The following is a 57671-nucleotide window of genomic DNA, read 5'->3' on the forward strand; positions in this document are numbered from 1 at the left end:
GCGATCACCGTCGGCGCCACCGACCCGGCCGACCGGCGCGCGTCGTTCTCGAACTACGGCTCGTGCCTCGACATCTTCGCGCCGGGCGTCGGGATCCTCTCCTCGACCAAGACGTCGAACACGAGCACCGGCAAGATGTCCGGCACCTCGATGGCCACCCCGCACGTCGCCGGCGCGATCGCCCTGTACCTGTCGACCCACCCGGGCGCCACCCCGGCGCAGGTGCGCGACGCCCTGGTCGCCGCCGCCACGCCGAACAAGGTCACCGACACCAAGGGTTCCGCCAACAAGCTGCTGTTTGTCGGGTCCTTCTGAAGATCCTGTCCCCGTTTTGTGCGACTAGCCGTAACCCGCGCGGCGCGATAGCGTTCTACCTGCGAGGCCGACGTCTTCCCCCGTGGACGCCGGCCTCGCAGGCTTTTTACCTGCTCCTCTAGAACAGGCCGCGGTCGGTCAGGGCCGCGTAGGCGTCGACGACGCCGTGGCCGTAGAAGCCGTTGAAGCGGGTGTCACCCGCGCAGTAGGCGTCGTACTCCGCCGACCGGCCCTCGTCGCGGTACTGCTGCAGCCGCGGCTCCGGGCAGGCGTGCTCGGCGGCCGTCGCGGTGAGGCGGCGTTCGACGCGGCCCGGGTCCATCGTCAGGCCGCCGCGGTGGCGCAGGTCCACCCGGCCGTAGCGGCTGACGATCAGCGCCGCCACGCCGGCGGCGTGCGGGGACGCCATGGACGTTCCCTGCAGGTAGGCGTAGTAGCCGCAGCGGCCGTCGTCCGTGCAGTCCTTGAAGACCGTGTTCGCGAACTGCGGCAGCACGTTGCCGGCCGCGTCGACCCGGCCCAGCCCCTGCAGCACCTTCTTCGGGTAGGTCGACAGGATGCGGTTGGCCGGCAGGTTGTACTGCGGCGTGCCGAACCCGTCGAGCTGCCACCCGCCCGGCGCGGAGACCGAGATCTGCTCGGTGCCGTAGTTGGAGTAGTCGGCCTTCTTGCCGGACGGGCCGAGCGCCGACACGCCGATCACGAACGGCCCCTCGGCCGGCAGGTCCCAGCAGGAGGAGTTGTCGATCGGGCGTTCGTGCGCGGTGCCCGCGGGGTAGTCCGGGCTGCTGAGGTCGGTGCGCGGGTTGCCCAGGTCCTCGTGGTTGTTGCCGAGCGCACCCACCAGCGTGACGCCGTGCAGGTGCGCGAACGTCAGCGCGCGGAACATCGCCGCGATGATGGTGCGCTGCTCGGCCTGCTGAGCCGGCGTGTCGGCCGGGTTGGCGACGCAGTTGTACAGCCACGGGTCCAGGTAGAACGACATGTTCACCACGTCGATGCCGGCCTTGGCGGCGTACGTGAGCGCGTTGACGATCGAGTCGAGGAAGAAGTAGCCGGAGTCCTGGCCACCCTTCAGCTCGACCAGCGAGACGTTGGGCGCCACGCCGGAGACGCCGTGCCCGTTGGCCGCCGCGGCGATGGTCCCCGCGACGTGTGTGCCGTGGCCGCCGTCGTCGGTGCCCACGGGGTCGAGGCAGGACTCCACCTCGCACGGGCCGTCGATGTCCGGGATGTCGGGGGCGAAGTTGCGCGACAGCGCGGCGTTGAAGTTCGCCGCCAGGTCGGGGTTGCTTGCGTCGAGGCCGGTGTCGAGGACGCCGACGGTCACCCGCTTGTCGCCGGGGTTGACCGTGCGCGCCCGGTCGGAACGCACCATCGACAGGCCCCAGAGCTTCTCGTCGAGGGGGTCCATCCCGACGGCCGGCGGCCGCTTCGACTCCGCGGCGGGGGCCACCGGTCCGGCGGCCGGCTCGTCCAGGGCCGGGTCCGACTTGCGAGGTGCCGAACCGATCGGCCGCCGGCTGACCGCGCCGACGAGCGCGCCGGAGGCGTTGACCCGTTCGACGAAGGGACCGGTGGGGGCGACGACCTGGAACATGCCGACGTCGTCGTTGCGGGCGGTCACCGTGCCACCGGCCCGCTGGATGGCGGCGACGGCGTCGGCGGCGCTGACCGACTCGCTCGCGATCACCGTGTACTCCGCCGTGGCGCCCTCGGCCGTGGCCGGCAGCCCGGAGGCGACCGCCATGCCGAGAACGACTGCCGTGACCGTGCCGCCGGCCAGTTTCGCGCGTAGGGACATCGAGCCTCCCAGTGATTGACAGATCGCCATATCCAACGGGGTCCCTGGGGCGGGCGCAACGACGGAAACCCGCGTCGACACCCTGGCGGAAAGCCGACAGCGCCCAACCGGAGCGCGCCCGGTGCCGAATCACCCGCACGACTTTCCGAGGAGGAGACACATGAAGCGGGCTTTGATAGGCGGGTTCGTCGCGGTGCTGGGCGTCGCGGCGGCGGTCGGCGGCGGGTTCTTCGCGGCGGCGCACGGGCCGTCCGGGCAGCCGGATCTCGCCCTCGTGGGCAACAACGACGACACGCCCCGGCTGCGCGCGGTCGGGCTGACGGCGGACGGGGAACTGGTGACGTTCCGGACCGACCGGCCGGGGGAGGCGAAGAAGGCCGGGAAGATCGCCGGGCTGACCGGCGACACGCGCCTGATCGGCATCGACTACCGGGTGCAGGACGGCAAGCTCTACGGCGTCGGCGAGGGCGGCGGCGTCTACACCGTGGCCGAGGACGGCAGGGCGACGAAGGTCGGGAAGCTGAGCGTGGCGCTGTCCGGCACCGAGTTCGACATCGACTTCAACCCGGCCGCCGACCGGTTGCGCATCGTCAGCGACACCGGCCAGAACCTGCGCCACAACGTCAACCAGGGCGGCACCACCAACACCGACACCACGCTGACGATCCCGCCGGCGACGACGCCGGCCGCGGGCGTGACGGCGGCCGCGTACACCAACAACGACACCGACGCCGCCACGGCGACGGCGCTGTACGACATCGACACGGCGATGGACCAGGTGTCCCTGCAGGCGCCGGCGAACAGCGGGCAGCTGTCGCCGATCGGCAAGCTGGGCGTCGACGCGTCGCCGGCCGGCGCCGGGTTCGACATCTACGCGAAGGTGCGCGACGGGAAGGCCGTCGACGCGGTCGGCTTCGCCGTGCTGGGCCAGAACAGCGGCCGCACGCTCTACCGGATCTCGCTGATCACCGGCAAGGCGGAGAAGGTGGGCGAGTTCGGGCGCGGGGTCGCGGTCACCGACCTCGCGGTGCTGCTGAAGCAATAGTGTTGCGCGGATGCGCATCGTGTCGTTGCTGCCGTCCGCCACGGAGATCGTCTACGCCCTCGGGCTCGGCGACGACCTGGTCGGCGTGACGTTCGAGTGCGACGAGCCGGCGTCGGCCCGTTCGGACAAGACGGTCGTGGTGGGCGGCAGGGACACGCGTGGGATGGCACCCGGGGAGATCGACGCGTACGTCAAGGAGACGATGCGCGCCGGCGGCGACCTCTACACGCTGCACGCGGGTGCCCTCGCCGCGCTCGACCCGGACCTGATCCTGACGCAGGACCTGTGCCGGGTGTGCGCGTTGCCGTCCGGGCACGTCGAGGACGCCCTGGACCATCTCGGCTGCCGGGCGGACGTGCTGTCGTTGGACCCGTACACGCTCGACGAGGTGCTGGACACGATCGTCGAGGTGGCCGCGCGCGCGGGCGTTCCCCCGAGGGGTGCGGCACTGGTGGGGTCGCTGCGGGAGCGGCTCGCGGCGGTCTCGGCGGCGGTGGCCGGGCGCCCCCGGCCGCGGGTGGCGGTGGTCGAGTGGGTCGATCCGCCGTTCACCGCCGGGCACTGGGTGCCCGATCTCGTGGCCGCCGCCGGGGGCGAGTCGGTCGCCGCCCGTCCGGCCGCCCGTTCGGTCCAGGTGTCCTATACGGAACTGGCAGCCGCCGAGCCGGATCTCGTTCTGGTGACCCCGTGCGGCTTCCATCTGGCGGGCGCGGCGGAGCAGGCCCGCGCGGTCGTGGCGCACTTCCCGGGCGTGCCGGTGTGGGCGCTCGACGCGGACGGGATCGTGGTGCGGCCCGGGCCCCGGCTGGTCGACGGCGTGGAGGCGATCGCGGCGGTGCTGCACCCGGATGTCTTCCCAGCTCAGGAGGGGCGTGCGGCCCGGGTGGCGTGACGGCGGCCACAGCCGGGAAGCGTTCGCCGCCCGCCCCGGTTGGGAGAAATTGAGCGACACACGCTCAACTCTCTGGAGGAAACCGAGATGCTGCGCTCCGTGGTTTTCAACCCCACCTCGACCCTGTTCGACACCGTGAGCCGTTCGGCGGCGCCGCTCGACGCCTACCGCGCCGGTGACGTGTTCTTCGTCCACATCGACCTGCCGGGCGTCGACCCGGCGACCATCGACGCCACCGTCGACCGCAAGGTGCTGACGGTCCGCGCCGAGCGCACCCGCACCCTGCCCGAGGGCGCGGAACGCTTCCTGACCGAGCGCCCCTCCGGCACCGTCACCCGGCGGCTGCTCCTGGGCGACAGCCTCGACACGGAGCGGCTCGACGCGGAGTACGACGCCGGCGTGCTGACCCTGCGGATCCCGGTCGCCGAGCGGGCCAAGCCCCGCAAGATCGAGATCGGCCGCCGCGAGCTGGCGAACGCGTAACCCCTCTCCTGGCGGGGGCGTGCTCAGTCGCGCCCCTGCCAGGTGCACACACAGATCTCGTTGCCCTGCGCGTCGGCCAGGATCCAGAAGGCCGGCGCCGCCTTGTCGGACACGAGAGTGCCGCCCGCCGCCAGGGCCGAACGGATGCGCCGTTCGGCCTCGTCGTGCGGCACCGAGATGTCGAAGTGGATCCGGTTGCGCTGCTCGCGCGGCTCGTCCATGTGCTGGAACCAGAACGTCGGCCCCTGACCGGTCGGATCCGCCAGCCCGCCGCCGGGATCCGTCGTGCCGCCCTCGTCGACGTAGCCCAGCACCGCCTTCCAGAACGGCCGGATCGCCGCCGCGTCCATCGTGTCGATCGCGATCTCCAGCAACTGGGTGACCCGCGGCGCACCACCCGAACCGGTCGTGAACCCGGCCGCCGTCAACGCCGCCGTGACCGCCGCGGCGATCTGCGCGTCCCGCGCCGTCACGACGGCCCGCCCGGCGGTCTGCAGCGCCAGTTCGACCCGGTGGGCGCGGAGGTCGACGCTCAGGTGCGCACCCGCGTCCGGCCCCGCCGCCTCGGTGGCGATCGACGCGACGGTGAGCGCGTCGTGGACGTTGCGGACGGACACGACGGTGCGCAGCGTCGTGAGGATCAGGCTCCAGCCGAGATGGTGCACGGCGGCGGACGCCTCGGGACGGCTGAGCGCGGTATCGGGCATGGGGACCAGCAGATCACATCCGGTCAGCCGGCGCCGTCCAGGTACGTTTTCGCGAGGCGCTTCGGGGCCTTCGCGAGCCACGCCTCGACGGTCACTTCCCGCAGCTCGTCGAGGGTGATCACGTCGAGCCGGACGAGCACCGCCGGGAAGCCGTTGAAGTGCGGCGTGGTGAAGAACGTGGCCGGGTCGTCGGCGATCAGCGCCTCCTTGGCGCCGACGTCCGGCACGTGCGCGCAGAGCACCGGCCCGGCCGGGGCCGCGTCGCCGAGCGCGGCGAGGTCGGCGCGGCGCAGCGGGCGTTCCCACACGAAACCCTTGCCGCGGACGGTGAGTACCCGGTTGCCCTCGCGGCTCTCCGTCTCCTCGGTCTCGGGCAGTCCCAGCCCGATCTCCCGGACGTCTTCCCAGCTCGCCATGCTCCGCAGCCTAAGGCGTGTCCTGCCGATCATGGTGTAGCCGAGGCGAGGCCCAGGCGTCGCGTCGCAAGCCGGCGGGGCGCCCGGATACCGGTGTCGTATCCGGGTGGCTCGCCGGCGCCGCGAGGCGGCGTCTGGGTCCGCCGCAGGCCCGCCATGATCGGCAGGACACGCCTTAGTGCGGGAACGCCCGCGCCGGGCGGTGCTCGACCTCGGCGCGGAACGCGGCGATCAGCAGCGCCACCTGGCCCATCCCGTGCGTGCGGGCCAGCCGGTCGAGGTAGAGCGACCGCTTCGCCAGCCCCTCGACGGTGAAGCTGAAGTACACGGCCATGAGCGGGTTGACGAACAGCGTGCTGCCGCTGGTGCGCTCGGTGAAGCGCACGTCGCCGAACCCGCCCGCGACGGCCGCCGCGATCTGGCCGTTGACGATGCTGGGCCGCAGCGGGGTGGCCGCCCGGGCGTCCTCGACCGCCGCCCGGTAGAGGGTCGCCGCCGCGCTGCCGGACGGGATCGACAGCGCGCCCAGGTAGGCGCCGTCGCGGTCGAGCGCGGCGATGTTCTCCAGCACCTGGCTGTGGTTGACGCCGTGGTACGCGTCGATGCCGAAGCCCAGGCAGGTGACCAGTTTCGTGGCCACCTCGTCGAGTCCGGCGACGGCGGCGAGGCTCGTCATGTCCTCCTCGGGCGTGCCGAGCCCGGACTCGTCGCCGCGCATGAGGATGTCGGTGCCGCCGTCGACGAGCACGATCGCGTCGAGGTCGAGCTTCTGCACGAGGTGCCGGTACGCGGCGCGCAGCGGCACCACGCCGACGCGCGGGAACGCGTACACGGTCCCGGCGAGGTCGTTCGCGTGCAGCCAGCGGGCCAGCGTGCGCTCGGGGAAGTAGTCGGCGGGGCCGGGTGTGTCGGGCTCGACGACGGCGACGTTCTCGGCGTCCCAGGCTTCCAGCGGCAGGTGCTCCAGCGGGGTGAACGACAGGTTGGCCAGGTGCACCCGGGTACCGCTGTCCCTGCCGCTGTCGTCGCTGAGCGCGAACGCCAGCGGCAGGCCCGCGTACACGTCGAACCCGCCGCCGGCGCCGGCGATCAGGACGTTGCGCGCGCCGGCGAGGGCGGCGAACAGTGGCGGCGTGTCGAGCCTCGGGATCTGCACGCCGCCACGATAGCCAGCCGGGTCAGGCGCACACGCTCCCGTTGAGCGTGAACGCCGCCGGTCTCGGGTTGGTGCCGGTGTGGGAGGCGTTGAAGCCGAAGGTGACCGTCGCACCCGGTGCGAGGCCCGGGTTCCAGGACTCGCCCGCCGCCGTCACCGCCGTGCCGGACTGGGTGACCCGCGCCGACCAGGCCTGGGTGACCTTCTGGCCGGCGGTGTAGGACCAGGTGAGGGCCCACGGGTTCACGGCGGCGGTGCCGGTGTTGGTCAGCGACACGTTCGCGGTGAAGCCGTTGTTCCAGTCGTTCGTCGTGTAGGTCACCTTGCACGACGACGGCACCGGATCCGGGTCCGGGTCGGGATCCGGATCGGGGTCGGTGCCGCTGTACGTGAGGCCGTGGCCGTAGGCGTACAGCGGCGCCTTGCCGTCGCCGTCGTTGATCGGCTGCTGCGACGCCGACTGCATCCACGTCATCGGCAGCTTCCCGGTCGGCGCGTGGTCGCCGAAGAGCACGTCGGCGACCCCCGCCCCCTCGCTGCCGGGCAGCCACGCGGCGAGGAGGGCGTTCCAGTTGCCGACCTGCGCCGCGATGTCCAACGGGCGGCCCGACACCAGCACCACGACGACCGGCACGCCCGCCGCCCGCAGTCTGTCCAGGGTGGACAGATCGGTGCTGTCGAGGCCCATCACGCCGGTGCGGTCGCCCTGGCCCTCCGCGTACGGCGTCTCGCCGACGACCGCGATCGCCGCCCGGTAGGACGAGTCGATGCCGGTGCCGTCCCGGCTGTACGTGACCGTCGTGCCGGAGCCGACGGCGTCGCGGATCCCCTGCAGGACCGTCGTGCCCGGGACCGTGTTTCCGCTGGAACCCTGCCAGCTGAGCGTCCAGCCGCCGGCCTGGTTGCCGATGTTGTCCGCGCTCTTGCCGGCGACGAAGAGCTTTCCGCCGCTCTTCGCCAGCGGCAGCACGTTGTTCGCGTTCTTCAGCAGCACCTGCGACTTGCGAACGGCCTCCCGGGCGAGTGCGCGGTGCGCGGCGCTGCCGACGGTGGAGGCGTACGAGCGGTCCGCGTACGGCTGCTCGAAGAGGCCGTACTCGAACTTCTTCGTGAGGATGCGCCGGTTGGCGTCGTCCACTCTGGACAGTGGGATCTGACCGGCCTGCACCGCGCTCTTGAGGCGGGTGAGGAAGAGCTGCCAGTCGTTCGGCACCATGATCATGTCGAGGCCGGCGTTCACCGCCGTCGCGATCTCGGCCTGGGTGAAGCCGGGCTGTCCGTCGATCTGGTCGATCCCGGCCCAGTCCGAGACGGTGAACCCGGTGAAGCCGAGCTCACCCTTCAGGACATCGGTGATGAGATATCGATGGCCGTGCAGCTTCTGGCCGTTCCACGAGGAGAACGAGATCATCACGGAACCCACGCCGCGCTGCACCGCGGCCCGGAACGGCGGTAGGTGGATCGCCCTGAGGTCGGCCTCGGAGAGCTGCGTGTTGCCCTGATCGACGCCGCCCGTGGTGCCGCCGTCGCCGACGTAGTGCTTGGCGGTGGCGAGGATCCGCGCCGGGGCGCCCTGCAGGCCGGTGATGACGCTCGTCAGCTCCGACACCAGCGCCGGGTTCTCGGAGAACGACTCGTACGTGCGGCCCCAGCGGTCGTTGCGCGCGACGCAGACGCACGGCGCGAACGTCCAGTCCTGCCCGGAGCCGCGCACCTCCTCGGCCGTGGCGACGCCGATGCGCTGCACCAGATCGGGGTCGCGGGTGGCGCCGAGGCCGATGTTGTGCGGGAAGATCGTGGCGCCGTAGACGTTGTTGTTGCCGTGCACCGCGTCGATGCCGTAGATCATCGGGATCTGCAGCGGGGTCGCCATCGCACCGCGTTGGAAGGTGTCGTACATGTCGGCCCAGCCGGTCGGGTTGTTCGGCGACGGCGCGGAGCCACCGCCGGAGAGCACGGATCCGATGCGGTACTGGGTGATCTGCGCGGCGGAGACGAGCGCGCGTTCGGGCTGCGTCATCTGGCCGAGCTTCTCGTCCAGGCTCATCCGGGCCAGCAGATCCGTCACCCGGTCGGCGACCGGCAGGGACGGGTCCTGGTAGGGGAGTGCGGCGGCGGTCGCGGGCCGCGCGGCCGTGACGAGTCCACACAGGACGATCGCCGTCGTGGCCAGTGTCCAGGCCCGCCGCACGGTTGTCGCCCGCTTCATGCGGTCACCGCGCAGGTGTTGCCGTTCAGGGTGAACGCGGTGGGCCGGGGATTGCTGCCGGTGTGGGTGCCGTTGAAGCCGAAGCTGGTCGAGGCGCCCGGGGCGATCGTGCCGTTGTAGGACTCGTTGGTCGCGGTCACCTGAGCGGCCGGCTGGCTCACCTTGGCGCCCCACGCCTGCGTGACCTTCTGCCCGTTGGCGAACGTCCAGACCAGCGTCCAACCGTTCACTGTGGACGATCCGGTGTTCGTGACCGTGACGGTGCCGGTGAAGCCGGTGTTCCAGTCGTTGGTGGAGTACCCGATCCGGCAGCCCGTCGCCGGACCACCGCTCGGTGACGGCGACGCCGATGACGGTGCCGGTGATGTGGGCGCCGGTGATGAGGGTGCCGGCGAAGACGGGGCCGGTGACGACGGCCGCGGTGACGACGGGGCGGGGGAGGACGGCTGCGGGCTGGTGTTGCCCGGCTCGTCGCCCCAGACCTTCGCGCCGGCCTCGTAGAGCGTCACGCCCGGGTTCGGTCCGGCCGTGGCCTGGTACGACGGGTCGTTCGCCGGGTTCCACGTGCCGCCCTCGGCCACGCCGATCTTCAGCTGCACCTCCATCCGGTGCGCGCTCTGGCCGGCCGGCGCGATCGTGTAGCCGGCGCAGTTCACCTCGACGTACCAGAGGTCGCCGGAGGCCTGCTTCGCCGACGTCGGGCCCGGGCAGCCCTGCGTGTACGGCGAACTCACCTGCAGCGCGGCATCGCCGTCGCGCCGGAACCAGTACCGGAACGTGGCGTTCTTGAGCGCCCGGGCCGGGAACGCGGACTTGTTGTAGACGACCACCTTCACGCCGGTCGAGCGGGTCTCGTTCTGCTGCACCGTGGTCTCCACCGACATCTCGGCGATGTCCGGGGACTCGGCCTGCGGGAAGTTCGCCAGCGGCGCGCCGCCGTACTCGCCGTGCAGCAGCGCCGCCGCCGAGGTGAAGCCGGCGTTGTAGTCCGTGGCGACCTCGTTCATGACGTAGTCGCCGCGGCTGTCGGAGTAGGCGTCGTTCGGGGCGGAGGGGCCGCCGACGAGCGCGCCGTACAGCACGTGGCGGGTCTCGACGGGCACCTGCTGGCTGTCCCACCAGGAGCCGTGCGCGGTGCGGTGGTGCGGGTTCTTCGGCGAGTTGGTGCCGAACCCGATGACGTAGCTGGAGTTGCGCGGGTTCGCGCCGAGGGCGTAGTCGATCTGGCGGGCCGCGAAGTCGTGGTAGCGGGTGACCCGTGCGCTCTCGCTGATGTGTCTACTGTGGACGAGTGCCACGAACGCCGTGTTGGCCGCGTAGCGCAGCGCGCCCCAGGAGTCCACGACCACCATGCCGCCGGGCGACGTGCGCACCTTCTCCCCGTTGACGCCGACGGTGAACCAGTCGAGCCAGCGGTTCGCGTCGTCGAGGTACTTCTGCCTGCCGGTCAGCTGCGCCAGCAGCACGTAGTTGCCGAACTGCTTGTTGTCCCAGCTGAGCGTCCAGCGGTACTTCTTGACGGTGCTCTGGTCCTCGTTGCCCTGGGCGTCGTAGCCGTTCTCCGCCTTGGCGAGGTACGCGCTGTCGCCGGTGGCCCGGTAGAGCCAGACGGCGCCCCAGACCAGTTCGTCGGCGTAGCCGCTCCACGACTTGTAGAACGCCTGCACGTCGGTGATGCACTCGTGGTACATCTTGCGCACCGTGTCGGCGAAGGCGTACAGCTGCTTCGCGTGCGTCAGCAGCGTGTCGGCGTACGTCGGATCGGTGGGCCGGAAGACGATGCTGCTGGCCGCCATCGCCGCCGCGGTCTCGGCCGCCAGTTCGGAGCCGCCGCAGCTCGCGTCGATCTTGTACGCCGGCCGCGCCATCGGGAGCACCTCGGCGGGGCCCCACCACTTGTGGTCGTCGTCGCCCTTGCCGACCTGTCCATAGAGGACGTTCGCCGACGGGTGCGCCTTGATGAAGTAGTCGTTGGGCACGCGCAGGTTGTTGAGCAGGTGGGTGAGCTGGCCCGCGCTGCTGTACGCGGCCCGGTTCTCCACCGCGCCCCACGCCAGCATCGTGGTGCTGAACGCCATCGGCAGCCCGAACTTCACGTGGTCGCCGGCGTCGAACCAGCCGCCGGTCAGGTCCAGCCCGACGTCCGAACCGTCGGTCATGGCGGAGTCGCCGCGCCAGCTCACCCGGTTCCATGAAGGCTTCTTGCCGGAGACCTGGGCCTCGTAGAAGAACAGCGACTTCTGCAGCGCCTCGCCGTAGTTGTAGGCGGGGGCGGCGGCGGCCGACGGTGGCCTGGCCGCGACGAGTGCGGCGCCCATGAGCAGGGCGATCACGCCGATTCGCAGGACTTTGGCACGTGCTGACATGGCGACTCCGGGGGTGGTGGAAGGGGCGGACTTCCAGTGGCGCGCATCGTCACATGGGAGCGCTTCCATATCAATCACCAAAGATCTCTAATGCGGGAACCGCAGGTCAGGTGGGGTGGCCGAATGAAAACCTTTGCTCCGGCTTGAGATCACCTGTGGATGGAACCTTTGCTTCAGCACCCTCCGTACAGGAGGGGGAATCACGCATACCGGCTTCGGGAAGGCAGACATGAGCAGGTTTCGGCACGGGCGCTCCGGCATCCAACTTTCCCGCCGGCAGGCGATCACCGCGGCCACGATCGGCGTCGGCCTGACCGCCGGCACCGCCGTCGGCGTCGCGAGCGCCTTCGACACGCCGCTGCGTAACCCGGGTGGCGGCGACGACGCCGAGCAGGTCGTGGTGCGGGTGCGCAACGCCGCCGCCGGCACCATCGAGATCTTCGCCGGCGCGCAGCGCATCGAGGTGCGCGACAAGGATCTGGCAAACCGGCTCCTCAAAGCCGCCCGCAAGCGCTGACCCGTTCCCTAGGAGCCCGCATGTCCTCGCACCGCGAAGCACCAGAGATCTCCAAGGATCCGGTCGCCGACAGCACCGACCTGTACGCGTTCGTCACCCCGGGCAAGTCCGACACGGTCACGCTCATCGCCAACTACCTGCCGATGCAGCTGCCCTCCGGCGGCCCGAACTTCTACGAGTTCGGCGACGACGTCCAGTACGACATCAACGTCGACAACAACGGCGACGGCCGTCCCGAGGTGACCTTCCGCTTCAGGTTCCGCACGGAGATCCGTAACGACAAGACGTTCCTCTACAACACGGGACCGATCGAGTCGCTCGACAGCGAGAACTGGAACCGTCGCCAGTTCTACTCGGTGTCCCTTGTGGACGGTCACGGGCGCGAGAAGAAGCTCGCCGACAACGTGCCCTGCCCGCCGGTGAACATCGGCCCGGCCTCCACCCCGAACTACGCGGATCTCGCCAAGCAGGCCGTGCGCAAGCTCGGCGACAGCTCGCTGGTCTTCGCGGGGCAGCGCGCCGACCCGTTCTTCGTCGACCTCGGCTCCATCTTCGATCTCGGCATCCTGCGGCCGTTCCAGAACGCGCACCTGGTCGGGGCGAAGCTGTTCAAGCAGGCCGGCGACGGGGTCAACTCGCTCAGCGGCTTCAACGTGCTGACCATCGCCCTGCAGGTGCCGGTCTCCGCGCTGCGGGCGCAGAACCGCGCGTACCGTTCCGACGAGGCCGGCGCGACGATCGGCGTGTGGACCGCGGCCAGCCGGCGGCAGGTGCGCATCCTCGGCGAGGCCGGCGGCAAGGACGCCGACGCGGGGCCGTTCGTGCAGGTGTCCCGGCTGGGAAACCCGCTGTTCAACGAGGTCGTCGTGCCGATGGCGCAGAAGGACCTGTGGAACACGCTGCCGCCGTCGGAGGACAAGCGCTTCGTGGGCTTCGTCGAGACACCGGAACTGGCCGGGCTGCTGCCCGTGCTGTACCCGGGCGTCTTCCCGAAGCTGGACGCCGCCAACAAGAAGAAGACGAAGCGCGCCGACCTGGTGGCGATCCTGCTGACCGGCATCCCGGCCGGCATCATCGACGGCTTCCAGAACAACACCGGCGCCACCCAGGCCGACATGCTGCGGCTCAACACGGCCATCCCGCCGGCCGAGAAACCCAACGCGCTCGGCGTGGTGGCCGGCGACCTCGCCGGCTTCCCGAACGGCCGCCGTCCCGAGGACGACGTGGTGACCGTGGAGATCCGCGCCATCGCCGGGTTGACGCTGCCGTTGGTGGACAAGACGTTCACGCCGGACGCGGCCGCCTCGGCGGTCACCGACGGGCTCACCGCGGCCGACGTGAAGGCCGGGTTCCTCAAGTCGTTCCCGTTCCTCGGCACGCCGCTGGACGGCTTCAACAACCCGAAGGAGTAGTACATGGGGCACTCTCACCACACGCTCGCTCCGTCGGGGACCGCCAGCGTCGTGCTCGACATCGGCGAGGACATCGGCGCGCTCGCCATCTACACCGGCTCCGAACAGGAGGGGAACGAGATCGAGGTGAGCCGCGTCGACCCGGGCGGCGCACCCGACCCGGTGGCGGTGCGGACACACGCGGCGGTGCGCTTCCGTGCCGTTCGACCGGAACCGCTCTACGGGGCTCTCATCCCGGACCTGCCCGCGGGCCGGTACGTGGTCTGGGACGGCGAGACGCCACTGTCCATCGTGGACGTGACCGGCGGGCGGGTGGCCGAGTTCGGCTGGCCGGAGCCCGCGTAGCACCCGTTCCGTCCCGTTGCTCTGTTCCATCCTGTTCCAGGCATCGACAGGATTTCGGGTCGTGGCAGGGGCGCCCTACAGTGCCCCGCCATGGATCCCTTTCTCCGCTTGGCCGTCGTCGAGGCCAACTGGCCGGAGCGCGCCGAGGACTTCGTCGGGTTGACCCTGGCGGAGCAGGCCGCGCTCTTCGCGGAACTGCTCGACTCCGATCTGCCCGAGGACGAGCCGGTCTGGGAGGCGTACTGGGGGATCCGGTCGAACCTGAAGGACGCCGTCCCGGAGGGCGTCGCGGACGACCGGATCCGATCCCTGGCCGGGGTCGAGGCGTTTCCCGAGCTCTCCACGCTGTACCTGGAGGACTCCTACGTCGCCGACCTGCGGCCGCTGTCCGAGCTGCCGCTGCTGACGAAGGTGTACCTGGACGGGCCGCCGGACGTCGACCTGACGCCGCTGCTCGGCTGCCCCAACCTCAAGCGCGTGCACTTCGAACAGTCCGTCACGGCGGGCGCCGAGATCCTGCGAACCCTGGCCGGGCGCGGGGTGCAGGTCGACGACCTGGTGCCGTACAGCGACGGGAAGCCGTTCGGCTGCGCGAACCTGCGCCTCGCCGTGCTGGACACCCTGCAGAAGGTGGTGAAGCTGCCGTCCACGTATCCGTTCGACCCGTACCGGTACGACCGCGACAACCTGTACCGGGTGCTCGCCGTCGAGATCACCCAGGAACAGCTCGACACGATCGAGGCCCTGCACTGGTTGGGCGGCGGCCACACCACCGCGCACCTGGTGTGGGAGCAGTGGGACGGCGAGTCGGACGAGTTCCACATCACGTCGCTGGCCGGCATCGAGTTGCTGCGCAATCTCCGTGCGCTGCGGGTGTCGCCGCTCTCCGCCATCCCCGCCGAGCAGGTCGCCGCCCTCCGGGCGCGTGGCGTGTCGGTGGCGGAGTGGGGCGTTCCGGTGGTGGGCTGAGCCGATGGACCCCGTGCTGCACCTGGCCCTGCTGTCGGGCGGCTACCTGCGCGACGAGCCGACCACCCGCGCCGAGGCGCTCGACCTGCCCGTCCCGGAACGCGTCCGCACGGCGTGGTGGACCGACCGGGCGACCCTGCGCGGACTCGCGGGGCAGGACGACCGGGTCCGCTCCCTCGAAGGCATCGCGGCGTTCCCCGGCCTGAGCACGCTGTACCTGGCGGACTCCGACGTGGCCGACCTGACGCCGCTGGCCGGGCTGCCGAGGCTCGAGCTGCTGTACCTGAACGGCCCGCCGGACGTCGACCTGACGCCGCTGCTCGACTGCCCCGAACTCAAGCGCGTGCACTTCACCCAGTCGCTCTTCCGTAACCCCACGCACGACGTGCTGAGGACCCTGGTGGCACGCGGTGTGCAGGTCGACAGCCTGATACCCGGTGCGTCGGAGGCCCTGGAGCCGTTCGAGTGCGACAATCTCAAGCTCGCCGTCATCGACGCCCTCGAGTCGCAGGTGGAACTGCCGACGACGTACTTCTTCGACGAGTACTCCTACGACGACGACAACCTCGACGCGGTGCTCGCCACGCCCGTCACGCGGGAGCAGCTCGACACCATCGAGGTGCTCTCCTGGCTCGGCGGCGGGCACACCACCACGCATCTCGTGTGGGCACAGTTCGACGGGGAGTCGGACGAGTTCGAGATCGAGTCGCTGGTCGGCATCGAGGCGCTGCGCAACCTGAAGGCCCTGCGGACCTCGGTCGAGCTCGTCCCGGCGGAACAGGTGGAGGCCCTGAAGGCCCGCGGCGTGTCGGTCGACGAGTGGGGCGAACCGGTCGACGGCGAGGAGGAGTAAGAGGAGGGGACTAAACCGTTGGTGCGAACGGTTTCCCGCGTGCCACGGTCGACCCGTGCTCAGGCCGATCCATGCGACGTTCGACGCCACCACGATCGTGGTCTACCAGGCGTATCCGCCGGCGATCGCCGACGCCGCGCTGGCCGCCGGGCGGTTCGTGGCGCCGTTCTCGTTCGGGCGGATGACGTGGATCAAGCCGTCGCTGCTGTGGCTCGCGCACCGCAGCAACTGGGCCCGCAAGCCGGGGCAGGAACGGGTGCTCGCCGTGCGCATGGCGCGGGCCGCGTGGGACGGCGCACTGGGCCGCGCGGTGCCGACCGCTCCGGAGGCGGGTGACGCGGCCTGGGCGCGGGAGTTCGCGCGGGCCGAGGTCCACGTGCAGTGGGATCCCGAGCGTTCCCTGCGGGGCGAGGCGTTGAACCACTACAGCGTGCAGGTGGGGATCGGCCGCACCCTCGTGCGCGACTACGCGGAGCACTGGGTCGTGGGGCTCACCGACGTCACGCCCGCGGTGCGCCGGATCGCCGAGCTGGTGCACGGGGGCCGTTCGGCGCAGGCGCGGCGGCTGTTGCCGGCGACCCGGCCGTACCCGCTGGGTCCGGCGCTCGTCCGCCGGATCGGGGCCGACTGCTGAACGGGGCTTCCCCAGGCCGTTCAATTGATAGATGATCGGCGATATGACGCGGATGCGGCGGACGGCCGCCGGACTGGCCCTCGCCCTCGCCGCCTCCGTCGTGGTCGTCGCCGCGACGGGCGGTCCGGCATCGGCGGCCGATTGGTACAACAGCATCGAGGGAACGTCGCCGGCGACCCGCACGTGGATGACGCGGGTCGCCGACGGCACGAGCCTCGCCGCCCTGTCGGTCCCCGGCACGCACGACACCCTCGCGCTGTGCGGACTGTCCACCTCGGACGGCGGCTGCGAGGCCGTCTCCAGCGGCATCACGCAGACCCAGGAACGCAAGGGCTTCAGCGGCGGCGCGCTGGGCGTGCAGCTGAACAACGGCATCCGGTCGATCGACATCCGGGTGCGCGTCGACCGGGGCGCGGCCGGGCTGACGTTCACCATCCACCACGGCGTCTACTACCAGCGGGCGAACTTCACCGACGTGCTGACCCGGCTGCGCGACTGGCTCGCCGCCAACCCCCGCGAGACGGTTCTGCTGAACCTGAAGGCGGAATGCGTGGGCGCCGGGGCCGGCGACTGCTACGACGCCGAGGGCTACGCCACCGACGAGTGGCGCCGGCGCGTCTTCGAGTCCTATTTGGACGGTCGCGCGTACACCGGCGACGGCGACGCGTACCGGCCGGCGACGGCGTTCCGGGACCTGTTCTGGGCGCCGGCGGTGAGCGGGACCCGCGCGGCGGTGCCGACCCTGGGGGAGGTGCGCGGCAAGGTGGTGCTGGTCGCCTTCCGTGGTGTGCGCGGCGGCCCGTACGACGGATACGGCCTGCGTGAGTTGGCCGGGAACATGGGCGAGTACGTGCAGGACGACTACCAGGTGCCGACCACGGCGGCGATCGCCGGCAAGTGGGAGAAGGCGCGCACCCACCTGCGCCGCACGAACGGCGTCTGGGACAGCACCCGCGCCGGCGAACGCGAGTACGGCCACAAGCCCGGCGACCTGTACGTCAACTACACCAGCGGCGCCGGCGCGGGCGCCTTCCCGTACACCGTCGCCGGCGGCGGCCTCTTCGTCACCGGCGTCAACCAGTTCCTGTACCAGTGCCTGCGCAACACCGATGGCCGCTGCCCCGAGTTCTACGCCGGCCGCCCCTCGAACTTCGGCGGCGAGGCGTCGATGCGGCGCACCGGCGTCGTGATGATGGACTTCCCGGGCGGCCGGCTCATCGACGAGATCGTCGCCCGCAACTTCGATTAGCCGCGCGGCACCGGTCAGGGCCGCCGGTGGTAGACGTGCCGGAGGTCGTCCGGTACGTGGCGTCGCCCATGGTCGTATGGAGGGTGTGAGTGCCGCTGTATCCGCTTCCCGCGTGGTGCTCGGCGACTCACAGCCCGTCGGATCGACCAGCGGCGGTCGGCGCGGGCGCGACCGCGGTCAGCAGGATCCGTTGCCGTAGGTCGAAAACCTTCAGTGCCCGGCGCGCCTCAGCACACATCTCCCGAAGGGCGGGGTCGTCGGCGCCCTCCACCGTCAGTGCCGCCGACCACATCGCCCGTTCGCCGATGCGCCAGGACGGCCGGTCTGTCACCTCCACCCGCTCAAAGCCGGCGCTCCGGAACGCGGCGGCGAGTTCGCGGTGGCGGACCCGCCGGCGCAGGTGTTCGTCGGAGGCATCGACAAGTCGCCAGCCGGTCACGGCAACACGGCCACCCGGCTTGAGCACCCGGTGACACTCACGGAGCGCCCCGTCGAGCGGTTCGGCGAATTGGATGGAGTCGAGGCAGATCAGGGCGTCGACCGAGGACGCGGCGACACCGGTGTCGGCCAGATCGTTGACCAGGAACTCGCAACGGTCGGCAAGTCCGGCCGCGTCCGCGTCCCGCCGGGCGTGTTCGACCGCGACCCGCGAGAAGTCGACGCCGACGAGACGCGCACCGGTCCGACGGATGATCTCCAATCCGTATCCGCCGCGCCCGCACGCCAGGTCGAGCAGCGTATGGCCGGGCTGGAGCCCGAGCGTACCGACCACCTCGCCGAGCGCGTCCCAGCCTACGAGCCCGGTCGACCGGAAGGTCGGCGGCAGCGCCAGCGCGCGCTGGACGATCGCGTCTCGCGAGGAGGACCGGATCACGTCTGAGTACCAGCGGTCGTAGTAGTCGGAGTCGAGCGTGGTCATGTCGGCATGCTCTCATCGAGCGGGGTGCGTGACCAATCCGAACGGTTCATCGCCATCGCGGCGGATCTCGGCGAAGATGAGGCCGGCTCTCGAGCGGTAGTCGGCACTCCTCCGCGGTTCGTCCATCCGCGCGCAGATGTCGGCCCGCACCTCGAACGCGCGGGCGAGGTCCAGCCGGTAGCCGCTCGCCGCCGCCGTTTCCTGGGCCGCGGCGGCGTACCGGAGTGCCGGCACGGTGTCTCCGAGAGCGAGCTGCGCCTTGGCCGACTCGAGGTGTGCCTGCCCACGCACCCGCGGCCGCGGATCGCTGCACGCGTCCCTGGCGAGGTCCAGCGCCACCGCGGGCGAACCGCCCAGGCGCTCGCAGGCGGCCAGGCCGAGCATCGCGAAGGGGAACCAGAAGCGAACCGTCTTCGCCCGTTCCTCGTGGGCCACCGAGAAACAGGCCGTCGCGGTGTCGACGTCGTCCACGGCGAGAGCCGACAGCCCGAGCGTGATGCGGGCACCCATGGCGTTCCAGTAGGCGTCCAGCTTCTCGGCCAGCGCGAGCGCCTCGGCGGCACGTTCGCGCGCCTGCCGGGGGCGTCCGAACTCGAGGTCGACCTCGGCGAGATTGCGCAATGTCTGCGCCTCCACGGTGGGATATCCGACCGCGCGGGAGGTGTCGAGAGCGTGCGTGAAGCGCGCAGCGGCGGCGTCGAGCGCCCCACGGTAGAGGTCGTTCAAGGCGATGGCGGACTCCGCCCGCGAATGGATGTGGCCGAGCCCCAGTTCGTCGGCGATCCGGCAGGCCGACGTGAGGCAGGCGACCGCCTCCTCGGCCTCGCCCGTCAGCATCAGCGACGTTCCCAGATTGGTCAGGGTTTCGGCCTCGACCGTACGGTCCCCGGCGGTGCGGCAGGCGACCAGCGCGGGCCTGAGGTATTCGTTGGCCTTGGCATAGTTGAGCAGCGAACCGGCGACGCCGCTCAGGCCGTTACGCACCATGGCCGCACCGACCGGATCGGCGATGCGCTCGTAGAGGTCCTTGGCGTAGAGCCAGAGCGCCTCCGCCCGGTCGTAGCGTGCCTGAAGGTAGAAGAGCTTGCCGAGTGAGCGGCACATCGCCGCCTCGGCCGCCTGATCGCCGTGCCGCACCGCCGCGTCCCGGGCGACCGAAGAGATGGTGTGCCAGGTGTTGTCGAGCCGTTGCCGGTCGACGTACCCGAGCACGGCGTCCGCCAACAGCCACACCGGCAGTCCGTCGGTGTGCGGCGCGTCGCTGCGGATCATCGCCTCGATGTTCGCTATCTCGACCTCGAACCAGCGGGCGGCGAGGGGCTTCTCGTGCACGGGTGGCATCAGCACGGTGGCGGACGACGCGGGCGCGGCGAGCCTCGGCAGGTCCGGGTTGAGCAGGCGGGTACACCGGTCGGCGGTCCGGAGGTAGTAGTCGAACAGCCTGCGAAGCGCCGCCGACGTCTCCCGCCCGTCGTACTCCAGACTCTTCGCGTGCGCGTACTCCTTGACCAGATCGTGGAAGTAGTAGCGATCAGCCCGTCGTTGAACGACGTTCGCGGTCGCGAGCCGTTCCAGCATCCGGCCGGCGACGGCGAGCGGCACGTCGGCGATGTTCGCGGCGGCCCACCGGTCGAAGCTCGGGCCCGGGATCAGGCTGATCAGGCGGAAGAGCCGCGCTACCTCCGGCTTGAGCGTCTGGTAGGAGAGGTCGAACGCGGCATCGACCATGGCGTCGTCGTCGCCGTCGATCGCCAGTGCCGACACCCGTCCCTCGGAGCGGATCTCCGCCACGTACGAGGTGACCGACTGCCCCGGCCGGCCGGCGAGCAGGGCGGCACCGATCCGCAGCGCCAACGGTAGGTTGCCGCACAGCGCCGCAAACTCCAGGGACGCCTCGGGTTCCCGGGCGACGCGATCGCCGAGGATGGTGGCCAGCAGGTCGGTCGCCTCGCCGTCGGAGATCACGTCCACCGGGACCGGGCGGAGCCCGTTGACCGCGGCCAGCCCGCTGAGCGTGTCCCGGCTCGTCACCAGCACCGCGGAGCCGGGTCGGCCGGGGAGCATGGGGCGGACCTGGTCCGCGGAGGCGACGTTGTCCAGAATGATCAGCACCCGCCGCCCGTTCAGCAGGCGACGCCACAGGGCGCTCTGCTCGTCGATGTCGGCCGGCATGTTCTCGGACGCCACCCCCATGGTCCGCAGCGAACGTGTCAGTGCGGCCTCCGCGGACATGGCCTGACCCCGGGAGTAGCCGCGCATGTTGAGGTAGAGGTGCCCGTCCGGGAAGTTCGCGAGCATGCGGTGGGCCACGTGGATCGCGAGCGCGGTCTTGCCCACGCCCGGCAGCCCGGAGATGATGACGCCCGGGACGGTCGACGCGTCGGACCCGGTGGGGGCGAGCAGCGACCGGATGCTGTCGATGAGCGCCGTACGCCCGACGAAGGTCGGCATGTCACCGGGGATCTCGAACGGCGCGGCCCGGGCCGGGGTCCCGGCGTCGGACAGCACGGTCGCGGTGTCCCTCGCGGCGGGCGGGCCGAGGTCCGCGTGTCGGCGCAGGATGTGCTGATGGAGTTGCTGGACCGCGTCACACGGGTCGATCGCCAGTTCGTCCCGGAGGATTGTGGACAGTTCGTGGAAGGCGCCGAGGGCCTCCGCCTGCCGGTCGGAGCGGTACAGCGCCAGCATCAGCCGGCTCCACAGCCCTTCCCGGAGCGGATGCGCCGTCGTGAGTTCCCGGAGCTGGGTGATGAGCGCGCGGTGCCGACCAAGTTCGAGTGCGACGTCGATGTGACGTTCGATCGCCTGCAGTCGTTCCTCGACGAGTCGCGGGACGATCTCGCGCTGGAGCCTCAGCGACGGCACGTCCGTCAGCGGCTGTCCCCGCCACAGTTTCAGGGCGGAACTCAGCAGGTCCTCCTCGGCCGGCTTGTCTCCCGCAGCTCCGGCCGTCTGTGCCCGCGCGACCAGTGTGCGGAAGCGGTTCAGGTCGAGGGCATCCTCGGGTATCGCGATCAGGTACCCGGGCGATACGGTACGGATCACCTCACCGGTGTCGCTCAGGGAGTGCCGCAACCGCATCAGGTAGTTCTGTAGCGCATTGCGCGCCTGGCGCGGCGGTGAACCGTCCCACACGCTCTCCACGAGGTCGTCGGTCGCGATGACCCTGTTGTGCTGCAGGAGAAGGTGGGACAACAGGATGCGGTGTTTCGCCGCGGCGAGCGTGACCTCTGATCCAGCGGTCGTGACGGTCAGCGGTCCGAGGATGCCGAACGTCAGCATGGGGCTGGCGACCCGCTGTGAGCAGCGGCCTCGGGATCCGTCGCAGGTGCGCTGTCGCCCTGCTGGTACCCACCGCGTCCGTGCATCGGTTCGAGGCTAGCAGGCACCCGGGGCGGCGGGCGTCGCCTTGATGACAGCCCGCCGCGACATGATCCAATGCGGAGAGTGGCCTATAGTGCCCGAAGTGTCAGCGTGAAGAGCATGGATGGAGTTTGTCGCCGATGGCGTTCGAGGTGCGTGGTGTTGTCCTGCCGGAGCGGGAGCAACGGACTCTCTGGATAGTCGACGGCCTCGTGCGCCTGGAACCGGTGGCCGGAGCCGAGGTTGTCGTCGACGGTGGATGGCTGGTGCCCGGCCTCGTCGACGTCCACACCCATCCCGGGACCGAGAAGCCGGGTGACCGCCTGGACGACGGGATGCTGCGTCGACACCTCGCGGAGCACCGCGACGCCGGGGTGCTGCTCGTCCGGACGCCCGGGACCGCGGCACGGATCCCGGCGTGGGTGGACGAGGACGAGGACATGCCCCGTGTGCGGTCGGCCGGTCCGTGGTTGGCCACTCCCGGCCGGTTCTTCGCCGATTACGGCAGGCATGTCCGAGAGGAGGAACTCGTCGCCGCCGCGGTGGAGGAGGCGCAGGCGTCCTCGGGATGGTGCAAGGTGGTGGGCGACTGGAAGCCGGACGATCCACCGGTGCCGCTGGAACTGCTCACCGCGGTCACCTCCGCCGTGCATGCCGTCGGAGGGCGGGTGTCGGTGCACTGCCAGACCGCCGAGGGTGGGCGCAACGCGGTGCTGGCCGGTGTCGACAGCATCGAGCACGGGATGCATCTCGACCCGGACCTGCTGCACCGGATGGCGGACCAGGGTACGGCGCTCGTCCCCACGGTGACGGTTTTCGGGAGCAAGGCCGATTGGATGCGTGCGCAGGAGCGCAACCCGTTCAGGGACTGGTGGTTGCGGGGCTGGGACGCGATGCTGCCCATGGTCGGGGCGGCGCACGAGGCGGGGGTGACGGTGCTTGCCGGCACGGACAGCATGCCGTTCGGCAACGTGGCCGACGAAGTTGCCTGGCTGGCGCGCGCGGGCCTGCCCAACGAGCATGCCCTCGCGGCCGCGTCGTGGTCGGCGAGGTCCTGGTTGGGGCTGCCCGGACTGGTCGACGGCGCACTGGCGGACCTGGTCGCCTATGCCGACGATCCGACCAGGGACACGGCCGTCCTGAAGGAACCCGCCCGTGTCATTCTGCGCGGTCGCATAGTGCGCTGAACGGCCGGTCCGTTCGTTGACCGCATCGGTCTTCGTTGATACGGTTCGGCCCGATCATCGTCGGGTCGTATCGAGAGGACAGGGCATGGAACAGCTGAAGGCACAGCTCGACGAAATTCGGGAAAGCGTCGACCTTGCCGACGTTTTTGACGAGATCTCGGCGAAGACGTCGTGCTGCACCGACATGTCCGGCGCTCCGTCGGAGTGACTTTGCCGCGCCGGTCTCGGTCGGCGTAGCACCACGGAGAGGCTCCCGTCGGATTTCCGGGGGCCTCTCCGTCGCGAATTTGATTCGCCCAAGGAAGACCTTCGTTTCCATCGACGGAAGACATCGGTATCTTGACGGTTCACGTTTTTGTGGGCCCCACCCTGCGCTCCCGCTCGGTGTCGGGCATCGATCCCGACTTCCGGATCCATCCGCCGGTCCTGCACGGTGACCTGCTGCGGATCGATGCCGGGCCGGACGACGTCGTCGTGCTGATAGACGGTGGCTATCATCACGCGGCATCGGTCCGGCACAAAGAAATTCTGAGTGTGATCGATGCCGGGGCCGTGGTCGTCGGATGTTCCAGCATGGGTGCATTGCGCGCCGCGGAGCTGGCGACATTCGGCATGATCGGCAATGGTGCCGTCTTCGAGGCGTTCCGTTCGGGTCGTGTGGAAGCCGACGACGAGGTGGCGCTGGCGCACGGTGAACCTCCCGACTACCGCCGGTTCAGCGAGCCGCTCATCAACATGCGGATCGCGGTTGAAGCGGCCCGGCGAATCGGCGCGGTTTCCGAAACGGAGGCCGCCGCGATAGTCGACCGAGCGCGTTCCATGCACTATTCGATGCGTTCCTGGAAGCGGCTCGAAGTGGAGTTCGCCGACGCGGGACACCTGTCGGCAGCCGTCCGACGCGTACGGTCGTTCCTCGACACGCATCCGGAACACGCCGACGTCAAAGCCGCTGACGCGGTGGACACACTGACGCGGCTCGACGAGATCGTGGCCGGAGCGACCGACCGGCCGACGGCGTGGACCGGCTCGCCCGAGTGGCGCAACCGCTTTCTCTACGAATGGACGGCCGATGCGGCCGGCGGTGACGTCGACGGCGTGTGGGTACCGCACGGCGCCGTGATCCGGTACCGGCAGGTGTACGACGTGGACTTCCCGCGGCGCTGGCGACGGTTCGTCATGCGGGAAATTCTCTCCACGGAAGGGCTCGACACCGTGACGCTGACCGATCGAGACATCGAACGTCGTGCGCTCGATGTGGCCGGCACCCGCGGCCTGCGGGCAGCGACCCTCACGCCGGAGCAGACCGGCGAATGGCTTCTCGGGGACGCCGAGGCGTCGTTGCCCGCGGCGGAGCGGATCGCCCGGGTGCTGATCCGCTCCTACCGGCCGCCGCGGGGCATCCACGATCTTCTGACCGGTGAGCCGGATCTCGCCGTCGACCCGTACGCACGGGGTTGCGTCGCCGAGTCCTCGGTGGTGAACGCCACTGTGGCCACCTGGGGCGCCGGGCAGGGTGTCGACAACCTGAAGGAGTCGACCCTGCGCGCCCATCTGGCGGCGACCTGGCGCGTGGCCGACCGGTTCGACGCGCTGACCGCCCGAGCCCGTGATCGCGGTCTGTCCTCACTCTCGGCGGCCGTCGAGGCGGTACGGCCCTTCTTTCTCAGGCACCACCTTCAGCTCGCATCGACCGCGGGCGCCGCCGCGGACGGCGCTGAACCGTCGTGACACCTGCCGTCGCGGTGTCGGCCCCGAAGGTCTTCTTCGCCGGCACCCACCGGACCAGAGCGCCGCAGGAGACGTGGGAACGCGTGCTCCCGAAGCTCCCGCGGTTCGGTATCACCCGGGTGGCCGACGTGACCGGCCTCGACACCATCGGCATTCCGGTCGCGATGGCGATCAGGCCGTTGGCGAGGACACTGAGCGTCTCCCAGGGAAAAGGGCAGTCGCTGCTGCTGGCCAAGGTTTCCGCGGCCATGGAGTCCGTCGAACTGTGGCACGCGGAGCATGTCGCGCCGCCGATCGTGTTCGCCCAGGCGAGGGCGTCCGAACTGGACCTGCCGTACCGCATCGACGACCTGGCGAGAACGCCCGGCGCGCTGGTCGGTGACGACACCCCGCTGGACTGGATCATGGGACGCGGTGTGCTGACCGGAAAGCCGGTACCCGTCCCCGCCGTCGTGGTGCGGATGCTCGGTCCGCACGAACGGCGCTGGAACCCGACCGGGTTCGTGCGCAACAGCAACGGACTGGCCTCCGGCAACTCGGTCGCGGAGGCGGCTCTCCACGCGCTGTACGAGACCGTCGAGCGGGACGCGGTGAGTTCGCTGCCGGCGGGCGAGTTCGGCGCCAAGATCGAGACGAGCGGGATCGACGACGGCGGCAGTCGGCACCTCCTCGACCTGATCCGCCGAGCGGACGTGGAGCTGGAGGTCCACCACGTTCCGAGCCGGCTGGGCATACCGTGCTTCGCCGCACGCCTGTGGAGCGCCGACTTTTCCGTCACCAGCATCGGCTTCGGCGCGCACCTCGCGGTCGATGTGGCGTTCTCCCGGGCGGTCACGGAGGCCGCACAGAGCAGGCTCACGGTCATCGCGGGCAGCCGGGACGACATTCCCGCCCTGTACAGCCAGGTGCGCGAGGGTGCGCGCGCGCTGCCTCCCGTCCCTGGCGCGAGGATCGCCTGGACCGACGTGCCGGATCCGCCACGACCACCGTTCGAGGACCTGGCGGCCGAGTTGCGGTGGGCCGCCGCGTCGCTGACGGCGCTCGTCGGACATGAGCCGATCCTCGTGGACCTCAGCATCGAGGAGGACCTGTACGTGGTGAAGGTGGTAACCCCCGGTCAGGTGATGGATCTCAAGCGCTACCACAGTGCCTAGAAAATCTGGAGTGAATTGTGACGGACAGCCGAACCTCCGAGGCCCCCGCGGCGTACGACGTCGCCATCGTGGGCATGGGAGCAGCGGGCCTCGCCGCCGCCGCCGTGCTCGGGCGGTCGGGACGCAGCGTCGCGGTCGTCGGGACACGCGATCGCGGTAACGCCGGCGCCACCGAGGTGCACAATCTGCCGTACGCGGAAGGCATCGCCCCGGAGGACCTATACGGGCGGATGGAACGCGAGCTCGACAGGTACGGCACGTCGGTGTTCCCCGAGACGGTCGAGAAGCTCTCGGCGCCGGCGGACGGGGCGGGCCCCGTCACGGTAGAGACCGGCAGTCGCGTACTGGTCGCCTCCCGACTGCTGCTCGCGAACGGAGTCGAGAACGTCCCACCACCGTGGGTTCCGCAGGACACGTGGGGCACCACCGTGTTCGACTGCCCGTTCTGCCACGCCTACGAGCACCGGGGTGAGGACTTCGCCGTGGTGGGCCCCCGCCAGATGACCGTGCAGGTGGCCCTGCTCTGTGTTGCGCACGCCCGATCGCTCGTGGTCGTGGTCGCCGACGCCGAGGCGGTGGGCAGTTCCGCGGCCGAGCGGGTGCGCGAACTCGGCGGCGAGGTCCTGCACGGCGAGATCGTCGCGGCCGAACGCCATCCGTCCGGTCAGCTCACACTGGTGACCTCCGGCGGCCGCGACCTGGCCGTCGGCGCGGTTCTCGTCTCCGGGGCCACCCGGATGCGACGCCAGTTCGTGGACCAGCTCGATGTGCGGGTCAACCGGTTCGGCATCCCCGAACTCGACGCCGACGGGAAATCGTCGAATCCGCTGGTCTGGATCGCAGGCACGGCCGCGGCGCCCAACTATGTGCTGGTCGAGGCGATGGGCAGCGGAATCCGCTCTGCCATGGCGTTGCACAAGGATCTCGCGTTCGAAGGGCTGCACTGATCGCAGCGCTGTCGCCCACCGCTGACCTGCGACGGTCTGCCGGTCGATGACCCGCGCCCGGCCCGCGTGACCGAGAAGTGAGCGCCGGGTTAGCGGGCTCCCGTAAACAGTGATCACACATCTGGTGACATCGAGTTTGATCACGGTGTGGCCGTGCGCGGTGGTTCGGTGATCGGGGGATGACCGCGGCGGCCAGGATCCGCAAGACCGGAAGGCGACTTCATGCGGCAGAGTCTGGACGGCGCGCAGCGTACGGGAACCGGCGTCGGCGGCGGCACCTCGAAGGGCCGAGATGCGATGGCGCCCGTCGGAACAGCCGTAGATCGTCTGCCGCTTCGGGAAGTGCCGATCGCGGTCCTCCGTCCGGGCGACTCTCCACGATCGACAGGGCAGGACGACGAGCACGTCAACGTGCTTGCTCAGCTCGACGCGCGGTTGCCGGCGATCGTCGTGCACGCCGGCACCATGCGCGTCATCGACGGCATGCACCGGGTCGAGGCGGCTCGCCGACGGGGGGAACGCACCATCGACGCGCGGATGTACGAGGGCGACGAGGAGACCGCATTTCTGCTCGCCGTTCACGCCAACATCACCCACGGGCTGCCGCTGAGCATGGCGGACCGGAGCAACGCGGCCGCACGAATTCTCGGCTCCCATCCACAGCTGTCCGACCGGGCCGTCGCCGAGATGGCCGGGCTCGCCGCCAGCACGGTGCTCACAATCCGCCAGCGGCTGTACGCCGACGGGTCGGGCAGTCGGGTGCGGCGTGGTCGCGACGGCCGGCACCGACCGGTCAACGGCGCCGATGGGCGGCGCCTGGCCGCTGCCCTGATCGCCGAACGACCCCAGGCCTCGTTGCGAGAGATCGCCAGGGAAGTGGGAATTTCTCCGGCGACCGTGCGCGACGTCCGTCAGAGGGTCGACCGTGGCGACGATCCGCTACCGGACAAACAGCGCGGTGCGGCACGGCCGAAGATTGTCGAACGCACGGCGCGACTCCCGAGGCCGGCCGACCCGCCGGCGGTACAGCGCGACCCCGCGCAGCTCCTGCAGTATCTGCGGCGCGACCCGTCGTTGCGGTTCAGTGAACAAGGCCGCGCCTTGTTGATGTGGTTGACCGAACACGCGATCGGCATTGAACGCTGGCCCGACCTGCTCTCGCAGGTCCCGCCGCACAGCATGTACGTCCTGGCCGAGATCGCGCGCCGTTGCGCCGAGACGTGGAACACCTTCGCGAACGAACTGGATTTGCGAGTGAACACGGAGTATCCGGGCGGTCACCTTGATGTGACGCGGCGGCGCACCACCTCAGCATGAGTTTCGACCGGGCGACTGACGAGCCCCTGTTTCGAGGAGAATCGGTGTCCGACGGCAACGCGGTACCTACGGAACCATTTGACGGCACGGTCGCCGAGCCTTTCGGTGCACGGGCCTCCTTCTGCGGAGTCCCGACCCGAAGGGTGGACAGGGTCGCCGCCGGCGATGTCGTCATCCTCGGTGCGCCGTTCGACTGGGGAACGAGTTTCCGGCCCGGCGCGCGATTCGGGCCCCGGGCGATTCGGGACGCCGACTATCTCGAACCGGACGGGAAGCGTCCGCACCTGACGGCCACCGTCGATCCGCTGACCGCCCTTCCCGTGGTCGACGCGGGCGACATCCCGATTGTGCGCGGGTACATCGAGGAGTCGTTGCAGAACATCGAACGGTACGTCGGGTTGGTCGCCGGCGCCGGCGCGGTGCCGATCGTTCTCGGTGGTGACCACACCATCACGTTCCCCAATGCCACCGCCGTCGCGCGTGCCCACGGGTTCGGCGATGTGACAGTGGTGCACTTCGACGCGCATGCCGACACGGGCGAGTACTCCCGCGCCGAGATGCTCGGCCACGGAGTGCCGATGCGCAAGCTGATCGACTCGGGAGCCGTCCCGGGGCATCGCTTCATCCAGGTCGGCCTGCGCGGCTACTGGCCGCCGCCGGAGACCCTGCGCTGGATGCGGGAACAGCGCATGCGCAGCTACTTCATGGACGAGGTGAACGAACGGGGGTTCGACGCGGTCCTCGACGAAGTGATCCGTCTGGCCCGGCTGCCGGGCGACGGGCGTCCGGCGCGTGGGGTGTTCCTGTCCGTGGACATCGACGTGGTCGATCCCGGGATGGCACCGGGAACGGGCACCCCGGAGCCGGGTGGGTTGACGTCCGCCCAACTCCTCGGTGCGGTGCGGCGCCTGGGCCGCGAGTTGAACGTGCTCGGCGCCGACATCCTGGAGGTGGCGCCCGCCTACGACCAGCCGATGAACATCACGGCGCTGCTGGCGCACCGGGTGGTCCTGGAGATGACCACCGGTCTGGCCGAGCGACGGCGGGCGACCGAACGGCAGCCGGCGGAGCGCGGCACACCGTCTCAGCCGATGCCCCACAGTTCGCGATAGATCGCGTGTCCGCCCAGCACGGGACCGTGATGGGCGGACAGGTATGAGCCCTCGACCGTGCCCGCGGCCGTGGCCAGGGTCGCCCGCAGCAGGTAGTCGGGGTGGATTCCGTCGTCACTGGTCCGACGCGAGAATTCGATGTCGACGGTCTCGCCGCTATGCACCTCGACCGGCGGGTCGAACACCGGCAGGTACACCGGGGACCAACTCGTCCGGTCGGTCAGCGAGTCGAGTACGCGGGCATCCCCACCGGCCGCCAGCCGGATCCACAGCATGAACCCGTCGATCTCACCGGCACGCTCCACCGTCAGCCGGACCTTCGTCGAGGACTCGCATGGCTCGCTGCCGTCGAACGTGAGGGACTCGACCGGCTCCGCCGTGGAAACGATGCCGGCCGGGTCCGGATCGGTGACGGCCAGTCGGATGTCGAACGCGCGTCCGTACCGCTCGAAGACCTGCTGAAGATACGTCAGGCCGTCATAGGAGAACGCCGGCCCGCCGGGGTGCAGCGAACGCAGGGACATGGCACCGATCATGGTGGCACAGGCGGCTGGCACGACGACCGCGTCGGGCGTCAGCAGCCGCGTACGTGCATCGGCCATGACCGCCAGCATGCCCTCCGAACTGGCGATGTTCCCGATCAGTTCCGCGACGCAGACCTCGGCCCGCTGGGGCGGTTCGAGGTCGAACGACCGGCCCCGGAACAGATCGATCGTGGTGACCTCGGCTGCCTTGACGAGGCGTTGCAGCGCCGCGCGGTAGGAGTCCTCGATCTCCTCCACCGCGATGACCAACCTGGCGCCGTGCCGGGCCGCTTCCATCGCCCAGTTCAGGTCCCGACCCGTCCCGATGTCGAGCACCGTACGGCCGTCGACGAGCGGGGCCAGCGCCGTGCGGAACGCCTCGTTGCGGATGGTGTCGTTGGACATGAAGAAGTACAGGTAGGGGTCGTAGCACGGGTACTCGCCGACGGACGGCCAGAGGCCCATAGGCGCACGGCCACCGGCCCGGGTGTCGACGGCAATCGACACCTCGCAATCGTTCGATGCGTATCGCACACGCTCGATCGGCATCCGAACGCCCGCCTCGTCAGTCGGCGTCGGAGGCGGACGTCGCAGCGGTCGAGTCGACGGCGCGCAGCAGATAGCCCAGTTCGAGATCGGTCGAGTCGACGTCGCGCGGTGGGTGCTCGACGGCCACGATCTCCAGCCCCGCTTCGGCGAAGAGCCGCTCCCAGAAATCGCGGGTCTCCAGCTTCTGCTCGGTGATCGCGTGGAGGAGGAAGTACGGGTTGTAGTAGGCGATCCCGAGCGGATGGTCGGTGATGACCGCGTCGTCCGGACGGTGGTCCACCTCGACGATCGCCCAGTAGGCGTGCGGATGACGTCGGACGGTGTCCCGAAGCAGGGCGCACACCGCCGAACGCCCCTCCTGCTCGAGCATTTCCTGAAGCACGAAGGCGGCCATGAAACAGAGCGTCCCGTCGCCGGAGTTCTCCAACGTCAGCGCGTCGGAGGCCCGCCCCTGACGGACCGACAGCCGGTTCTCCAGCCCGGCGGCGACGATTCCGGACTTCGCGAGTTCGACCGAATACGCGTCCGGCTCCAGGCCGATACCGATCAGGTCCGCCCGCCGCTTGCACAACTCGACGAGGAAGCCACCGTCGCCGCACCCGAGGTCGACGACAGTCGGCGCATCCGGCGGGAGCCGGTCGAGCAACCGTTCCACCATCGGCACGGCGTCGTGAGCGCTCATGCCGCAGCTGCCCGCGCCGACCCGGGCCCCGTCCCGGCCGGCCCACGGCGCGTCCGTGCGCAGCGCATCGCCCAACTGCCGGAAGGTGGTGGCGTAGCCCCCCACGAGCAGCGTGTACCACGGCTGGAAGGGCTCGATCGCCCGTGCCTTGCCGGTGAGTCGCCACCCGCCGTCGTACGCGACGTAGCCCTCGGCCGCGAGATAGGCCAGGAACGCCGCCAGCCGGTCCGGGTCGACGTTGCGCTCGGCGGCGAGCCGGACGCAGGAGATCCCGTTTTGTGCGGCCAGCGACGCGTAGATCCCTGTGTCGAACAGATGGAACAGCGCGTTGGCGATCGCCATGTACCGGATCGGCTGTATGGCATCGACGAGTCCCTGCTCAAAGGTGCCGGTCGTCATCCTGGTTCCCCTTCGTCGGTCTGCGTTGGTCAGTGCGGCCGGGTGCTCGGACACGGTCGGCTCCGTCTTCGGTCATGGCAGGCGTAGTCGGGCGAGCGCGTTGCTCAACGCGTCCAGGGCCTCGTAGCTGCCGATGCTGACCCGGATCCACTGCGGCAGGCCGAAGTCGGCGCACCGGCGGACCCGTACGCCCTGCTGTGCGAGCCGGTCCGTGACGGCCGCCGAGTGTTGCGGTGTCGGGCAGCGGGCGAGCAGGAAGTTCGTCTGCGTGTCACGCACCTCCGCGAAGACCTCGCTGCTGCGCAGGGCATCCAGGTATGCGGTGCGGGCGCCTGCCATGTGTCGCTTCAGTTCGGCGCGGTGGTCAGCGTCGGCGAGAGCACCGGCGACACTGGCGAGCGACAGGGAGTCGACGGAGTAGAACGCACGGCGTTCGCGCAGCGGGGCGATGCGCTGTGTCGCGCCGACCAGCGCACCGAGCCTGGCTCCGGCAAGGCCGAACGCCTTCGAGAAGCTCTTGAAGAGCACGAGGTTCGGCCGGCTGCGAAGAAGCGGTGCGAACGACGGTGAGTCGCTGAACTCGAGGTAGGTCTCGTCGAGAAAGACCAGATCGGCGACGGCGGTGACTTCCTCGACCCAGGCCCGGGGGAAGAGGTTCCCGGTCGGATTGTTGGGCTGCGCGAGAAAGACCGCGCGCGACCCGGCGAACGCAAGCGGCGGCGCGACGGGCTGCCACCGGTCGTCGAGCGGGATCGTGTGTACCGCCCGGTCGTGCACGGCGGCGCGTTGAGCGTATCCGTCGAATCCCGGTGCGACGGTCCAGATCTCGGCGACGTCGTGCAACAGGAGATCCACGGCTTCGTCGACACCGTTGGTGAGAAGAACGTCGCCCGGATCCACGCCGAAGTGTGCGGCGACCTCCCGGGTGACCTCCGGCTCCAGATCCCGCGGATACCTGTGCAGATCGCCGGCGCGTTCGCGTAGTTCCGCCACGGCGCGCGGCGGCGGGCCGATGGGGCTCTCGTTGTAGTCGAGTCTGACTTCCGTCGACGTCGGCGCGCGATCGTCGCCGTCCTGGATGACGCGGACCAGGTCGTCTACGACCGGATGTTCGAGCACCACAGCCAGCGGAACGTGGATTCCCAACTCCTCCTGCAGCGAGACGGCGAGAATGGTGGCGATCAGCGAGTCGAGACCGAGTCGCTGAAGGTCGTCGTCGCCCCCGACATCACGTACGCCGAGTGTTTCGATTGCGACCGTGCGAACCACACGCCGAATGGCAGTCGCCATCGATGCGGTATCTGCCGCCACAGGAACTCCGTTCGGTAATCGTTTCCGCCTCCGGTGGGCAGGCGGGCCACACCGTGGCTGGATTAAAGCAGCCGCCATCACGCGAGTGAAGTGGGTGAATTTGTTCGCGCCCGCACTCGTGCATAGTGGCAGCGTTCTTGTCGACCGCAGACGATCCGGGACCGGAGGGTGTCGTGGTAAATTCGGAAAAGCTGTTCCCCGTTCGTCGTCCGATGAACGCGGAGGGAGCACTGGTGCGCAGGGCCGTGCGTCCAGAAGCGACGTGGCGGCTCATTTGTCTGCCACACGCAGGTGCGAGTTCGGGCACCTTTTCGCACTGGTCGACATTCCTGACCGACGCCGAACTCATCGCCGTTCAACTGCCCGGACGCGGCGACCGGCTGCGTGAGCCGCTACCGGATGATTTCGGCGCTGTCGTGAATGAGGTGCACGAGGCGTTGTCGCCCTACTCCGACCTGCCGTTGGTCGTCTTCGGACATTGTGGAGGGGCCGTGCTCGCCCTGGAGGTCGTCCGGCGGCTCACGGCCGGCGACGGGGCGCCCCCGACGGCACTGGTCGTCTCGGGACAGGCGGTGCCGACCGCCATTCCCGCCGAGGAACAACTCCATCGCCTGAGCGACGACGAACTGGCCGGCCAACTGCGCCGGCTCGGGGGTCTGCCGTTGATGCTGGACAACCCGCAGTTGCTGCGCCTCGTGCTTCCCGTGGTACGTGCCGACATGCGGCTGACCGAGACGATCGTCGGTGTTGCGCAACCGGTCTGCACCCCGATCCTCGCCGTGCGCGGCACGGCGGACGTGCGGGTGAGCGCCGAGGAACTGGCGAACTGGCGGACCATGACCACCGGGGCATTCTCGGTACGGGAGTTCCCGGGCGGGCACTTCTACTTCGAGGACGATGCCGAGTCGCTGGTACAGGAAATCGCGGAGGCGCGGCCGGTCGCTTGAGTCGCCGTGGTGGCGTGCATCATCGCCGCCAACTCCCGACGACTCCCACGTTCGCTGCGCTCGAGTGCGGCGGCGACCTTCAGCCTGACCTCCGCCGTCTTCTCTTGGCTCAGCTTCGCCATGCTGTCGACCGCGACGACGTGCAGTCGGAACGCCTGGACCCCGGCCAGGATCCGGCGAAAGTAGTCGAGCGACCCGCACTCGTCCCAACCGTCGCCGAACCGGCTCTCCAGGGCCGTGACGGTGGTGCGCACCACGTCCAACGTCGTTCCCGTGCCGTGGAGCATCTCGATCCGTCCGCGCACATGGACGGCCGTGAAGTTCCATGTCGGAGCCGCGATCTCGGAGTCGTAAAGCGTCGGTGAGACGTATCCGTGCGGTCCGTGGAAGACGGCAACGGCTTCGATTCCGTCGGTGAGAGCGGCGCAATGAGGATTGGCGCGGTTGAGATGTCCGATGAGCCGGCGGTCTCGAGCGAGCCGGTTCTGCGGATCGTCGGGTCGCGGAAAGTCAATGGGATCGGGAACCATCGGCAGATGCGTCAGCACGGGGGCATCCGTGCCATTGGTCGACAGGATGGCCAGCGGATTGTCCTGGACGATCCGAAAGCTCCAGTGCGGGTCGTCGGGGCGGTACATCCGGGGAACGTACAAGAGGTGGCCTTCCCGTACGGCGTTATCGGTGGAATGCATTGTGGCGCAGTCGGACGTGTCCGTCGATGTTGCCGGTGCCGGCGCCATACATGCGACCATGCCGTCATGTTCGACATAATTGTCGTGGGCGCTCGATGCGCCGGGGCGTCGACGGCGGCACGATTCGCCGCCCGCGGCTACAGGGTCCTGCTGGTGGAACGTCGCCGGTTCCCGGCGGACACGATGTCCACGCTGTACATCCATCAACCGGGCGTGCGATGCCTCGAGGAACTGGGTGTGCTCGACCGTGTGATCGGCACAGGCTGCCCCGCCCTCGATCGGATCAGCTACACCGTCGACACCGAGGTGCTCGAGGCCCCGATGCCGTCGCTCGGCGCGGTGTCCTCGACGTACGCGCCGCGTCGGTACGACCTGGACGCGATCCTCGCCGACGCCGCCGTGCGCAACGGCGCGGAGTTCGAGGACGGCTGTCGTGTCGTGGACCTGGTCAGATCCGGGGACCGGGTGACCGGGGTGCTGTTGCGTACCGCCTCAGGAACGATCCTGCGGGAGAGCGCGTCGCTGGTCGTGGGCGCGGACGGCGCCCATTCGACCGTGGCCGATCGGGCCGGCAGCACGGTACGTCGTGACGACGGATCGTGGACGAGTGTCCTCTACTCCTACTGGACCGATCTTCCGGCGCACTTCGAGCTGTTCGAGCGGCCCGGCGGCTGGGTCGCCGTCATCCCGACGGCCGGAGCGGTGATCGTGGCGCTGTACCGGCGCTCCGGACGACTCGACACAGCGGGGCGGGACCCACTGAGGCGCTACCTCGACGGCATCAGGAACACCGCTCCGGCGCTCGCCGACCGGCTGGTCGACGCGACACGCGTGGGCAGGCTCCACGGCCGGCCGCACCAACCGAACGTGATCCGCGCGGCAGCCGGTGCCGGCTGGGCGCTGGTCGGCGACGCCGGCCATCTCAAGGACACGATCACCGCTCGCGGCATCACGGACGCCCTCCTGCAGGGCCGCCTTCTGGTCGACGCGCTCGGGGCGGACACGACCGACATCGAACGGCAGGGGCGGGCATTGCGCGAGTACGGACAACACCGCGACGCCCTGTTGTCCGAGAGCTACCACGCCACGATCTCGCTCGCGCGGCTGCGGATCCCGCCGCACCGACTCGCGTTGATGCGGGCGATCGGCGCCTCGGCGGACCTGACCGCACGCTACTTCAGCGTGGTGGCGGGCATCTCGACCTTCAGCGACATTCCGGTGGCCGCGCTGCTCGCCCAGGCCCGGCGGTCGGGCTTCGACAGCGACTCGACCACTTCGCCGGCACGGATCGCCACCGTCGACAGCAGGTTCGCGGACAACCCGTGAGCGTGCTCGGTGCCGCTTCCCAAGAGGTAGATGCCGGCGCTGAAACCGTCCACGGTGACGGCCCGGTAGTCGCGGTCGATGATGACGCGGCCGTGCCGGTCACGGCGGCAGAACCGGTCGGCACCGTCCAGGAGCACCGTCGGATCGGCCGGCAGATAGCCGGTGGCGAACACGAGCAGGTCCGCGTCGATCACCGGCCGGGTGCCGTCGATCAGGTTCTCCACCTCGATGCGGACACCCGTTGCGTTCGCCCGCGCGGAGCGGACTCTCGCCATCCTGACGAAGTGCAGGCGGCTCCGCCCGCGAACCTTCTCGTCATAGGTCCGCCGGTAGATCTCGTTGAGCAGGTCGAGGTCGACCACGGAGTAATTGGTGTTGGCGTGGTAGTCCAGCATCAGCTGCTTGGTCGGCTCCGGGGCACGGAAGAAGTCGTCGACCGCATCGGGGTCGAAGATCTGATTCGCGAACGGGTTGTCATCGGACTGGCTGTATCCGTAGCGGCTGAACACCGACCACACGACGGCGTCCGGGAAGGTGCGGTGGAAATAGTCGGTCAGCTCGGCCGCGCTCTGCCCGGCACCGACCACTGTGATCCGGCCCGGAGGCCGGCGTTCGAGCTCGTCGACGCGGTGCATCAGTTCGCTGCTGTGCCAGATCCGATCACCGGTCTCGATCCCGGCCGGTAGGTGCGGGCGCAGGCCGGGGGCCAGGATGACGTTGCGGGTCAGGTGGGTCGTGTGTGCGCCGGCCCCGTCCGTCGACGAGACCTCGAGCAACGGGTAGGTCTGATCGGACGCCGCGACCGGCCGGATCCTGGTCACCGTCGTGTCGTAACTGACGAGGTCGTTCAGCTGCCGCGCCGTCCAGTCCAAGTAGTCGTGGAACTCGACGCGCGAGGGAAAAAGTATCTTGTGGTTGATGAAGTCGGTCAGCCGGCCCATCTGGTGCAGGTAGCTCACGAAGCTGAATCTGCTGGTCGGGTTGCGCATCGTGACCAGATCCTTCAGGAAGGACACCTGGAGCGTGGTTCCGTCGATCAGCATTCCGCGATGCCAGCCGAACCGCGCCTGACGTTCGACGAACCGGGCGCGGAAAGCCGCGTCCGCCGGGACGTAGCCGTTGTGCTCGTCCAGCGCGATCGCCAGCGCGAGATTCGACGGTCCGAAACCGACCCCCAGGACGTCGTAGACCTCAGCTGCTGCCAGTGTCGTATCCATCGCGATTCCCGTAGCTGTCGAGGTACTGCGTCACTTGTGTGACGAGTGGTTGGAGCCCCGGAGGGTGAAGCATCGAGTAGTGACTGCCGGCCACCTCGCGGACGAGTAGGGAACTACCTGCCGCCGCCGCCCAGTCCGCAGCGATCCGTTCCCGGTGATCTCCCTGGTCGGCCAGGACCAGCAGCACCGGGTCGGGCAGTGCGACCGCCGGCGGGTCGTATCGGCTCGCGGCGCGCAGATGGCGCCCGAACACGGCTATCGATCGTGCGATCTGTGGTCGGTCGGCCTCCGTCATGCCTCCGGAGCGGATGCACCGGGAGACGAGGAGTTCCGTGCGTTGCGCCGGATCGAGCGGGCGAAGCTCGTCGCGGGTGACGGGCATCGGGAACCCTGTTCCCTCCGACCAGTCCTCCGCGAACGCCACGAGTGCGTCGACGCCGCTCGACGGGTGTGCGCGAAGCAAACCGGGTGACGGCGTGTCGAGCAGCACGGTGGGCAGCGCGCGGCCCGTGGCTTCCCGGTACTGGCGCCGCATCTCGAAGGCGACGAGCCCACCGAAGGACCATCCGCCCACCGCGACGCCGCCGCGATCGCCGATCGCCCGCAGGTAGCGCGCCGCGAGGTCCTCCACCCGTTCGGCGGCGGGGGCGTCATCGGTCGGAACGGATGCGGCGATCCCGAACACCGGGTGCCGGCCGGCGAGCGCACGGGACAAACCCGTGTAGCAGCCGACCTCGCCTCCGACGGGATGCACGAGGAACAGCGGCACGGCACCGCCGCCGGCGTTCAGCGCGACCGGTGCGGCCTCCGTCGTGGACTGCTCGCTCTCCAACAGTGCGCTCAGTCCCGCGACGGTGGGTGCCTGGAAGACCGCGGCGAGGGGGAGCCGCCGGCCGGTCAGACGTTCGATCGTTCCGACGAGGCGCATGGCCGCGAACGAGTGCCCGCCGAGGGTGAAGAAATCGTCGTCGAGGCCCACCTTCGGGGTACCCAGGACCTCACGCCATGCCGCGAGCATGCGGCGTTCGACGCCGTTGCGGGGCACGCGGGTCGGTGTGGTCGCGCGCGGGCGTTCCGGCGTCGGCAGTGCGGCACGGTCGACCTTGCCGTTGCGGGTCACCGGGAGCCGGTCGAGCGTGACGTATTGCGTGGGAACGAGCGTGACCGGAAGTCGGCTCCGCAGATGCGCACGCAGTTCCGCGTGGTCGACCGCGCCGACGACGTACGCGATCAGGTGCCGCGCGGCGCCGTCGCCGTGGCTGACGACGACGGCGGCGGTCACGCCGGGATGGATGCGCAGTGCCGCCTCGATCTCGGCGGGGTCGATGCGCACGCCGCGGATCTTCACCTGGTTGTCCCGACGCCCGCGGAACATCAGTTGTCCGTCGGCGCGGAAGGAGCCACGGTCGCCGGTGCGGTACATCCGGCTTCCCGGCGGTCCGAGGGGGTCGGGCACGAAGGATTCCGCCGTCCGGGCGGGATCCCCGAGGTAGCCGCGGGTCACTCCGGGGCCGGTGAGGTAGATCTCGCCGGTGACGTTGGTCGGCACCGGCTCGAGGAAGCCGTCGAGCAGGCGGACAGCCGCGCGCGAATCCGGTTTCCCGATGGGCGGTTCGCCCGGGGAGTCCGCGGACACCGGGCAGGTGGTCTTCCACACCGTCGCCTCGGTGGGTCCGTAGCACACCGCGAGCCGCGCGCTCGGCCACAGTGCCGCGAGCCGGCGGATCAGGGTGTCGGTGACCTGTTCACCGCCGACCATCACCGTGTGCGGCGCGGGCATCTCGCGCAGCTCGTCCATGATCGAGAACATCGCCGAGGGGACACCGTCCAGCAGCGTCACCGGGCGCCCGTACCGGGCCGGCACGCCGGCCGCGTGGAGCCCTTCGACGAATTCGATCCGTCCACCCGCGACGAGCGGCACGAACAGCTCGAACACGGACAGGTCGAAGGTGATGTTCGCGGTGAACGGCACCGCCTCCAGCGCTGCGTCGCCGATGCCCGCCCGCTGCCCGTCGATGAAATCCACGATCGAGCGATGGCTCACCATGACCCCTTTGGGGACGCCGGTGGAACCCGAGGTGTACATGACGTAGGCGAGGTTGTCGGGGCCGGGCCGGTCGAGCGTCTCCGCGTGCGTCGGGCGGCGTGCGGGGCCCGTGTCCTCCGGGCCGTCGAGGAGGACCGTCGATGTCGTTGACGGCAGTCGATCGACCAGCTCGCCGACGGTCACCACGAGGCGGCACCGGGCATCCGCCAGAACGGTGGCCAACCGGCTGTCGGGGTGGCGGTCGTCCAACGGCAGGTACGCCCCGCCGGCCCGCATGACGGCCAGCAGGACCGGAATCACGCGCGGCGAGCGCGGCACCAGGACACCGACCACCGTCTCGCGAGTGACGCCGGCCCGCGCCAGCCGATGGGCCAACGCGTCGACGGTCGCGTCGAGTGCGGCGTAGGACATCACGGTGGGACCGTCGCCGAGCGCCGCTCGCTCCGGATGCGCCCGGACCCTCGCGCGAAAGAGCGAGTCGACGGTCTCGTCACCGGGCTGCGCACCGGGAACGCTGCGATGCATCGACTCCTCGAACGCCGTGAGCAACGGCGCGAACCGGATGCGGGTGTGCGGGGCGGTCAGCAGTCCCTCCGCCAGCCGGACGAGGTGTCGCCCGACCCTGACGGCGTCGGCCCTCGCGAACAGATCCCCGCGGTAGCCGACGGCACCGGACAGCCCTTCCTCGGACTCGACGATCTGCAGACTAAGATCGAACAGGGCGAGGTCGGCCTCCAGCGGCATCGACTCCGCGACCGTGCCCGGCAGTGCCGACACGGTGGACTGCGCCTGGTCCAGGCTGAACATCGTCCGGAACACCGGCGAGTCGTTCAGCTTGCGCTGAGGAGCCAACCGCGCCACCAGATGTTCGAAGGGAACGTCCTGGTTGGACAGTGCCGCCACGGTCGCCGCGTGCACCCGTCGCAGTGCCTCGTCGAACGTCGGGTTGCCGGACAGATCCACCCGGATGACCAGTGTGTTGACGAACAGGCCGATGACGGGGAAGGTCTCCGGCCTGGCGCGGTCGGAGACCGGCACACCGACGATGATGTCCTCGCGGCCGCTGTATCGCGCCAGGAGAATCTGGAAGACGGTCAGCAACGTCACGAACGGCGTCATGCCGGTGCGCGTCACCGATCCGCGCACCAGTGCGGTGAGGTGGGCCGGAAAGGCGAACCGGTGCTCGCCCCCGTGCGGGCTGCGGACGGTGGGCTCCGGCCAACGGGTCGGTAGCGGAAGCGGCTCGGGCAGGTCGGCGAGCGTGTGCATCCAGTAGTCGAGCTGGCGGGCGTAGGAGTTCGTGTCGAGCAGGCGGCGTTGCCAGGCAGCGTAGTCGGCGTAGGTGATGGGGCTCGTCGACAGCCCGGCCGGTAGGCCGCCGCGCTCCTCGCGGTACAGGGCCGCCAGTTCGCGGTAGAAGATGCCGAAGGACCAGCCGTCGAAGACCAGGTGGTGCACCCGCACCAGAAGGACGTGCTCATCGGCCCCGAAAGAGAAGACGGCCGTCCGCAGGAGTGGTCCGTGGGCGAGATCCATCCGGCCGCGCATGTGCTCCGCGAGTAGGCGCCTGAGCGTGTGTTCGCGCTCCTCGGCGGGAACTGTGGACAGGTCGATCCGGTCGAGGTGCGGTCGCGGATCCGCCGTCACCGAGGGAAACGGCTCTGCGTCGCGGAGGGGGAACGTCGTGCGGAGCGCGTCGTGGCGCAGGAGCACGCCGCGCAGCGCCCGCTCGAGCGCGTCGAGGTCGAGGTTTCCGCGGAGCCGGAGTGCGCTGGCCATGACGTAGGTCGACACCGCGGGGTTCAGCTGCTCGAGGAACCACAGGCGTTCCTGCGCGAACGACATGGGAACGGCATCCGACGGGCGCGGCCCGATGCGGTCGGCGCCGTTCGGCGGGCCGGAGCGGCGAAGCCCTTCGATCAGCAGTCGACGCCGCCGGGCGGCCGGGTCTGCGGCAGGTTCGGATCTCATCGGGGGCTCACCGGCCGTCGCCGGACTCGAAAGCGGCCGCGATCGACGCGGATACCTGTTCGCGGGAGATCTTTCCGCTCGGTGAGCGCGGGAGTTCCGGGAGGATCGAGACGGACCGCGGAACGGCGACCTCCGGTAGCAGTGCCCTCAGCCGTTGCAGGACGGCGGCCGGATCGATCACCACGCCGGCGCGCGGCACCACGGCGGCGCGCAGCACCCGGGTCCGTCCCGCGGTCATGACGACACAGACGCCCGTGCCGACTCCGGCGCAGGCCGTCAGCTGCGCGTCGATCTCCGCCAGGTTCACGCGGATGCCGCGAAGCTTGATGTCGTCGTCCACGCGGGTCAACATCGTCACCGTGCCGTCGGTCAGCCGCACCAGGTCGCCGGTGCGGAATGCCACCGTGTGGCCGTGCGGGGTGGGCGGTACGGAGATGTACCGTTCGGCGTTCAACGCGGGCCGGTCGACATAGCCCAACGAGACCGGAAGGCCCGCCACCAGAAGCTCACCGGTGTCCGGGGAGTCGGGATCACGGTCGAGGAGCAGTTCGCAGCCGGGCAGCGGCCGGCCGATCGGCGCCAGCGCCGGCCACGCGTCCGGATCCGGCCCCAGCACGTGGGCGGTGACCATCGCGCTCTCGCTCTGTCCGTAGTGGTTGACCAGCCGGCAGCCGGGCAGTCGCTTCAGCAGCGACCGGATCTCCCTGGTGCAGACCAGCTGTTCGCCGGCGACGTTGATCTCCACCAGCGCGAGGGGGAGTGGGCCGTCGACGGTCGCCGCCGCGAGCGCGAGCATCTGCAGGGCGACGTACGGCAGGAAAAGGCGTTCCGCGGACTGCTCGCCCAACCAGGTGAGGAACGCGACCGGTTCGCGGCGCAGGCGCTCGGGCATCACCACGAGCGTGCCGCCACCACCCAACGTGCCGAAGATCTCCTGGAACGACACGTCGAAGTTCAGCGGTGCGAAGTGGACCGTCCGCAGATCGGGTCGGGGCGAGAAGCGAGCCTGCCATTCGACGACGTTGTCGAGACACCGGTGTGCCAGTGCGACGCCCTTCGGCCATCCGGTGGAGCCGGACGTGTAGATGACGTACACCGGCAGGTCGTCGTCGTGGGTGGCGGTCCGGCTCGCCGGTAGCACGTTCCACGGCGGGCCCGGCGGCGGAACGGGTGCGATCGGTGCGCCGGCCGTGAACGACGGGCGTTCGCCGTCGTACAGCACCAGCGCGGGCCGGCAGTCGTTCAGCATGTACTCCAGCCGTCGCCGCGGGTATTCAGCATCCAGCGGGACGTAGGTCGCACCGTGCATCGTCACGGCCACGATCGCCGCGACGGCGGATGCGCCCCGTGGCGCGGCGACGGCGACCCGGTCGTCGCGTCCGACGCCGTGGTAGGCCAGAACCTGCCGGACCCGGTCCACCCAGGCATAGAGTTCGGTGTAGGTCAGTGCGAGGTCGCCGTCCACCAAGGCTATGCGATCCGGGTACCGCGCCGCCACGCGGTTCAGGCTCTCCAGGAGACAGGGCGGATCGGCGTCTCCTCCCCACAGCGTCATCGGCGGATCAGTCGTCATCGGACATCCCACGGTGCGCGGTCGGTGCGGCGAGGGTTCCGGATTCCTCCGACGCGGAGGCCAGGGCCTCCAGGAGAAGTCCGGCCAGCCGTTCGACCGACGGTTCGGAATACATGTCCGCCAGCGGTATGTCGACACCGTAGCGGTCGAGAATGTTCGCCCGGACAACCGCGATGTGCAGGGACCGGGCGCCGCATTGGAAGAGATTGGTCGTCGGATGCACGTCGCCGAGCCCGAGTACGCCGTCGACGATTTCGCGGATCACCTGTTGCGCCAGATCCTCCGGAGAGGCGGTGTCGGTTCGCTGTGATTGTTCAGCCATCGACGTCCTTCAGCAGTGTGGGTTCCGGATCCAGGTCGGCGATCGCGAACGGTCCGCGACAGCGACAGTCATCATCGACGCTCGGGTGCACCGTGCAACTGCGCGGATCGCGCGGTTGAACGGCTTTCCCGATTCGTTGACAGGTCGGGGGATACGTGTGAGCGTTCCGCCGATCGCCTGGCGTAAATGTGATCGGACCGTTGGATAGAGCGGGCGTCCGTTTCTGGAAGGTAGCGCATGGATCCTTCATCGAGCCGGAAGATCGCCGTCGTAACGATGCCCGATGAGGACCGGGTGTTGGTCGGTTTCGACGGGACGGATTGGGTTCTACCGACGGTGCCGGACGGCACGATCGCCGCACTCGGTGAACACGTCCGGGAGCGGTTCGGGGTCGACGTGACGGTCACCGCATGTCTCGGCGTATCCGGTGACACGGCAATCTCGGCGTGGCGGTTGTACCTCTGCGAACCCCGTGCCCGGATCCGCCTCGACGGCCCAGGTCGGTGGATGACGGCCGAGGACCTTCTCGCCCGTGGTGTCGACGCGCAGCAGGGCGAGGCCGTCGTGTCGTGGCTCGCGAACGGCCGACCGTCCGCCCCGGTGCCGTGGGAACGCCGCGGCTGGTTCGACGAGGTGGTGAACTGGACCGTCGGACGCCTTGCGGCGCGCGGGATCCGTATCACCGGACGACCCCGCCAGCGCACCTGCACGCTCTGGTCCTACGTGCTCGAATTCCCCACCTCGGCCGGCAGCGTCTACTTCAAGGCGGCGCCGCGTCCGTTCGCGCACGAGCCGTCGCTGACCGCGATGCTCGCCGAGTGGTATCCGGACGACATGCCCACCGTCATCGCGGTCGAACCGACGCGGCACTGGTTCCTCACCGAGGAGATCGACGGTTTCGACGTCCTGCGACCGGAGCCCCGTTCGCTCGACGTGTTGGCACAGGCGCTGGTGCGCTATGCGGGGATCCAGTGGGAACTCGCCGCTCGCGCGGAGGCGCTGCGCGACGCGGGAGTGCCGGACCTTCGGTTGGCTGTGCTGCCCGACGTCCTGGAGTCGTTGCTGGACCACACGTCGATGTTCACCGGAGAAGCCCCGGAGAGCCTGACGCCGGGCGAGCTCGACGCGCTGCGCCGGTGCGTCCCATGGTTCCGTGGGCTGTGCCGACGTGTGGCGGCCCTGGACATTCCGGAGACTCTCGTGAACACCGACCTGTGCTGTCGCAACATCGCGTTCTCCGGCGCGGGTCCGGTGTTCTTCGACTGGGCCGAAAGCGCGCTCACGACCCCGCTGTGTTCCATGCGGATGTTCCTGCTCGACGTCGACGAGGCGTTTCCCGACGACGACGGGCCCGTCGGCCACCTACGCGACGCGTACCTGGCCTGCTGGACCGGATCGCTCACGCTCGAGGAACTGCGTCAGGCGTACCGCCTCGCCGAGCCGGTGACCCGGGTCGTGCGGGCGGCCACCTGGTTCGACTGCCTGCGCGAGGTACCCGTCGAACGCCGCCTGGAGTGGCGGGTGGCGATCCCACGCAACCTGCGGGACCTGCTGTCGTTCGCCCACGAACGGAGTCTTCGTCCATGAATCTCGACGCCGTACGGCGCGCGCTCGTCGCGCATCCGCAGGTGCGTTCGGCGCACATCGAGGCGAGCATCGACCACACCGACGGGACGCTGGCGCTCGTCGCCTACGTGGTGCCCGTCGAGGCCGGCGCCGATCCGGCCGAATGGACCGAGTGGATCGCGCGACGGCAGGACCTGGACGGGACACCCCTGCGCTTCGTGCTGCGCGAGACGCTGCCCGTCGACACGTTCGCGTGGGTGGGCGACGGGGAGGAACCGGCACCGGCCGGCCCCGCCGACGACCGTCCCGTCGCGCCACGAGACGTCATCGAAGAGGTCCTGATCGACATGTGGGAGCGGGAGCTCGGGGTCAACCCGATCGGGGTGTTCGACAGCTTCCTGGAACTGGGCGGACATTCCCTCGCGGCGATCCGGATCGTGAACCGGGTCCGACGGGCGTTTCGGACGGAGCTGCCCTACGACGACCTGCTGTCCGGCCCGACGGTGGCCGAACTGGCGAAGCGCATTGTCGCCGATGAGGTCGAACCGGGCCGCACCGCTCGGATCGCGGCCGTTCACCTGAAGGTCCGTGGATTGTCCGCCGAACAGCTGCGCCAGATGCTGACCGCTACCGGAGGCCGGGTAGGAACATGACGAGCGACGTTGACACGGAGATGCTGCGCGATGCGCTCATCGACCGACTGCTTGCCGCCGAGGGATTCGGCACGGACGAGCCCGTCGCCGGTCCTGCCGACGGGACGGACCGGCTTCCCCTGTCCTCGGGACAGCAGCAGCTGTGGTTCCTGGACCGCCTCGAGCCGGAGTCGTCGACCTACAACACGCTGACGGCGCTGCGACTGCGCGGGCAACTGGACGTCGCGGCGATGACCGCGAGCTTCCGCACCATCGTCGAGCGTCACGACGTCTTCCGGGCCACCTTCCCGGAGGTGGGCGGGGTGCCGGTGCAGCACCTCGGTGCGGTGCCGGAACGGGTCGCCACCGTGGTCGACCTGAGTGGTGAACCCGAGCCCGAGGCGGCGGCCGCCCGGCTCGTCGACCGCACCGCCGCGCGTCCGTTCGATCTCGCGTCGGGCCCGCTCTACCGCTTCACCGTGGCGCGCCTGAGCGAACACGACCACGTCGTGATAATCGCGGTGCACCACATCATCTACGACGCGGCATCGCGAAGTAACCTGCTGCGCGAACTGAAGGCGCACTACGAGGCGAACCTCCGGCGTCAGTCGGCGGTGGTGCCGAGGCTGCCGATGCAGTACCAGGACTATGCGCGCGGTCAGCAGGACCGGCGTTGGGACGGGCAGCTCGCCTACTGGCGGGAGAAGCTGGCGGATGCCCCGCCGGTGCTGGCATTGCCGGCTGACCGTCCGCGTCCGGCGACGCGTACCGGGCGCGGCGGAGTCGTCAGATTCGACCTCGGCGCGCGGATGACCGACGCGATCAGGCGACTCAGCGTCAGCGCCGCCGTGACGACCTATGTGACGCTGTTGACGTCCTTCCTCGTCCTGCTCTCGCGCTACAGCAGGCAGCGGGACCTGGTCGTCGGGTCGGTGGCCTACAACCGGCCGGACGAGCGCCTCGAGGACCTGATCGGGTTCTTCGCGAACGCCGTGCCGCTGCGCGCCGACCTTTCCGGGGACCCGGACTTCCGTGCGCTGCTGCACCGGGTGCGGCAGATGGTGCTGGAAGCCGTTGCGAACCACGAGGTGCCGTTCGAGGCGGTCGTGAAGGCGGTCGCACCGGAGCGTGATCCCAGCTTCAGCCCCATCTTCCAGGTGATGTTCACCGCGCTGAACGATGACGACTTCCTCGACGACCCGGAGTTCACCGGACTGGCGACCGAGCTGATGCAGGTCGAGCGAACGACGTCGATGTTCGACCTGTGCCTCGACGTCCGGTCCAGCGCCGGCGTCCTGCACGGTGAACTCGAATACAACGCCGACCTGTTCGACCGGGCGACGGCTGAGCGGATGGTGGCTCACTGGCGGCAGCTTCTGACGGAACTGCTGAGCGAGCCGGATCGCCCCGTCTCCGGCGCCGAGATCCTCACCGCACCCGAACAGCAGCAGATTCTCGTCGAGTGGAACCGCACGGGCGCGGAGGTGCCGGAGCCGCACCTGTTGCACGAACTGTTCCACGCGCAGGCCCTGCGTTCGCCGGACGCGGTCGCGGTGGTGCACGGAGCGCAGCGGCCGACCTACCGGGAGCTCGAGGAGCGGGCGAACCGGCTGGCGCATGTGCTGCGCGGCCGCGGGGTCACCACGGAGACCCGGGTGGGGATCTGTCTGGAACGCTCGCCGGAGGCGGTCACCGCGCTTCTCGCGGTCCTCAAGGCCGGCGGTTGTTTCATCGGACTCGACACCACGTATCCACCCGAACGTCTCGGGTACATGCTCCGCGACGCGCGGGTGGACGTGCTCCTGACCGACTCGCTTATCGGTGCCGACATCGCCTCGGACGGGATCGTGAAACTGTTCGTGGACACCGTCGAGTCCGAGCTTCGGCAGCAACCCGCGACCCCGCCACCGACGGAGCTGACGCCGGCGAACCTCGTCTGCATGATCTACACGTCCGGCTCGACGGGACTTCCGAAGTGCGCGATGCTCTCGCACGAGAACTTCGCCAACTACTTCCAGCACTTCGAACGCGGCTTCGCGTTCAGCACGACCGTCCGCGCCCACCTGCAGATGGCCAGCCTCGCGTTCGACCTGTTCATCGCCGACGTCATGCGCGCCCTGTTCACCGGCGCGACATTGGTCATCGGGCACCGCGACGAGCTGCTGTCCCCGCCGCATCTCTACGCCCTCATGCGGCGGGAGGGCGTCAACAGCGCGGAGTTCATCCCTGCGCTTCTGAAGGCCCTGCTCGACCACGTCGAGGAGGTCGACGGATCCCTGGATTTCATGGACATCCTGGCGGTCGGCGGAGACGGTTGGTACATCGAGGACTACCTGCGGGCGCGGCGGCTGGCGAAGCCGTCCACCCGGCTGATCGACACGTACGGTCTCACCGAGGCGGCCATCGACAACGCGCAGTACTGCGGAGCGGATCCGGCGCAGGCGCGCGGGGGCCTGGTCCCGATCGGTCGTCCGATCGCCAACACCGAGCTCTATATCCTGGATCCGCACATGCGGCCGCTGCCGGTCGGTGTCCCGGGCGAGCTGTACATCGGTGGCGTCGGGGTCGGGCGGGGCTATTTCGCGCGTCCGGGACTGACGGCGTCGCGATTCGTCCCGGACCCGTTCAGCGGCCGTCCGGGTGCCCGGCTCTACCGCACGGGCGACCTGACGAAGTTCCGCGCCGACGGGGTGATCGAGATCGTCGGCCGGACGGACCATCAGGTCAAGATCCGAGGGTTCCGGATCGAACTCGGTGAGATCGAGGCCGCGTTGCGCAGTCATCCCGAGGTCGACCACGCCGCGGTCGTCGTGCAGGAGACGGAGACCGGTGACCGGCGACTCGTCGGATACTTCACGACCGCCGCCACCCCAGGGGAGGGAACCGGGGAGCCGGACGGCTCGCGTGTCCTGGCGGCGGCCCTACGCGAGCACCTCGCCGGTCGGCTTCCGGCCCACATGGTGCCGAACCACCTGCTGGCGATCGATGCGATCCCGTTGAACAGCAACGGAAAACTCGACCGTGGCAGCCTTCCCGATCCGGCGGGAATCGTCGCGGAGGGGCCCGTGCAACGGCCGCGCGATCCGGTCGAGGGCATCGTCGCGGCGATCTGGTCGGAGGTGCTGAAGCTCGCCGACGTGAGCGCCGACGCCAACTTCTTCACGCTCGGCGGGCACTCCCTGCTCGCCACGCAGGTGGTGTCGCGGGTGCGCGACGCGCTGCGCGTCGAGCTGCCGGTCCGGTACATCTTCGAATACCCCACGGTGGAGGGACTGGCCGGTCGTATCGACGAACTGCGCGCCGGGGCCGACGGCGGGAACGTGCCGGTGCCGGTGGTGCCGTTGGCTCGCGACGGTGTCGAGCATTTCGACGTCTCGTTCGGGCAACAGCGCCTGTGGCTTCTGCAGCGTCTCGATCCCGAGGACCCGACGTACAACGTTCCGGTGGGTTTCCGGCTGCACGGTGAACTCGATGTCGCCGCCCTCGCCGCGGCCTTCGCGGGTGTGGTGCGCCGCCATGAGGTGTTGCGCACCCGGCTGGTCGAGATCGACGGGCTGCCGCGGCAGGTGATCGGGCCGCCGCGCCGGTGGGACCTGCCGGTCGTGGACCTGAGCGGGTCGGAGCCGGCCGAACGGGCCGCCCGGCTGGAGACCCTGTCCACCACCGACGAGAGGACCGTCACCGATCTGGCGACCGGTCCGCTCCTGCGTACCACACTGGTCCGACTGGACAAGAACGACCATGTGCTGCTGCTGACGTTCCACCACGCCGTCACCGACGGCTGGTCCGACGGAATTCTGATGGAGGACCTCGCCGCCGGGTACGCGGCCGCGGTCGCGGGTCGGGAGGTCGACCTTCCGCCGCTGCCGGTCCAGTACGCCGACTTCGCCGTGTGGCAGCGCGGCGCGCTGCGCGAGGACGTGCGGCGCCGGAACCTCGCCTACTGGACCCGGCGGCTCGCCGACCCACCGGAGCTGCTCAGCGGGGTGTTCGACCGGCCCCGGCCGATGCGCTCGACACGCCGCGGCGGGCGGGTGTCGTTCGAGATCACGCCGTCGTGTCACCGGCGGCTGAACGCGCTGGCGGGCGCGTGCGGAGCGACGCTGTACATGGTGCTGCTGGCCGCCTTCAAGACGGTGCTGTCCCGATGGACGCGACAGACCGACATCGTCGTCGGTGCGCTGCAGGGGCACCGTCCGACCGCCGAGCTCGAGAAGCTGATCGGATTCTTCGTCAACACCGTCGTGCTGCGTACCGACCTGTCGGGAGGCCCGTCGTTCCGGGCGGTCGTCGATCAGGTCCGCGAGCGGACCCTGGAGGCCTACGCCCATCAGGAGCTTCCGTTCGAACAGGTCGTCGAGGCGCTCCGACTGGACCGGTCGACCGCGCACCAGCAGATCTTCCAGGTGATGTTCGACCTGCGTGGCGTCGACGAGACGTTCGATCTGGCCGGACTGCGCGTCGAGCGGTATGTCAGAGGCGGGACCATCGCCCACTTCGACCTCGTCCTGGACGTGACCGACGGGCCGCGTGGACTTGCCGGAACGATCAGCTACGACACCGACCTGTTCACCGAGACGACGGTGGCGCGCCTGGCCGAGCGGTTCGTGCGCGCGCTCGATGACGTCGCCTCGGCGCCCGATCGTCCGATCGGTGACATCGACCTGTACGGGCTGGACGCACGAGCCGTGCTGGCGTCGTCCGCCGGTGAAACGGTCGACGCGCAGGGGCAGAACGTGCAGCGTCTGGTGGCGGCCCAGGTTCGTGCCCGTCCCGACGCACCCGCGGTCGAGGCCGCCGACGGCGTTCTCACCTATGCCGAACTCGACGAACGGAGCGTGCGGCTCGCGACGACCCTGGGACGCCTCGGCATCGGTGTCGAGGACCGTGTGGCGGTCTGTGTCGGGCCTTCGACGGACCGGATCGTGGCGGTTCTCGCGGTGCTTCGGGCCGGCGGCACGCTGATCCTGCTGGACCCGCGCCAGCCCGAGACCGAACGGACGTACCAGCTCGTGCACGGCGGGACGGCGCTGCTGGTCACGGACGGGTCGACCCGCGACGCGTTCGCCAACTACCCCGGCCGGCGCCTGTTTCTCGACGACCGGGACCCATCCGCGGAGGCGGCCCTGCACCCGGACGTCGCGCCGCATCCGCACAACGCTGCCTGTCTCACGTACACCTCGGGGTCGACCGGACGGCCCAAGGGCATCGTGCTCACCCACGAGGGCCTCGCGGCGCACGTCCTCGGCATGTCGACCAGGCTGCCGTTGCACCCCACGGATCGCGTGCTGCAATGTCACTCGCTCGGTTTCGACGCCGTTCTCGAAGAAATGCTCTGTCCGCTGATCGCCGGCGCGACCGTCGTCGTCACCGACGCGCCGCTGGAACGCGGATATCAGGACTTCATGCGTCTGATACGGCGCACACGCACGACGGTCGTCGACCTACCGACCGCATTCTGGGAAGGCTGGGTCACCGCGGGATCGGTGGCGGAGATGACCGACTCGACGCTGCGGCGGGTCGTCATCGGTGGCGAGGCGGTCCGCAGGTCAGCGGTGGCGGCCTGGAAGCTCCAGGTGCGAGAGGCCGTCGAACTCGTCAACGCCTACGGGCCGGCCGAAGCCACCGTCACCGTCACCGCCTACACGGCGGGTCCGGAATGGCGCACGGAGACCGCGGTGTCGGTGCCGATCGGAACCCCGGTACCCAACGCGCGGGCGTATCTGCTCGACTCCGGCCTCCATCCGGTGCCGGAAGGGGTCGTCGCCGAGCTCTACGTGAGCCGGCCGGGCCTGGCCCGTGGCTACCACGCGATGCCCGCACGCACCGCGGCCGCGTTCGTCCCCGATCCCTTCTCGGAGGAGCCCGGCAGCAGGCTTTACCGCACCGGCGACCTGTGCCGCCGGCGTCCCGACGGCGGGTTGGAATTCGTCGGACGGGCCGACCGGCAGGTGAAGGTGCGCGGCCACCGGGTCGACCTCGGCGCCCTGACCGACTCGGTCCGTGCGCACCCGCGGATCGAGGCGGCCACCGTCGTACTGCGCGGCGGGAATGACGGCGACCGGCGCCTCGCCGCGTACGTGGTCAGCTCCGATCCCGCTCTCGACGGCCCGACCCTGCGGCGCTGGCTCGGCGACCGGATCGCCGCGCACCTGGTTCCTACGAGCGTCGTGTTCATCGACGAACTCCCGCTGACCGCGGCCGGCAAGGTGAACGACGCGGCCCTGCCGGACGACCGGGCGGCCGCCCCGCGGACCGGGGAGGTGATCGCACCGAGGACCGAGGCCGAGCGGCTGGTCGCCGAGGTGTGGACCGGGTTGCTCACGGGCGAGGTGAGCGTCGAGGCGAACTTCTTCGACCTCGGTGGACACTCGCTGCTGGCGACGCAGGCCACCACCCGCATCGAGACGCGCACCGGAATCCGGGTGCCGGTGCGCCTGCTGATGGAGAACCCGACCATCGAGACCTACGCCCGGGCGCTGACGGCCCTGCTCGAACGGCCCGTGCCCGGTCGCTCGGCCGTCGACGTCGTCCCGGCCGCACGCGAGCGCTCCGGCGGCGCCCCGCTGTCGTGTGCGCAGGAACGCCTGTGGGTCCTGGAGCAGTTCGCGCCCGGCTCGGCCCTCTACAACATGCCCCACGCATTCCGGTACCGGGGTGAGCTGAACGTCACCGCGTTCGAGAAGGCGTTGCGGGATCTCGTCGAACGCCACGAGATCCTGCGCACCGTCTTCGTGCTGCGGGACGGACAACCGCACCAGGTGGTGCGCGAGCAGATGGCGTTGTCCGTCGGCATCGAGGACGTGCGAACGCTCGACGCGGCCGGGCAGGACACACGGATCCGGGCGCTGCTGGACGCGGAGGCCGTTCGCGGATTCGACCTCACGCGGGGACCGCTCGCCGTCGCGAACGCGCTACGGCTCGGCGAGCGGAACTTCGTCCTGACATTGAACTTCCACCACATCGTGTTCGACGGCTTCTCCGGATCCGTGATGTGGCGGGAACTCGCCGCGCTGTACGCCGGTCATGCCGAAGGCCGCACCGTCAGCCTGCCGCCGCTTCCGATCCAGTGCGTGGACCACGCGGTCTGGCAGCGCGAGTGGTTGCGGAGCGAGGAGTGCGCCGCGCAGCTCGACCACTGGGTGCGCACGCTCGAGGGTGCGCCGGCCCGGTTTCGGCTCACGGGCGGGCAGATGCCGGAGTCGGCGGACAGCGCCGGCGACGGCGTCATCTTCGCGGTGCCGGACGATATCGTGCGAGGGCTCCACACGCTCGCTCAGAGCGAGGGCGCGACACTTTTCATGGTGTTGCTCGCCGCCTTCGTCGCGACCCTCGCCGCACAGAGCGACCGGGACGACATCGTCGTCGGCACACCGATCGCCAACCGCCGGCCCCCGGAGACCGAATCGCTGATCGGGTTCTTCGCGAACACGCTGGCGTTGCGGATGCGGGACACCGCGCGGATGACGGGGCGCGATCTGGTGCGTGCGGCCCGGGAGGTGGTCCTCGACGCGCTGAGCAACCAGGACCTGCCGTTCGAACACCTTGTCGCGGCGCTCGGCCCGGACCGGTCGTCCGCCTTCCACCCGGTCTTCCAGGTCATGTTGACCCTCGACACCGACGACGAAGGCCCGACCCGGTGGCCCGGTGCGCGGCTGGAGACGATGCGGGTGTTCTCGCGGACGGCGAAGTTCGACCACCTGTTGGCGATGCGTTTCGTCGGCGGGATGCTGCGCGGCAGATGGGGGTATCGGACCGCGGTCGTCCCCCGCCACCGGGCGGAGGCACTCGTGGCGGACCTGAACCGGGTTCTCGCCGCGCTGGTGCAGGCCCCGGACACCGCACCGGGGGCGCCGTGACGCCCCTGGCACGCTGTTCAGCCCGAGCGGACCGTGGTCGTCGTGGCGCTCCGATAGGCCTCGTGCAGCAGTTCGCGGTTGCGCAACAGCTTCCCGTTCACCGATCGGGGCAGGCGCGGGAGGATGTGGAACCGCTTGGGCACCTTGTAGTCGCTCAGCCGCTCGCGGCACCAGTCCACCAGCGCCCGGGCGGTCAGTGTCGGCGCGCCGCCGACGTGTGCCTCGATGACCTCGCCCTGCACGACGACGACCTCGCTGACGTCCGCGTGCGCGGCGAGAACGCGCTCGATCTCGGTCAGGTCCACCTTCAGACCGCCCACCGACGCGAGTGAGTCGGTGCGGCCGAGGATGTTCACCACGCCGCTGACCGGATCGATCGCACAGCGGTCGAAGGTGCGGAACCAGCCGTCCGCGTAGCGGTCCGGACGGTCGTGAAAGACGTAGGGCGACTGCGCCATGCGGATGAACAGTTCGCTGTTCTCCGCACGGACGTCGATGCCGCGCGTCGGCAGTCCCACCGCGGGCGGGCCGTACGCTCCCCGCAGGTCGGTGAGGACCGCCCCGATCTCCGTCATGCCGTAGATCTGGCCGATCCGGTGCCGGTACACGCGCGCGAAGTCGTCGAACGTGGCGCGCGACAGGGATTCGCCGGAGGAGAACACGTTGCGCAACGACGGCAGGTCGGGCGGTGTCTCCACCGCGCTGAGCAGTCCGAAGTGGACCGGAACGCCCATGAGAACGTTCGCCCGCACATCGATCGCTCTGGCGAGGACGCCGTCCGGGGAACTGCTCGGCGCGACGACGGCCGTGGCGCCGGCGCGCAGCGTGTGCAGGAAGCCGCTGAACAGTCCGTAGGAATGCGTCATGGACTGCAGGATCAGGACCCGCTCGCCGGCCTGGGGGACTTCCGGCAGTGCGCGCAACCGTTCCAGTTGCGCCAGCATGCCCGGTACCGTCCGGCCGATCACCTTCGGCCGTCCGGTCGAACCGGAACTGGTCTGCAGCAGGCAATGGTCGGTCCGCGCGGGTACGCCGTCGGCGCGCGCGGAAACGGTCAGGGCGGCCTCGTCCTCGCCCCGGCGTGGTGCGCCGCACTCGACGACGAACTGGGGCAGGCACAGCCGAAGCGTCGGCCGGACCTCTGCCCGCTTCGCGCGCCCGTCCAGGATGAGGACCTGCGCGCCGGCCGCCCACAGCGCCAGCAGTGTCTCGAGAAATGTATAGCCGGTCCGGCCACGAAGGGCCACCGAGGTGCCGGGCCGGATCCCGAGACGGTGAAACGTATTGACGGCTGCCGCGACCCGCGAACGAAGCTCGCCCCGCTCGACCGTTGTGTTGTGGCCGATCCAGGCAGGCCGGCCGTCATAGCCGGCAAGGAGGTCTTCGCCCCACCACGACGCAATACCCATCGACTGACCTTCTTCGTATCGAGTGTCTGACCTGGCCGGACGGATTGAACGTGCTTCATGGTGTCGCCGCAACCGGCACGGCATCTTTGTGCGTCGCTGTGCGCGATGCTGCACATGCCGTACGATGCTGCATCGACGCGCTGACGCGATTCACCACCGAGTCGCACGACCCATCCGTACGAATCCTGGGCAGGAAGATGCTGCGGCAATCCGCTTCATTGCTGATGATCTACCTGAAAGGCCAATGGGGAAAAGTAACAGTTCTCATTGTGCTGCTGGTCGGGAGTATTTCCCTCGAGCTGATCGCCCCACAATGGCTCGGCCGATTCGTCGATGACGCCACCGCGGGAGCGGCGCTGTCCACGCTGCAGCTCTCGGCCGTCGTGTTCGTCCTGCTGACGGTCGTGCGGCAGGTGTTCGTCGCGGTGGCGGGCTATGTCGGCGAGGACGTCAGCTGGGCGGCGACCAACCGGCTGCGGATCGATCTCACCCGTCACTGCCTCGAGTTGGACATGTCCTTCCAGCACGAGTATCCGCCCGGCGTCCTGGTCGAGCGGATCGACGGCGACGTCTCGACGCTGTCCGAATTCTTCTCGACATTTGTATTCAACGTCATCGGTCGGGTGCTGCTGTCGGCCGGGATCATCGTCCTGACGTTCGTCGTCGACTGGCGCGTCGGCGCACTGTTGCTGTGCTTCGCGGTCATGGTGACCGTCGTCCTGCGACGATTGCAGGGAATATCGATTCCACATTTGCGGGCGCTGCGTCAGACCAAGAGCGACCTTTCGGGGTTCCTGGAAGAACAGCTGGTGAGCACCGAGGACGTCAGGGCCAACGGGGCGCGACCGTACGTCATGTGGAGGCTGTCGCGGCATCTCGACGAACTCGTGCGACGCACGCGTTCCAGCCGGGTCGCCTCACGTGTCTTCTCCAGTGCGCTGGAGGTGAGCGTGGCGATTGCCGGCGCCGCCGTACTCGGATTCGGCGCCGTTCTTCTGCAGCGTGGAACAATGACGATCGGCGGGATCTACCTGGCTTTCTACTACACCGCGCTGTTGGCCCAGAGCCTGACCAGCCTCACCTTCCAGATCGATCAGCTGCAGAGCGCATTCGCCGGTATGCAAAGAATTTCGGCGCTCTATTACCGGGTCGGCGCCGTGCCGGACACGGGTACTGAGCGGGTGGCGGACGGGCCTTTCGACGTGGTCTTCGACCGGGTCCGCTTCGGGTACAACCGCGAACGCGACGTGCTGCGCGACGTATCGTTCCGGTTGCCGGCCGGCGAATCGCTGGGCCTGTTGGGGCGCACCGGAAGCGGCAAGACGTCGATCGCCAGGTTGCTCTGCAGGTTCTACGACGTGAGCGGCGGTGCGGCCCGGCTCGGCGGGATCGACGTGCGTGAGCTGGCCCTCGGTCCGCTCCGGAGCCGGATCGGCGTCATCACCCAGGACGTCGAGCTGTTCCACGCGAGTATCCGCGACAATCTCACGCTGTTCTCCGACGAGATCGCGGACGAGGCGATCGTCGATGCGTTCCGCCGACTGGGCCTCCACGAGTGGTACACGAACCTGGCGGACGGGCTGGACACGGTGATCAGCGGGGACGGTCGCAGTATGTCGGCCGGGGAGGCCCAGCTTCTGGCGTTCGTCCGCGTCTTCCTGCACGACCCCGATCTGCTGATCCTGGACGAGGCCTCGTCCAGGATCGACGCCGGTACGGAGCGACTCATCGAGAAGGCGATCGACCGGTTGCTGGCCGGCCGGACCGCGATCGTCATCGCGCACCGCCTCTCGACAGTGGCGAAGGTGGATCACATCCTGATCCTCCAGGACGGCGCCGTTCAGGAGACGGGCGCACGGGAGACCCTCTTGAACACGACCGACTCGCGGTTCGCCGCGATGCTCGCGGAGGCAAGGGCATGAGCACCTACCGGGCCGTCTGGTCGATCGTCCGCCGCACGCCGCGGCTGTACGCGCTCGACATCCTGTTCCAGTTGCTGCGCAACGGAATTCCGCTCCTTCCCGCGCTCATCGTGCGCGAGGTATTCGACCGGTTGACGCACGGCGAGGCGCTGCACGCGGGGTTTTGGGCGCTGCTGGCCGCGTTCGTCGGGGTCGCGGTCGCACGGGTGGCGGCGTTGCTTCTGAGCACCGGTACCGACGGGACACTCGCCGGCGCGGGACAGGCGCTGCTGACCCGCAACTACCTCGAGCGGGTGCTGAACCAGCCCGGGGCGGAGAAGTCGGAGATCGCGACCGGAGACCTCGTCGGCCGGGTCAGCAACGACACCACACTCGTCATGAACGCCGTGGTGCTGACCCTGGTGACGTTCGGCGCCGGCGCGCAGGCCGTACTCGCCTTCGCGATCATGTTCAGCATCGACCCGAACATCACGTTGATCGTGTTCGTGCCGATGGTCGCCGCCGGGTTCCTCATCAACGTCACCAGCAACAGCATCAAGAAGTATCACGGGGAGAGCCGGCAGGCCGCCGGAGACGTCTCCGCCTTCCTGCGCGAGATGTTCAACTCCGTGCAGGCGGTGCAGCTCGCGAACGCCACCGAGCGGGTGATGGACCAGTTCGTCCGCCTGAACGAGATCCGACGTCACAGGTCGCTGCGCAGTCGGCTGTTCACCAACGTGTTCCTCGGCTCCGTGTGGACGAACACGGCCTATCTGGGTACCGGCATCGTCCTGCTGCTGTCGGCGGCGAAGTTCAAGAACGGCACGTTCACGCTCGGCGACCTGGTGCTGTTCATCGCCTACCTCGGCTGGATCACCGACTTCACGTCGCTGGTGAGCCAGAGCCTCGCGAGCCTGAAGCAGGCGGGAAAATCGCTGCAGAGAATCTCCGACGGACTCCCGGCCGGTGACGGACTGGCCGACCTCGTGACGCATCGACCGACGCGGCCGGCGCCACCGGAGACGGAGGAACACTGCGACCGGGTCGAGCACCGTCCGCTGCGACTGCTCGAGGCCCAGGGACTCTCGTACCGGTACGCCTCGTCCGGCCGCGGCGTCAGGGATGTCGACCTGCGGATCCCCCGCGGTGCCTTCGTCGTCGTCACCGGGGGAGTGGGCAGCGGCAAGACGACGCTGTTGCGGCTCGTGCTGGGGCTGCTGGAGCCGCAGGCCGGGACTATCCGTTGGAACGGCGCCGAGGTGCCCGACCCCGCCGGGTTCTTCGTTCCTCCGCACAGCGCCTACACCCCGCAGGTGCCCCGGCTCATGAGCGCCACGGTGCGGCAGAACATCCTGCTGGGTCTGCCGGACCAGCAGGCACGGATGTCGCGTGCCGTGCGATCGGCAGTGCTGGAACGCGACGTGGAGGTGCTCGACGACGGTCTGGACACCATGGTCGGGCCGAAGGGAGCCAAGCTCTCCGGCGGTCAGGCCCAGCGTGTCGCGACGGCGCGGATGTTCGCGCGCGAGGCGGACCTGCTGGTGTTCGACGACCTGTCGAGCAGCCTCGACGTCAACACCGAACGGCTGCTGTGGGAGCGGCTCGGCGAGCGCGTCGACCAGACGTGTCTCGCGGTGTCGAACCG

The 57671-nt window shown here is 69.7% G+C and carries 41 protein-coding genes and 3 pseudogenes (2 of these 44 running past the window's edge); 25 read left to right on the plus strand and 19 right to left on the minus strand.

Features of this window, described 5'->3' with window-relative positions:
• A protein-coding gene (locus Val02_RS05500) for a S8 family peptidase (protein WP_203897781.1) crosses the window boundary here: on the plus strand, positions 1 to 315 show its 3' end. The gene continues 864 nt to the left of window position 1, outside the view; the window shows 315 of its 1179 coding nt (coding positions 865-1179); its start codon lies off the left edge, out of view; its stop codon occupies positions 313 to 315.
• Between the two features lie 118 nt (positions 316 to 433).
• Here Val02_RS05500 and Val02_RS05505 read toward each other — a convergent pair whose 3' ends face one another.
• Positions 434 to 2119, minus strand: a complete 1686-nt coding sequence (locus Val02_RS05505; protein WP_203897782.1) for a S8 family serine peptidase — start codon at positions 2117 to 2119, stop codon at positions 434 to 436.
• A 160-nt stretch (positions 2120 to 2279) separates the two neighbouring features.
• Here Val02_RS05505 and Val02_RS05510 point away from each other — a divergent pair, with 160 nt between their 5' ends.
• From Val02_RS05510 to Val02_RS05520, 3 genes are all read left to right on the plus strand, one after another.
• On the plus strand, positions 2280 to 3164 hold the full coding sequence (locus Val02_RS05510) for a DUF4394 domain-containing protein (protein ID WP_203897783.1): 885 nt from the start codon (positions 2280 to 2282) through the stop codon (positions 3162 to 3164).
• Positions 3165 to 3174: 10 nt separating this feature from the next.
• Positions 3175 to 4056, plus strand: coding sequence for an ABC transporter substrate-binding protein (locus Val02_RS05515; RefSeq protein ID WP_203897784.1), 882 nt, complete (start codon positions 3175 to 3177; stop codon positions 4054 to 4056).
• 87 nt (positions 4057 to 4143) lie between these two features.
• Positions 4144 to 4539, plus strand: coding sequence for an Hsp20/alpha crystallin family protein (locus Val02_RS05520; RefSeq protein WP_203897785.1), 396 nt, complete (start codon positions 4144 to 4146; stop codon positions 4537 to 4539).
• Positions 4540 to 4562: 23 nt separating this feature from the next.
• Here Val02_RS05520 and Val02_RS05525 read toward each other — a convergent pair whose 3' ends face one another.
• From Val02_RS05525 to Val02_RS05545, 5 genes are all read right to left on the minus strand, one after another.
• Positions 4563 to 5246 carry a VOC family protein gene (locus tag Val02_RS05525; RefSeq protein WP_203897786.1) on the minus strand — a complete coding sequence of 228 codons (684 nt, stop codon included), beginning with the start codon at positions 5244 to 5246 and terminating at the stop codon, positions 4563 to 4565.
• Positions 5247 to 5269: 23 nt separating this feature from the next.
• Positions 5270 to 5662: an MmcQ/YjbR family DNA-binding protein gene (locus Val02_RS05530; RefSeq protein WP_203897787.1), complete on the minus strand. Its 393-nt coding sequence runs from the start codon at positions 5660 to 5662 to the stop codon at positions 5270 to 5272.
• 175 nt (positions 5663 to 5837) lie between these two features.
• Positions 5838 to 6818, minus strand: coding sequence for a DUF1152 domain-containing protein (locus Val02_RS05535; protein ID WP_239152431.1), 981 nt, complete (start codon positions 6816 to 6818; stop codon positions 5838 to 5840).
• 22 nt (positions 6819 to 6840) lie between these two features.
• Positions 6841 to 9027: a glycoside hydrolase family 3 N-terminal domain-containing protein gene (locus Val02_RS05540; RefSeq protein WP_239152433.1), complete on the minus strand. Its 2187-nt coding sequence runs from the start codon at positions 9025 to 9027 to the stop codon at positions 6841 to 6843.
• Entirely contained in the window at positions 9024 to 11393 is a 2370-nt protein-coding gene (locus tag Val02_RS05545) for a glycoside hydrolase family 9 protein (RefSeq protein WP_203897788.1), read from the minus strand. The genes Val02_RS05540 and Val02_RS05545 overlap by 4 nt, the downstream gene beginning before the upstream one ends.
• Before the next feature lie 229 nt (positions 11394 to 11622).
• Between Val02_RS05545 and Val02_RS05550 the strand changes: the two genes are divergently transcribed.
• From Val02_RS05550 to Val02_RS05580, 7 genes are all read left to right on the plus strand, one after another.
• The gene (locus Val02_RS05550) at positions 11623 to 11910 is read left to right on the plus strand and encodes a hypothetical protein (RefSeq protein WP_203897789.1); all 288 of its coding nucleotides are present in this window, start codon (positions 11623 to 11625) and stop codon (positions 11908 to 11910) included.
• A gap of 20 nt (positions 11911 to 11930) precedes the next feature.
• Positions 11931 to 13322 (plus strand): DUF4331 domain-containing protein, encoded by a 1392-nt coding sequence (locus Val02_RS05555; RefSeq protein WP_203897790.1) that lies wholly within the window; start codon positions 11931 to 11933, stop codon positions 13320 to 13322.
• A gap of 3 nt (positions 13323 to 13325) precedes the next feature.
• Positions 13326 to 13667 carry a phospholipase gene (locus Val02_RS05560; protein ID WP_203897791.1) on the plus strand — a complete coding sequence of 114 codons (342 nt, stop codon included), beginning with the start codon at positions 13326 to 13328 and terminating at the stop codon, positions 13665 to 13667.
• Positions 13668 to 13757: 90 nt separating this feature from the next.
• On the plus strand, positions 13758 to 14636 hold the full coding sequence (locus tag Val02_RS05565) for a DUF6892 domain-containing protein (protein WP_203897792.1): 879 nt from the start codon (positions 13758 to 13760) through the stop codon (positions 14634 to 14636).
• Between the two features lie 4 nt (positions 14637 to 14640).
• The gene (locus Val02_RS05570; protein ID WP_203897793.1) at positions 14641 to 15489 is read left to right on the plus strand and encodes a DUF6892 domain-containing protein; all 849 of its coding nucleotides are present in this window, start codon (positions 14641 to 14643) and stop codon (positions 15487 to 15489) included.
• 55 nt (positions 15490 to 15544) lie between these two features.
• Positions 15545 to 16123 carry a DUF4291 domain-containing protein gene (locus Val02_RS05575; RefSeq protein ID WP_203897794.1) on the plus strand — a complete coding sequence of 193 codons (579 nt, stop codon included), beginning with the start codon at positions 15545 to 15547 and terminating at the stop codon, positions 16121 to 16123.
• Between the two features lie 31 nt (positions 16124 to 16154).
• Entirely contained in the window at positions 16155 to 17372 is a 1218-nt protein-coding gene (locus tag Val02_RS05580) for a phosphatidylinositol-specific phospholipase C domain-containing protein (RefSeq protein WP_239152435.1), read from the plus strand.
• Between the two features lie 127 nt (positions 17373 to 17499).
• On the opposite strand, the gene Val02_RS05585 is transcribed toward Val02_RS05580, so the two are convergent.
• Both Val02_RS05585 and Val02_RS05590 read right to left on the minus strand, forming a co-directional pair.
• Positions 17500 to 18291, minus strand: a complete 792-nt coding sequence (locus Val02_RS05585) for a class I SAM-dependent methyltransferase (RefSeq protein WP_203897795.1) — start codon at positions 18289 to 18291, stop codon at positions 17500 to 17502.
• Positions 18292 to 18303: 12 nt separating this feature from the next.
• The gene (locus tag Val02_RS05590; RefSeq protein WP_203897796.1) at positions 18304 to 21573 is read right to left on the minus strand and encodes an AfsR/SARP family transcriptional regulator; all 3270 of its coding nucleotides are present in this window, start codon (positions 21571 to 21573) and stop codon (positions 18304 to 18306) included.
• A gap of 221 nt (positions 21574 to 21794) precedes the next feature.
• On the opposite strand from Val02_RS05590, the gene Val02_RS05595 reads away from it, so the two are divergent.
• From Val02_RS05595 to speB, 7 genes are all read left to right on the plus strand, one after another.
• Positions 21795 to 22841 carry an amidohydrolase family protein gene (locus tag Val02_RS05595; RefSeq protein ID WP_203897797.1) on the plus strand — a complete coding sequence of 349 codons (1047 nt, stop codon included), beginning with the start codon at positions 21795 to 21797 and terminating at the stop codon, positions 22839 to 22841.
• Between the two features lie 85 nt (positions 22842 to 22926).
• Positions 22927 to 23049 (plus strand): hypothetical protein, encoded by a 123-nt coding sequence (locus Val02_RS48130; RefSeq protein ID WP_275415548.1) that lies wholly within the window; start codon positions 22927 to 22929, stop codon positions 23047 to 23049.
• A gap of 176 nt (positions 23050 to 23225) precedes the next feature.
• A complete protein-coding gene (locus Val02_RS05600; RefSeq protein ID WP_203897798.1) occupies positions 23226 to 24569 on the plus strand; it encodes a TfuA-like protein in 1344 nt (447 codons plus the stop codon).
• Entirely contained in the window at positions 24566 to 25723 is a 1158-nt protein-coding gene (locus tag Val02_RS05605) for a YcaO-like family protein (protein WP_203897799.1), read from the plus strand. Before Val02_RS05600 ends, Val02_RS05605 begins: the two co-directional genes overlap by 4 nt.
• Before the next feature lie 17 nt (positions 25724 to 25740).
• Entirely contained in the window at positions 25741 to 26670 is a 930-nt protein-coding gene (locus Val02_RS05610; protein WP_203897800.1) for an FAD-dependent oxidoreductase, read from the plus strand.
• A 222-nt stretch (positions 26671 to 26892) separates the two neighbouring features.
• Positions 26893 to 27987, plus strand: coding sequence for a helix-turn-helix domain-containing protein (locus Val02_RS05615; RefSeq protein WP_203897801.1), 1095 nt, complete (start codon positions 26893 to 26895; stop codon positions 27985 to 27987).
• A gap of 143 nt (positions 27988 to 28130) precedes the next feature.
• Positions 28131 to 29099 carry an agmatinase gene (speB, locus tag Val02_RS05620; protein WP_239152437.1) on the plus strand — a complete coding sequence of 323 codons (969 nt, stop codon included), beginning with the start codon at positions 28131 to 28133 and terminating at the stop codon, positions 29097 to 29099.
• On the opposite strand, the gene Val02_RS05625 is transcribed toward speB, so the two are convergent.
• The 3 genes from Val02_RS05625 to Val02_RS05635 form a co-directional block, all read right to left on the minus strand.
• Positions 29072 to 30130 carry an SAM-dependent methyltransferase gene (locus Val02_RS05625; protein WP_203897803.1) on the minus strand — a complete coding sequence of 353 codons (1059 nt, stop codon included), beginning with the start codon at positions 30128 to 30130 and terminating at the stop codon, positions 29072 to 29074. The two genes, speB and Val02_RS05625, sit on opposite strands and share 28 nt — an antisense overlap.
• 58 nt (positions 30131 to 30188) lie before the next feature.
• Positions 30189 to 31253: a hypothetical protein gene (locus tag Val02_RS05630; protein WP_203897804.1), complete on the minus strand. Its 1065-nt coding sequence runs from the start codon at positions 31251 to 31253 to the stop codon at positions 30189 to 30191.
• A gap of 72 nt (positions 31254 to 31325) precedes the next feature.
• Positions 31326 to 32522, minus strand: coding sequence for an aminotransferase class I/II-fold pyridoxal phosphate-dependent enzyme (locus tag Val02_RS05635; RefSeq protein WP_203897805.1), 1197 nt, complete (start codon positions 32520 to 32522; stop codon positions 31326 to 31328).
• A 275-nt stretch (positions 32523 to 32797) separates the two neighbouring features.
• Here Val02_RS05635 and Val02_RS05640 point away from each other — a divergent pair, with 275 nt between their 5' ends.
• Positions 32798 to 33511, plus strand: a complete 714-nt coding sequence (locus Val02_RS05640; RefSeq protein ID WP_203897806.1) for a thioesterase II family protein — start codon at positions 32798 to 32800, stop codon at positions 33509 to 33511.
• Here the strand turns inward: Val02_RS05640 and Val02_RS05645 are convergent.
• Positions 33448 to 34149, minus strand: a complete 702-nt coding sequence (locus tag Val02_RS05645; protein WP_203897807.1) for an FMN-binding negative transcriptional regulator — start codon at positions 34147 to 34149, stop codon at positions 33448 to 33450. The two genes, Val02_RS05640 and Val02_RS05645, sit on opposite strands and share 64 nt — an antisense overlap.
• Positions 34150 to 34269: 120 nt before the next feature.
• Here Val02_RS05645 and Val02_RS47150 point away from each other — a divergent pair.
• Positions 34270 to 35247, plus strand: a pseudogene (locus Val02_RS47150) (NAD(P)/FAD-dependent oxidoreductase); the annotation flags it as partial.
• A 128-nt stretch (positions 35248 to 35375) separates the two neighbouring features.
• Here the strand turns inward: Val02_RS47150 and Val02_RS05650 are convergent.
• The 6 genes and pseudogenes from Val02_RS05650 to Val02_RS05665 all read right to left on the minus strand — a co-directional run bounded on the left by Val02_RS05650 (position 35376) and on the right by Val02_RS05665 (position 42659).
• Positions 35376 to 36746, minus strand: coding sequence for a lysine N(6)-hydroxylase/L-ornithine N(5)-oxygenase family protein (locus tag Val02_RS05650; RefSeq protein WP_203897808.1), 1371 nt, complete (start codon positions 36744 to 36746; stop codon positions 35376 to 35378).
• Positions 36721 to 37764 (minus strand): thioesterase domain-containing protein, encoded by a 1044-nt coding sequence (locus Val02_RS48625; protein ID WP_373317860.1) that lies wholly within the window; start codon positions 37762 to 37764, stop codon positions 36721 to 36723. The genes Val02_RS05650 and Val02_RS48625 overlap by 26 nt, the downstream gene beginning before the upstream one ends.
• 96 nt (positions 37765 to 37860) lie before the next feature.
• Positions 37861 to 39252, minus strand: a pseudogene (locus Val02_RS48630) (amino acid adenylation domain-containing protein); the annotation flags it as partial.
• An 81-nt stretch (positions 39253 to 39333) separates the two neighbouring features.
• A pseudogene (locus Val02_RS48635) lies at positions 39334 to 40764 on the minus strand (condensation domain-containing protein); the annotation flags it as partial.
• Positions 40765 to 40771: 7 nt separating this feature from the next.
• Positions 40772 to 42337, minus strand: coding sequence for an AMP-binding protein (locus Val02_RS05660; protein WP_203897810.1), 1566 nt, complete (start codon positions 42335 to 42337; stop codon positions 40772 to 40774).
• Positions 42327 to 42659 (minus strand): acyl carrier protein, encoded by a 333-nt coding sequence (locus Val02_RS05665; protein ID WP_203897811.1) that lies wholly within the window; start codon positions 42657 to 42659, stop codon positions 42327 to 42329. The genes Val02_RS05660 and Val02_RS05665 overlap by 11 nt, the downstream gene beginning before the upstream one ends.
• 276 nt (positions 42660 to 42935) lie before the next feature.
• On the opposite strand from Val02_RS05665, the gene Val02_RS05670 reads away from it, so the two are divergent.
• From Val02_RS05670 to Val02_RS05680, 3 genes are read left to right on the plus strand one after another with little or no spacing between them, the layout of a single operon-like run.
• Positions 42936 to 44246, plus strand: a complete 1311-nt coding sequence (locus Val02_RS05670) for a hypothetical protein (RefSeq protein ID WP_203897812.1) — start codon at positions 42936 to 42938, stop codon at positions 44244 to 44246.
• Entirely contained in the window at positions 44243 to 44878 is a 636-nt protein-coding gene (locus Val02_RS05675) for a phosphopantetheine-binding protein (protein ID WP_203897813.1), read from the plus strand. The genes Val02_RS05670 and Val02_RS05675 overlap by 4 nt, the downstream gene beginning before the upstream one ends.
• Positions 44875 to 52716, plus strand: a complete 7842-nt coding sequence (locus Val02_RS05680; RefSeq protein WP_203897814.1) for a non-ribosomal peptide synthetase — start codon at positions 44875 to 44877, stop codon at positions 52714 to 52716. Before Val02_RS05675 ends, Val02_RS05680 begins: the two co-directional genes overlap by 4 nt.
• A gap of 17 nt (positions 52717 to 52733) precedes the next feature.
• On the opposite strand, the gene Val02_RS05685 is transcribed toward Val02_RS05680, so the two are convergent.
• Positions 52734 to 54239: a class I adenylate-forming enzyme family protein gene (locus Val02_RS05685; protein WP_203897815.1), complete on the minus strand. Its 1506-nt coding sequence runs from the start codon at positions 54237 to 54239 to the stop codon at positions 52734 to 52736.
• A gap of 83 nt (positions 54240 to 54322) precedes the next feature.
• Here Val02_RS05685 and Val02_RS05690 point away from each other — a divergent pair, with 83 nt between their 5' ends.
• The gene (locus Val02_RS05690; RefSeq protein ID WP_203897816.1) at positions 54323 to 56047 is read left to right on the plus strand and encodes an ABC transporter ATP-binding protein; all 1725 of its coding nucleotides are present in this window, start codon (positions 54323 to 54325) and stop codon (positions 56045 to 56047) included.
• Positions 56044 to 57671: the 5' portion of an ATP-binding cassette domain-containing protein gene (locus tag Val02_RS05695; protein ID WP_203897817.1), read on the plus strand. The gene runs 160 nt beyond the window's last position; 1628 of the gene's 1788 nt are visible here — the first part of the coding sequence; its start codon is at positions 56044 to 56046; its stop codon lies off the right edge, out of view. The genes Val02_RS05690 and Val02_RS05695 overlap by 4 nt, the downstream gene beginning before the upstream one ends.

This window comes from Virgisporangium aliadipatigenens, assembly GCF_016863615.1.
Lineage (GTDB): Bacteria > Actinomycetota > Actinomycetes > Mycobacteriales > Micromonosporaceae > Virgisporangium > Virgisporangium aliadipatigenens.

Coding starts and splice junctions, on each gene's coding strand:
- Val02_RS05505 (WP_203897782.1), bottom strand. CDS start 2,119: ATGTCCCTACGCGCGAAACTGGCCGGCGGCACGGTCACGGCAGTCGTT.
- Val02_RS05510 (WP_203897783.1), top strand. CDS start 2,280: ATGAAGCGGGCTTTGATAGGCGGGTTCGTCGCGGTGCTGGGCGTCGCG.
- Val02_RS05515 (WP_203897784.1), top strand. CDS start 3,175: ATGCGCATCGTGTCGTTGCTGCCGTCCGCCACGGAGATCGTCTACGCC.
- Val02_RS05520 (WP_203897785.1), top strand. CDS start 4,144: ATGCTGCGCTCCGTGGTTTTCAACCCCACCTCGACCCTGTTCGACACC.
- Val02_RS05525 (WP_203897786.1), bottom strand. CDS start 5,246: ATGCCCGATACCGCGCTCAGCCGTCCCGAGGCGTCCGCCGCCGTGCAC.
- Val02_RS05530 (WP_203897787.1), bottom strand. CDS start 5,662: ATGGCGAGCTGGGAAGACGTCCGGGAGATCGGGCTGGGACTGCCCGAG.
- Val02_RS05540 (WP_239152433.1), bottom strand. CDS start 9,027: ATGAAGCGGGCGACAACCGTGCGGCGGGCCTGGACACTGGCCACGACG.
- Val02_RS05545 (WP_203897788.1), bottom strand. CDS start 11,393: ATGTCAGCACGTGCCAAAGTCCTGCGAATCGGCGTGATCGCCCTGCTC.
- Val02_RS05550 (WP_203897789.1), top strand. CDS start 11,623: ATGAGCAGGTTTCGGCACGGGCGCTCCGGCATCCAACTTTCCCGCCGG.
- Val02_RS05555 (WP_203897790.1), top strand. CDS start 11,931: ATGTCCTCGCACCGCGAAGCACCAGAGATCTCCAAGGATCCGGTCGCC.
- Val02_RS05560 (WP_203897791.1), top strand. CDS start 13,326: ATGGGGCACTCTCACCACACGCTCGCTCCGTCGGGGACCGCCAGCGTC.
- Val02_RS05565 (WP_203897792.1), top strand. CDS start 13,758: ATGGATCCCTTTCTCCGCTTGGCCGTCGTCGAGGCCAACTGGCCGGAG.
- Val02_RS05570 (WP_203897793.1), top strand. CDS start 14,641: ATGGACCCCGTGCTGCACCTGGCCCTGCTGTCGGGCGGCTACCTGCGC.
- Val02_RS05580 (WP_239152435.1), top strand. CDS start 16,155: ATGATCGGCGATATGACGCGGATGCGGCGGACGGCCGCCGGACTGGCC.
- Val02_RS05585 (WP_203897795.1), bottom strand. CDS start 18,291: ATGACCACGCTCGACTCCGACTACTACGACCGCTGGTACTCAGACGTG.
- Val02_RS05590 (WP_203897796.1), bottom strand. CDS start 21,573: ATGCTGACGTTCGGCATCCTCGGACCGCTGACCGTCACGACCGCTGGA.
- Val02_RS05595 (WP_203897797.1), top strand. CDS start 21,795: ATGGCGTTCGAGGTGCGTGGTGTTGTCCTGCCGGAGCGGGAGCAACGG.
- Val02_RS48130 (WP_275415548.1), top strand. CDS start 22,927: ATGGAACAGCTGAAGGCACAGCTCGACGAAATTCGGGAAAGCGTCGAC.
- Val02_RS05615 (WP_203897801.1), top strand. CDS start 26,893: ATGCGGCAGAGTCTGGACGGCGCGCAGCGTACGGGAACCGGCGTCGGC.
- Val02_RS05630 (WP_203897804.1), bottom strand. CDS start 31,253: ATGACGACCGGCACCTTTGAGCAGGGACTCGTCGATGCCATACAGCCG.
- Val02_RS05645 (WP_203897807.1), bottom strand. CDS start 34,149: ATGTACCGCCCCGACGACCCGCACTGGAGCTTTCGGATCGTCCAGGAC.
- Val02_RS05650 (WP_203897808.1), bottom strand. CDS start 36,746: ATGGATACGACACTGGCAGCAGCTGAGGTCTACGACGTCCTGGGGGTC.
- Val02_RS48625 (WP_373317860.1), bottom strand. CDS start 37,764: ATGCTCGCGGCATGGCGTGAGGTCCTGGGTACCCCGAAGGTGGGCCTC.
- Val02_RS05660 (WP_203897810.1), bottom strand. CDS start 42,337: ATGACGACTGATCCGCCGATGACGCTGTGGGGAGGAGACGCCGATCCG.
- Val02_RS05665 (WP_203897811.1), bottom strand. CDS start 42,659: ATGGCTGAACAATCACAGCGAACCGACACCGCCTCTCCGGAGGATCTG.
- Val02_RS05670 (WP_203897812.1), top strand. CDS start 42,936: ATGCCCGATGAGGACCGGGTGTTGGTCGGTTTCGACGGGACGGATTGG.
- Val02_RS05675 (WP_203897813.1), top strand. CDS start 44,243: ATGAATCTCGACGCCGTACGGCGCGCGCTCGTCGCGCATCCGCAGGTG.
- Val02_RS05680 (WP_203897814.1), top strand. CDS start 44,875: ATGACGAGCGACGTTGACACGGAGATGCTGCGCGATGCGCTCATCGAC.
- Val02_RS05690 (WP_203897816.1), top strand. CDS start 54,323: ATGCTGCGGCAATCCGCTTCATTGCTGATGATCTACCTGAAAGGCCAA.